The following is a 57,671-nucleotide window of genomic DNA, read 5'->3' as shown; positions in this document are numbered from 1 at the left end:
CGGTCGCGGCAACTATCGCTTCGAAGCCTTTGCGGGCTACGAGCAGGAACTCTTGCGGGGCTTGCTCGAGGGCTGTGGCACGATCTGCTTCAAGTCCTCGAGTGGCACCGTCGGGATCTCGTTCGTCCACGACGACCGGCAGCTGCTCGAACTGACACGGGAGTTGATCGCCGGTTGTCCCGTCGACGCCCCCTGTGGCGAGCTCTCGGAGACCGCTTCGGGCGGCTACTGGTTCGGCGTCGACGACGACGTCGTCCCCGAGTTCGGAACGTGGCTCTACGAGGACTGTACGGCGACTGGCCTGTTCGCTCCCAGTCGGCGCCGAAAACTCGAGCGGAGCCTCGAACAGGCCGACGCCTACGACACGTAAGACGAGACGATCACGATGCACACACCCGATGACACCGCCTCCACGTCCGCGTTCGACGACGAAGCCGTCCTGCTGATCGGCCACGGCTCCCGTCGCGAGAAGTCGAACGAACAGGTTCGGGAACTGGCCGCCGGCCTCGAGTCGCGACTGGGGATCCCGGTCGATGCCGCGTTCCTCGAACTCGCAAAACCGTCGCTCGAGGAGGCGTTTGCCGAACTCGCGGCGGTCGTTTCGCGGGTGACGGTCGTCCACTGCTCGCTGTTCGCCGCGAGCCACGTCAAAAACGACGTGCCGCTGGCGATCGAGCAGGCCCGCGCGACCCACGACCTCGAGATCGACAACGGTGCCCATCTGGGCATCCATCCCGCAATCTTGGACCTCCTCGACGACCGGGCCGCCGCGGTCGAGGCCGAACTGGGCGTCGACCGCGCGGACGACGACGTCGCCGTCGTGCTCTGTGGACGGGGCTCGAGCGATCCGGACGCAAACGCCGACGTCCACAAACTCGCACGGTTACTCTACGAGGGGCGGGCGTTCGATCGCGTCGACGCCTCGTTTATCGGCGTCACCGAGCCGACCCTCGAGGAGACGCTCCACGGACTCTCGAAACACCGGCCCGACGCGGTCGTCGTCCTCCCCTACATGCTCGGCGACGGCGTCCTCACCCAGCGCGTTCGCGACTGGACGGTCGACTTCGACGACGACTATCCCTACGTCTCCGCGCTGGCCGGCGAACCGCTTGGGACCGACTCGCGGCTGTTCGACGTCCTCGCCGACCGCTGGCAGGAAGCGCGCAGCGATAGCGTCGAGATGTCCTGTGACACCTGCAAGTACAAAGTCGACCTCGAGGGCTACGAGGAGGACGTCGGCGGCGCGCGGGCCATGCTCCGTGCGCTCGCCCACCAGGAGGCCCACGCGGACCGCGAGAACGTCGACGACGAGCCCCACACTCACGACGCGCCGGCAAAACACGTTGCGGTCTGTACGAACCGGACCTGTGCCGACATGGGGTCGCCGGCGGTGCTCGAGCGACTCCGCCAGGAAGCCAGAGATTCTGCGCACTGTGACGCCCGCATCACGCGGTCGTCCTGTCTCGGACGCTGTGGCGACGGACCGATGGTCGCCGTCTATCCGGACGGGATCTGGTACGGCGACGTCGAAGCGTCGGATGCCGAACGAATCGTCTCCGACCACCTCGATCGGGACCGCATCGTTAGCGATCTCGTCGATCAGACCCTCTGACGTATCGCTCGCCAACCAGCGACTACCACCCCATCTCGAAAACGAACACAAACAGACATGAGCTGTCACGAAATCGAAGCACTACGACTCGGACTGATGAACGTCCTCGGCGTCGGGGACGAGAGCACTCGCGAACACGCACGGAAAGAACTCGAGGGCCATCTCGATGGACCGATCGAGGGGCTCGTCGAGGCCGAGACGCTGACGGAACTCGAGCGACACCTCGACGCCACATTGGTCGACCTAGAGGAGGAAGTCGCCGCGATGGACGCGGACGACCCCGAATACGATTACACGCGGGGTCGACTGCTCGAGGTCCGCAACGCCGAGCGAGCGATCGAGCGGCTTCGCGTCCAGGGCGGGAGCATCGTCGACGGGCTCGGCGAGGCCCACGACACCCTCCACGAAACGTTCCCGGTCGAGGAGTGAGGATGAGCGACGCTGCTGACGTCGACCGAGAACGCGGATTCGAACGCCGGTCAGCCCCGCTCGGCGAGATCGACGTCGCCCGTAGCCGGCACATGTGGACCCGCTCGGCAGTCCACGTTACTGCAGGCGGCAACCTCGTCGTTACTGGCGAGTGGGACGGGACCGTCACCGCCCGCGAGGTCGACTCTCTCGAGACCCGTTGGACGGCGACACACCCGGACCACGCGATCGGAATCGCGACGCTCGACGCCGGGAGTGACGGCGGCGAGCCGGACGCGATCGTCGTCGCCGGTCGTGGCGAAACGGGCACGATCGCGGCCTACGACGCCACGACGGGCGAGCAGCGCTGGTGTTACGAGACGGTCGACGACCTCGGCGAGCCCACCGAGGACTCGATCTTCTATCTGCCGTACGTGGTCGCCCTCGAGACCCACGGTGAGACCTGCTACGCGGCTGCACGTCGATACGAACGCGACGGCGAGACGCGCCAGTGGTACAGTACCGTCTACGCGTTCGAGCCCGACGGGACCGTTCGCTGGCGCTACGAGACCGACGCGTCGCCGATCGCCTTGGACATAGACGCCGACGGCGAACGGCTCGCGGTCGGCTACAACCGCTGTATGGGCGACCACGACACCGGTCTCGTCGTGCTCGAGGCCGGAAGCGCGACGATTGCGTCGTCGCGAAACGGCGGCGGTGAAACCGCTGACGGTGGCGACCTCGAGTGGACCTGGGATCCCGGAACGGAAGGCGACCGCCGCGTCGGCGACGTGGCAATCGACGGCGAGACGGTCGCGGTCGCGAGCCACGGCGACAAGCGTGGCTACCTGCTCGGCCCTGGCGGTGCCGAGCGGTGGCACGTCGACCTGGCGGTCGAAACCGAGATCGACGGTGAGACGCTTTATGCCTATCCGAACCACGTGGCCGCCGAGGACGGCCGCGTGACGTTCGTGACCGGCAACACCTACGCGGTCGAGAGCCGCGAGACCGAGAACCGACATCCGAACGAACACCGCATCGCGACGTTCGACGCCGACGGCAAGCCGGTGTGGGACGACGCGGTTCGGGGCTTCGTCCACGGTCTCGCGACCGACGACGCGACGGTCGTCACACCCTGTGCCCAGAACTTCCGCGTCCGCGACCCGGACACCCACGCCGTTCGCTTCTTCGACCGCGAGTCGGGCCCGACGGTCAGCGAATGCCTCGAGGGAGTCGCGACCGCTGCCGCAATCGACGACGGGACCGTAGCAGCGATCGAAGAGCCCGTCGCCTACCACGACGACGGCGTGACCCGCGGTGCGTATCGTCTCCACGTCACCGATCTCGAGTCGGATCGCTAACTCGAGTGTTAACTCGACCTGACTCCGGCTATCGATTTCTCGCTCCGACACCCTGTATACGCCACGAACGGCCGATAGGGCCCGAGAGTCGCACACGCAAGGGAAATCACCACAACGCTCACTCTCGTGTATCTTCGCGTATAATGACACCGGGCCTGGACGACGACGGTCTCGAGGAGCGTTCGGACCCCACGGCAGTCGGGGACCCCTCGGACCATCATCACGACGGTGAGCGCGCGGAGGGACCGAACCGCAGGGTGCTGCCCGACGGCGGCCAGGCGGAGATGGCCGACGAAGACGAGGCGGACGACGCTGCGGACGAGGGCGACGAGGAGACCGAAGAAACGGCACCCGAAGGAGAACTCGAGGACGAAACCGAAGCCGACGGCCTCGAGAAAGACGCCGAGGAAGACGAAGCGACGGCGGAGTCCGAAGCCGCGGACGACGAACTCGAAGAAGCCGAAGACGAGGCGGTCGAAGACGAAGCCCCCGAGGACGAGGCCGAAACGGAGTCGGACGAAACGGCCGACGAACTCGAGGACGAGACTGAAGCAGCCGAAGTCGAAGAAGAGGACGAAGAAGCAGCCGAAGTCGAAGAAGAGGACGAAGAAGCAGCCGAAGTCGAAGAAGACGAGGACGAGCCCGAAGCGGAAGAGAGCAGGGACGAGACGGGTGATCTCGTCGAGGACGACCGCGCGGAGGGCCACGCCGCGGACGCCGAAGACGTTTACGAGGGTGACGACGCCTCCGGAGTCTTGCATCTCGATATAGACGGGCTCTTTCTGGATCTGCTCGGCCTCGAGGTCAACCTGAACCCGGTCCAGCTCGACGTGTCGGCGCGGCCAGGCGAGAACAACCTGCTTGGAAACCTCCTGTCCGCGGTGACGGGGCTGCTGGACGGCCCCGGTGCGATGCTGGACAAGGTCAAATCGCTGCTGAGCAAGCCAGTGGAACTGCTCAAACAGCTCCCGGGGAAGGCAAAAGAGCTCCTCAGCGGGCTCCTCGAGCGGCCGAAAGAGCTCCTCAGTGATCTGATGAGCAAGCCCAGGGAGCTGCTCGGTCAGTTGTTGGGCATCGGCGGTGAGGAGGCCGAAGGCGAAGCCGAGGACGAGGCCGAGTCCGGTGGCCTGATCGCCTCGCTCGTCGGCCGGCTGAAAGACGTCCTCGGGAAGCCGATCGAGTGGCTCCGTGGACTCTTCGGCGGTGCCGAGGAGGCGGCTCCGGACGAAGAGGAAGCAGCCGACGTCGATGAGGCGGAGACCGAGGGCGACGCTGACGAGGAGACTGACTCCGAATCACCCGGTCCGATCGCCAGAGCCACGAGCTGGCTGAAAGAACGGTTGGTCGGTCTCATTCCCGGACTTCCGATCGAGGACCTCGTGGCGACGGTCGTCAGCCAGGTGATCAGACAGCTGCTCGAGCAACTCGAGCCGGAGACCGAACAGGGCGAGACAGGCGAGCAACCCGACGCGACACAGGAGGCCGCCTAACTATGAGTGAGAGCCAAAGCGAGACCGAAACCGAGACCGAACACGGAGGAGAGGACGCCGGCACCGTAACACAGCGGATCGATTACGAGAAGGTAACCGAGAATGTCAACATCGACGAGTTAGTCGAGGGCACGCAGTGGGAAGACGAGATCGACGACGACCAGCCACTCGGGGAGGTCCTCGGTGGACAGATCGGCGCGCTCGTTGGCCGAAAGGTCGGCGAGTCCATCGGCCGAACGATCGGCGAGATGGTCGTCGACGAACTGCTCGCACCCGACGAACCGGACGCTGAAGCGGTCGAAGAACCGGAAGACGAAACGGAGGACATGGACGAGGCAGACGAGTCGACAGACGAAGCGGCCGAACCGGACGAACAGGTGGAAGACGAGGAGACCGACGCCGACGAGGAATCCGAAGCGGAGGAGACGGACGAAACGGAAGACGACTCGGGAGGCGAGTCCGAGGCCGACGACGGTGACGAGACGGACGAGTCCGAATCGACTGCCGAGGACGAATCGGACGGCGAATCCGAGGAGGAGTAATCATGCGTCGAACGTACCCAACCAGCTCACCGATCACTACTCGAGGTGATCGCGATGAGTGAAAGCGGACTCACGGAACTGGTCACCCAGGAGGTCAACAACCAGCTCGACGTCGCCGATCTCTTCGGCGATGGTAACATCGAAGACAGCATCGACGGCGGCGATATCGGCGCTGCGGTCGGTCGCGAGTTCGGCGAGCGAGTCGGCCGCGAACTCGGCGCCGCGATCGGCCGTGCGGTCCACGAGACAATCGCACAGGGAATCGAGGAGAACAAGAACCGAAACGAACTCCAGGCGGACCTCAAGACGGCGATTCGAGACGCACTCCGTGAGACGATCGAGGACAGCGACGCGAAAGATTCGGTCCAGTCGCTGGCTCGAAGCGCTACCGAGGGGAGTAACCTCGAAGGACTGCTCGAGACCGATACCGACGAGGAAGACGCCGAGACCGAACCCGAGACCGACGCCGAAGAGTCCGAAAGCGCGACCGAGAGCGCTCGAGAGACGGCCGAGTCGGTCGCGGAAGGCGTCAGCAACACTGCCGAGAGCGCGAGCGAGACCAGCGGACTCGACGAGTTGCTCACGGACGACGCCGAAGGCGAGGAGGACGAAGCGGAAGCCGAGGCGGCTGAAGTAGAAGAGGACGATGAAACAGCGGAGACCGACGACGAAGTCGAAGACGAAGCGACGGACGAAGGCGTCGAGGACGGTGCGGAAGAATCTACCGACGAGGAGACCGAAGCAGCCGAGGAGACGGACGACACCGACGAAGGGACCGAAACCGAGGCCGACGACGAATCCGAACCGTCGGTCGGCGATATCGCGGACCTCCGGGCGGAGACCCTCGAGGACTTCCTCGGCGTGATGTCCTACGAGGACCTCCAGTCGGTGGCCAAAGACGTCGGCGTGAAAGCCAACCTCAGCCGCGAGGAGATGACCGAGGAGATCATCGCAGCCGTGACCGACGAGGGCGACGACGAGCCGGACGCAGACGACGGCGAGGAAGCGGAGGCCGAGGCCGACTGATAAAGCGACCGTAAAATCACGCTTCAGGCGCACGAGGGTCACACTCAAGCCGGCAACAGCCGGCGACAGGAACAGGCGTCCCGGCGATCGAACGACGACACGATCCACCCCATGCCATGAACGACGCAAATCAGGAGCTCCACGAGCGAGTCCACGAGATCCTCCACGACGCAGAGACCGCCAGCGGATCGCTGCTCGAGGACGCCGACGGCGAGTCCGACCTCCTCGAGACCGCGGCGCGGGCGGACGAGCTCCTCGAGGAGACGGAACCGGACGCACTGCTCGAGGCGGTCGGCCTGGACGAGTTACCTGACGGCAGCGAGCCGGACTCGATCCCGGCGGCAATCGCACAGGGCGACCCCGAACAGGTCGAGGAGTTGCGTCGACTGCTGACGCTCTCGGATCTCGCCGACCGGGACGAGGAGGCGGAACTCGAGAGCGCCGTCGGTGGATTACGTGACTCGATCGGTTCGGACGGAGCCGACGCGGCCGACGAAGACGGCGACGAAAGCGACACCAGCGACACTCGAGCGGCGATCGAGTCCGTCGCCGAGACCGCAAGCGAGGCCAGCGGGCTCGACGACCTCCTCGCGGACGACGGGGACTCCGAGTCCGAATCGGAGGCGGAAGACGAAAGCGACGGAAACGGGGACGAAGGGAGCAGCGACGACCTCGGCGAGCAGCTCCGATCGACGGTGGAGTCGACGTTCGCCGACGCCGGTGACGACCTCGAGGGGCTCCAGCAGCGTCTCCAGGAGGCGAGTGCCAGCTCCGTCGGAGACGACGATGCTGAGAGCGAAACGGAAGACGACGAAGACGGACTCCTCGAGACCGATCTCGGTTCCGGCGATCAGGGGGCGTCGGGCGGACCGACACGCCATTCGACGATGGCGCCACCCCCGTCCGATCGCGCCGACATGAAGGGGACCGCGCGTCACTCGACGATGCCCGATAGAAACTGATAGGGCCCGTTCCCGATCGCTCGACACGCCCCGCAACTGTGTATACTATCCGACAGTATTATTCGTCGTTCCAGTCGTCGATGAACAGCCGCGCCCCCATAATCGGAATGAACAGGAAGAACGCGAGCAACATCGTGCCGACGAAAATAGCGTTGATGAACTGGGGAGAGATCGCTGGCGTCAGCATTAGCGAGGCGATGAGTGTTCCGCCCGTAAGCGAGACGACGATGAGGACGAGGAGATCCGTACGCGTGACCGGAACTTCGTCGGACATACCCGTCGCTACGAACCGTGTCATAAAGGCTTTCGAGGTTTCGTGACGACCCGGTCGCGTCCCCCGGAGTTTTGTCCCCCTGGAGCGAACTGCGACCGATGTACGATTCGATTCTCGTTGCGACCGACGGCAGCGAGACGGCAAGCGACGCGACTGTCCACGCGGTCGATCTCGCTCGACAGTACGACGCCACGCTGAACGCGGTCGCCGTCCTCGAGAGCCGGACCGACTACGACAACGCGATCGTCGATCCCGAGGAAGTCGAGCGCCGGCGCAGGGCCGAGGCGGAGACAACGCTCGAGACCGTCGAAGCGTCGGCCCGGGACGCCTCGATATCGGTCGAGACGGCGATCCGATCGGGCGTTCCACACGCGGAAATCCTCGCGGTGGCCGACGACTGCGACGCAGACGTGATCGTCGTCGGAGCACGTGGACGATCCGAGTTCCGCCGAAAACTCCTCGGCAGTACCGCCGATCGGGTCGTCAGACTCGCAGATCGTCCGGTGCTCGTCGTCGGTACCGACGACTGATCGAGCGCTGTCCATTTCTGGAGGGCGAACATTTACTTCCTCTGTCGTATGAAATAGATGTATGACGCTACTCGTCCCCTTCGATGGCTCGGAACTAGCTAGAAACGCACTCGAGAAAGCTTCCGACTTCGGTGACCTGCTCGACGAGGAACTCGTCGTCCTGACCGTTATTCCCGACGATGCCGACTATGCCCGCGAACGAGGCTGGATCACGGAGGGCGAACCGTTCGACGACGAAGCCATCGAAGCGGGTCTGGAGACGCGGGCGAAGGAGGTCGCCCCGGAGGCGACGTTCCGTACCGAACGCGTCAGCTCCGACGAACCCACCGCGACTGCGACGAAAAACGTCGTTCGAGAGATTCGGCGGGTCGCTGGCGATATCGGCGCGTCAGTGGTCTTCATCGGCTCGGAGAACGCCGGCTCGGTGATCGCTCCGCAATCGAGCGTCGGGAGTCCGGTCGCCAGCGACCAGCGATACGACGTCTACGTCGTTCGCAAGCCGGACGCCGACGTCGACCCCGCGGACGTCTCCGATATTGACTCGATGGTCGACTGATCGCTGGCCTATGATACTGCCGGCCAGCAGTCAGTGCGCGGTCGGTCGCGAACGCGCGGCCGTCACCGTCGGCAACGGCCGCAGTCGGGCGACCGACCGGAGACTCGTGCTGTCCGACAGTATGAGCCGACGCGGATCCACTGTTCGTGTTTTTATGATCCTCCTGTCGGTCCAGAAATCGGCAGAAACCGAAGCGACCCGAGGCCGTTAATAGGCGGCCGTTGCTCGCTCGAGTAGAAGCGTGTTCGGACGGGGCCATCGAGCGGTGTCGACAACAGCCCGTACGGGCTGCTGTCCCGATGTCCCGATGCAATCGCGGGACGGATCGCGGTTGCATCGGAAATGACGGACAGCGGTTCGGCTCGCAGAGGAGCGAGGATATGAGGCCACTAGCGTTGGGGTTGCCGATCGACGATCCGATCCTCATCTTCGGGATCGCGATGCTCGTCTTCCTCGTTGCGCCGCTCGTTCTCGCTCGATATCGGCTGCCGGGAATCATCGGCGTTATCGTCGTCGGTGCGGCAATCGGTCCGAACGGCCTCGGGGTCTTATCGCGCGACGAGACGATCGTCCTGCTCGGGGAAGTCGGGATCGTCTACCTCATGTTCGTTGCGGGCCTCGAGATCAATCTCTCCCAGTTCATCGAGTACCGGGACCGCAGCGTCGTCTTCGGACTTCTCTCGTTCGTCATCCCCCAGGCCGTCGGGACCGTCGTCGGCTACACCCTGCTGGGACTTTCCTTCGGGGCCGCAGCCTTGTTCGCGGCGATCTTCGCCTCGCATACGCTGCTCGCGTATCCCGTTGTTAGCCGTCTCGGAATCACTAAGACCGAGAGCGTTACGGCGACGATCGGCGGAACGATCATCACCGACACGCTCGCGTTGCTCGTCCTCGCGGTCGTCATCGCGGGTGCTGAGGGAACGCTTGGGCCGACGTTCTGGCTCGAGTTGGCCGTCGGACTGGTCGTCTTCTTCGCGGGCGTCTGGCTGCTCGTGCCGCGACTCGGGCGATGGTTCTTCCGGACGATCGACCAGGAGAGCTACTTCGAGTTCCTGTTCGTGATGGCGGTGTTGTTCGTCTGTGCCTTCCTCGCCCATCTCGCGGGGATCGAGTACATCGTCGGGGCCTTCCTCGCGGGACTCGTGCTCAATCGGCTCGTGCCCGCACACGGGACGTTGATGAACCGCATCGAGTTCGTCGGGAACGCGTTGTTTATCCCCTTCTTCCTGCTGTCGGTCGGTATGCTCGTCGACGTCAGGGTCCTGACCGACGGCCTCGAGACGGTTACGCTCACCGTCGCCTTCGTCGTCCTCGTGCTCGTGACGAAGTACGCCGCGGCCTGGATGACTGCACGACGGTACGACTACTCCCACGACGAGACGATGACGATGTTCGGGCTCTCGGTCGGCCAGGCTGCGGCGGCGCTTGCGATCGTTCTCATCGGGTTCGAGGCGGCCCTGCTCGGCGAGGCGATGCTCAACGCCGTCGTGTTGATGATCCTCGTCGTCAGCGTCGTCAGCCCGACGATCGTCGATCGATACGGACGGGCGGTCGTCCGTACCTCCGAACACACCGAATACGATACCAGAACGGCCCCACAGCGCGTTCTGGTTCCGTTCTCCCGTAGGTCACAACACCGGGATCACCTGCTCGACCTCGCGCTGTTCGTTCGTGAACCGGGCGACGAGCAACCGCTGTACACGCTGACCGTCGCCCGTCCGGGGCCGCGAGCCGAGGCCGACGTCGCGGCGATCGAGGCCGCCCTCGAGGAGACCGAAGCCTACACTGCCGGTGCCGAGGTGCCGGTCGACTCTCAGACCCGCATCGAAGACAACGTCGCTTCGGGGATCATCCGGGCGATCCTCGAGAATCGGATCACGACGCTGGTCATCGGGTGGGACGGGGAGCCGCGCCACCAGCGGGTGTTCGGCCACGTGATCGATCGAGTGCTGATCCGGACGAATCAACTCGTGCTCGTCTCCCGGGTCCACCAGCCGCTGAATACGACGAGCGAGGTCGTCGTGATTCTCCCGCCCAGGATCCACCACAACGATGGCTTCCCCGGGGCAGTCCATACGATCGAACACCTCACAGAGCAGGTCGGCGCATCGATTCGTGCCGTCGTCGTCGACGACAACCCTGACCAGTTCGAGCGGCTGTTCGACCTCGTCGAGCCGGACGTCCCTGCGACGTTCGAACGCGTCGACGACTGGGAGGCCGTTGGCCGTGTGCTCGAGGAAACCGTCGCCGACACCGACCTCGTCGTTCCGGTGAGTGCTCGTCGGGGGACGGTCGGCTGGGACCCTGCGTTGCGAGGGGTACCGACGACGGTGGCTCGAGCGACCGACGGCAACTTCGTCGTCTGCTATCCGGCCGTCGGTGACCGCGACGATCGGCGATTCCTACAGTTCCAGTGAACGACTGGGTATACTTCCGGACAACACGATGCACACACCGATCGCACTCGAGACGCGATCGGGTGTGTACTGACTGTTGTCTGGTAGTATAATCGTGGGTGCCACCAGTACGAGCGGTTCGCGGGAACGTACAAGTCGGGAGGCAACGCTTATTCACCTGACTACCTTCGGTCCGACCAAGACATGGTCGAACGGAACGGGCGGGGGCGAGATCACCCCGTCCTCACCGGCGCTCCCCGGAGCCCGCCGTCGGCGTTCGTCGAGCAGGCGAACGTCACGGATCCGGAGATCTACGAATCGTTCGCGGAGAACTGGCCCGAGTGCTGGGACCGGGCGGCCGAACTGCTCTCGTGGGACCGGTCATACGAGACCGTCCTCGAGGACGACGATGCACCCTTCTACCGTTGGTTTACCGGCGGGAAACTCAACGCCGCCGAAAACTGCGTCGATCGCCACCTCGAGGCGGGACGCAAGAACCACGCCGCGATCCGCTGGGAGGGCAAACGCGGCGAGCGCGAGGTCTACACCTATCGCGATCTGTACGTGGCGACCAACGAGGTCGCAACAGCCCTGCGGGAACTCGGCGTCGAGGAAGACGACGTCGTCACGATCTATCTCCCGATGATTCCGGAGCTGCCGATCACGATGCTGGCCTGTGCCCGTATCGGCGCCCCACACAACGTCGTCTTCGCTGGTCTCTCGGCGGACGCGCTGGCGACCCGGATGGACGCCGCCGACAGCGAGTATCTGCTCACCTGTGACGGCTACTATCGGCGGGGCAACGCCTTCAACCAGAAGAGCAAGGCAGACAACGCTCGCCTCAAACTCGAGCACGACGTCCGAACGGTCGTCGTCGACCGACTGGGCGAGGACCTGCCACACGTCCTCGGCGACGACGAATACGACTATCACGAGCTTCGCGAGACGTTTACGGGCGAGACCGTCGAGCCGGTGTCGCGGGACGCCGAGGACATGTTGTTTTTGATGTATACCTCGGGAACGACCGGGGAGCCGAAAGGCGTCGTTCACACGACCGGCGGCTATCTCTCACACGTCGCCTGGACCGCTCACGCCGTGTTGGACGTCAAACCCGACGACACCTACTGGTGTGCGGCCGACATCGGCTGGATCACCGGCCACTCCTACATCGTCTACGGGCCGCTGGCACTGGGAACGACGACGGTGATGTACGAGGGGACACCCGACTACCCAGACCGGGATCGGCTCTGGGAGATCGTCGATCGGAACGCGGTCGACGTCTTCTACACCGCGCCGACGGCGATCCGCGCGTTCATGAAGTGGGGCGAGGAGTACCCCAACCGACACGATCTCTCCTCGCTGCGGCTGCTCGGCTCGGTCGGCGAACCGATCAGTCCGCGTCCCTGGAACTGGTATCGCGAGCACATCGGCGGCGGGGACGTCCCCGTCGTCGACACCTGGTGGCAGACCGAGACGGGTGCCGTAACGGTGTCGACGCTTCCGGCGGTCGACGAAATGAAACCGGGAGCCGCCGGACCGGGACTGCCCGGCATCGACGTCCGCGTCGTCGACGACGCCGGCGAGGAAGTCGAGCCTGGCGAGTCGGGCTATCTCACTATCGCTCGGCCGTGGCCTGGCATGGCTCGGACGCTATACGACGGCGACGAACAGTTCCGTTCCGAGTACTGGGACCGCTTTTCGGATCCCGACGCCGACGACTGGCGCTACTTCAGCGGCGACGCCGCCCGGATCGACGAGGACGGCTACCTTACCGTCCTCGGTCGCGTCGACGACGTGATCAACGTCTCCGGACGGCGGCTGAGCACGATGGAGATCGAGAGCGCGATCACCGACGTCCCCGGCGTCGCCGAGACCGCCGTCGTCGGTCGCTCGAGCGAGCCCGGCGGCACCGAAATCTACGCCTACGTAAGCACCGAAGGCGGTTACGACGACGAGAACGCGGTTCGCGAGGCGATCGTCGACAGCATCGAGACAGCGATCGGCCCGTTCGCTCGACCGACGCGGATCCTCTTTACGCCCGAACTGCCGAAGACGCGCTCGGGCAAGATCATGCGTCGCCTGCTCGAGAACATCTCGAACGGCGAGGATCTGGGCGACACGAGCGCTCTGCGGAACCCGGAGATCGTCGGCGAGATCCAGGCCGAGATCCTCGAGGACTGATCATCCCTCGCTATTTCGGGTATTCAAATAGAACGAAATCCGAGTTCGACCGACAACAGCCATTCTTCCCGCTAATCTTCTCGAAGTACTCCGAGAGGGCGACACAATTATATTCGGTCCGCTTGAAAGAGCGAAGCATGAGTCTCGAGGAGACCGACCCGTCGGAACTCACGCGCGACGAGTACGAGTTGCTCCTCGACGCCGCCGAAACGTATCGGGAAGCGCTGGTCGTTCGGCTCTGTGGCGACGTCGGTCTCCGGCCGACGGAGTTGGCCGCGATCACCGTCGACGACATCGACCAGGTTCGGATCGATCCGCCGCGGTATCTGATTCGGGTGCCGGACACCGACGGTGGGTCGGGACGGACGGCGTACCTGCCGACCCGCGTCGAACGGGAACTGCGCCGGTACGCCCGGAGTAACGGACTGACGACCGACGATCGGATCTTTCCCGTCACGCCACGGCGGCTCCAGATGCTGGTCTCGGACGTCGCCGACCGGGCCAGCGACCTGTTCGATCAGCCGGGACTGGCAGACGTCTCAACGGGCGATCTCCGGAGCTACTTCGCTCGGACGGCACTCGTCGAGCACGCGGTCAACCCCCGGGTCGTCAAGGCGGCCGGCGGCTGGGGGAGCTTCGAGGCCCTCGAGCCCTACCTTCCCGAGCCGACGGACGCGGAGATCGTCGACGCCTTCGAGGACGTCGAGCGGCCGTCCGGACCCGGCCACGCCCGCTCGAGTGGCGGCCCCGTCGTGAGCGACGACAGCGTTATTCGGCTGTTGCTCGCGGCGAGCGAGCGCTACGCGTTGCTCCGTCTCGACGCCGACGGCTACGTCGAGCGCTGGAATCGCAGCGCCGCGTCGATGTTTGGCTACCGGGCTGGCGCGATCGTCGGGACACACGTCTCGACGTTCTACACCGACGAGGCCGTCGAAGAGGGCGTTCCCGAACGGGCGCTCTCGACTGCCCTGGAGGAGTCGGGTCACGAACACGACGGCTGGCGCGTCCACAAAGACGGCACCGAGTTTCGCGTGACCGAAGTCATCTCGCCGCTGCGGGACGATCAGGGCCGTCACCGCGGGTTCGCCGTCTTCGTCCGTGACGTCTCGGTAGCCCACGAGGAACTCGAGGCCGTCCGCTCGCGTCGCGACGAACTCGAGGAACAGTACGCAGTGTCACAGGCCCACCGTGCGGTCACCCGATCGCTGTTCGAGTCGACCGACCACGAGGAGATCGAGACGAAGAGCTGTGCTGCCCTGACGGGCAGCCGCGCCTACGAGTGTGCTTGGATCGACCGTGCGACCCACTCGAGTCGACACACAAACTGGCGCGCCGCAAGCGGGATCGAACCCAGCGACGTCGACCGACTGGTGCCCGACGACTGGCAGACCGAAGCGGCGATCGAGCCGCCGGCCGCCGACGAGTCGAAGGTGGTGTCCGAACGCGGCGTCGACGTGCCGATCGATCGAGACGACGGCAGCGACGAAACCGGCGCCGGCCGCGGCGCCATCGCGCGCGTATCACTGTGGTACGGCGATACAGTCTACGGAACGCTCACTGTCGTAACCGACAGAGCCGACGCCTTCGACCACGAGGAACGGCGCTGGCTCGAGACGATCGGTCAGCAGATCGGCTACGCGATCGCTGCCGTCCGCCGGCGCAATCTCCTGTTGTCGGACCGTGTCGTCGAACTCGAACTGGCCTGTCGCGACGACGACTCCTTCTTCGTCGACGCCTCGAATCGCCTCGACTGTCGGTTCGAACTCGACTCGATCGTCCCCGTTTCGGAGTCGACCCAGCTCTACTACCTGCGACTCGAGGGTGCGTCCCCGGCTGACGTCTTCGATCTCGCCGCCGACGATCCCGGCATCGACGACCACCGACTGGTCGAGACCGACGAGGAGGGATGGCGTATCGAGTTCGTCGTCCGCGGCTCCTCGCCGGCGCTGACACTCACCGAGTACGGCGTCACCGTCCTCGAGGCGGTCACCGACGGCGGTGTGACGACGCTGACCGCCGAATGTGCGGCCGACGCCGACCTGCGGACGATCGTCTCCGGACTCCGGTCGGCGTTTCCCGACTCCGAACTGGTCGGCAAACGGGAGGCCGAACGGACCGTCCAGACTGCCCGTGAGTTCCGGGAGGGACTCGAGGACCGCCTGACAGACCGCCAGGTGGCGTCGTTGCGGGCTGCATACTTCGGCGGCTACTACGATTGGCCCCGCGAGAGCACGGCCGAGGAGATCGCCGATGCGATGGGGATCTCTTCGCCGACGCTCCACAACCACCTCCGAAAGGGCCAGCACGAACTCCTGCGGACGTTCTTCGACGATCCGAACGGTGAGGAACCGTCGCCCGAGATCGAGTAATACTGTTGGACAGCACGATTCGACGATCGGTCGCGCGACTGCGGCCGACCCAAGGATGATGGCCGCGAGTTCGCGACCGACGGCTCACTGACTGCTGTCCGACAGTATAACCGGTGTCGTATCCGGTCCTGTCGACGTCGCCTCGATCGATTCGATACTAAGCTTCTAGATACTGTTCGGCTCACTGCCGGATCGAACGCGCGATCGGTCGTGATCGATCGCGATCGAGCCGCGTCGGGCCGTCGAACGATCGGTCGACCGGACCGTTCGGCGGGATATAACCCTCACTATTCTCCTAGTATTGTCAATATCTCCCCTCGAATCCTCCTTGCCCATGGCTCGATTTTGCACAACTAGAGCGCGTTTTTAGTATGCCAGTTGTTCTTGAGTGTGGTGTATCATGTCACAGGAGGATGCGAATCTCGAGGCTCGCCTCGAGGAACAAGAGACGTTCGAGCCCCCCGAGTCGTTCGTCGAACAGGCGAACGTCACGGACCCGGACATCTACGAAGAGTTCGATGAGAACTGGCCCGACTGCTGGGAACGGGCCGCCGACCTGCTCTCGTGGGACCAAGAGTACGATACGGTACTCGACGACGGCGACGCGCCGTTCTACGAGTGGTTCAACGGCGGCGAACTGAACGCGTCGTATAACTGTCTGGACCGGCACATTGAGGACGGTGCAGGCGACAACGTCGCGATCGAGTGGGAGGGTGAACTCGGCGAGACGCGCACGTACACTTACAGCGAGTTGCTCGACGAGGTCGAGTCTTTCGCCGCGACGCTCCGAGATCTGGGCGTCGAGGAAGACGACATCGTCACGCTCTACATGCCGATGGTCCCGGAGCTGCCGATCGCGATGCTGGCCTGTGCTCGCATCGGCGCTCCCCACAGCGTCGTCTTCGCTGGCTTCTCCGCGGACGCGCTCGCAACGCGGATGAACTCGTCCGAGAGCGAGTATCTGGTCACCTGTGACGGCTACTACCGCCGCGGTGACCCCCTCGATCACATCTCGAAGACAAACGAGGGACTCGCGGACGTCGAGCACGAGGTCTCCGACGTCATCGTCGTCGACCGACTGGGCGACGACCTAGAACACGACCTCGCGGACAACCAGCGCGACTACGACGAACTCGTCGCCGAACACGAGGACGCGTCCGTCGAGCCGGTCACGAGAGACGCCGAGGACATGCTGTTTATGATGTACACCTCGGGGACGACCGGCGAGCCGAAGGGCGTGAAACACACGACCGGCGGCTACCTCTCTTATGCCGCCTGGACGAGCCACGCCGTACTGGACCTCGAGCCCGACGACACGTACTGGTGTTCGGCCGACATCGGCTGGATCACCGGCCACTCCTACATCGTCTACGGGCCGCTGGCGCTCGGGACGACCTCGGTAATGTACGAGGGGACCCCCGACTACCCCGACAAGGACCGCATGTGGGAGATCATCGAGAAAAACGAGGTCGACGTCTTCTACACCGCGCCGACGGCCATTCGCGCGTTCATGAAGTGGGGCGAGGAGTACCCGGCACAGCACGACCTCTCCTCGCTGCGCCTGCTCGGGACGGTCGGTGAACCGATCAACCCGCGGGCCTGGAAGTGGTACTACGACCACATCGGCAACCAGGAGTGTCCGATCGTCGACACCTGGTGGCAGACCGAGACCGGTGGGATGATGATCACGACGCTGCCGGCGATCTGTGAGATGAAACCCGGTACCGCCGGCCCGCCGCTTCCGGGGATCAGCGCACAGGTCGTCGACGCGGAAGGTGAGGAAGTCGAGCCCGGCGAAGCCGGCTACGTCACGGTCGACAAACCGTGGCCCGGCATGCTCCGAACGCTGTACAACAACGACGAGCGGTTCATCAACGAATACTGGGAGGAGTACTCCGATGCAGACGCAGACGAGTGGGTCTACTTCCCCGAGGACGGCGCCAAACTCGACGAGGACGACTACATCACCATCCTCGGCCGCGTCGACGACGTGATCAACGTCTCCGGTCACCGACTCGGCACGATGGAGATCGAGTCGGCCGTCGTCGGTGTCGAAGGGATCGCCGAGGCCGCCGTCGTCGGCGGCGACCACGAGGTCAAAGGCGAAGCCGTCTACGTCTACGCCATTCCAGAAGACGGCTACGAAGACCAGGGCGACGAGCTCGAGGGCAAAGCCGAGGAGGCCATCCTCGACTCGATCGGCCCGATCGCCAAGCCCGAAGACGTGATCTTCACGCCCGAACTGCCGAAGACGCGCTCGGGGAAGATCATGCGTCGCCTGCTCGAGAACATCGCCAGTGGCAACGAGCTAGGTGACACCTCGACGCTCCGGAACCCCGAAATCGTCGACGAAATCGCAGAACAGGTCGAGGCGGACTGATTCGACCGCCTTCTTTCAGAAACCACGACACGATAGCCATAATCGCAGACTACATCACATGTCAGACAATAACACTCAAGATTCGGAACATACCGCCGAGACTGACGGCGGTGTGGCGACGGAAGCGTACCTCGATAAGGAAATAAACATATTCAAGCCGGCAACGCCGTTCATGCGCGATCACCTGCGGATGATATGGGCCTCGTTTATCGCGTGGATCATCGTCGTCTTCGGACCGACGACGGCAACGTTGCTTGCCCCCGATCTGATGACCGGAACGGAGGTCCTGGGCGGCTTCCCGCTGCACTTCTTCCTGGCAGCGATCTTCACCCCGCTTGCTGCGTTGTTGCTGTCGGTCGCCTACGCGATGCAGCGGGACCGACTCGACAGCAAGTACGGAATCTCCCACGATCAAGAGGAGGATACGGAAGCCGGAAGCGGGGTCGCTGCCGACGGTGGTGAGAAGCAATGATCGGCGCACTCGCTGCGATGGAACCCGTCGTTCTCCAGGAAACCGCCCTCGACGTCGGTGAGTTCAAACTGGTCCCGGCGCTGACGGTGATCGCGATGCTGGCGCTGTTCCTCGGCGTCGGCTACTTCTTCCGTGTCGCCGCTGTCGACGAGCTGTGGGTCGCCGGCCGGTCGATCGGGCCGATCGAGAACGGGATGGCGATCGGTGCCAACTGGATGAGTGCCGCATCCTACCTCGGTGTGGCAGCACTGATCGCGACGCTCGGTTACTTCGGACTCGCGTACGTCGTCGGCTGGACGACGGGATACTTCATCCTGCTTATCTTCATGGCCGCGCAGTTCCGCCGGTTCGGGAAGTACACCGCACCCGACTTCGTCGGTGACCGGTTCTACTCCGACTGGGCACGCGGTATCGCCGCGTTCACCACGCTCGCGATCGCCTTCGTCTACGCGATCGGCCAGGCCAGTGGCATGGGACTGATGGCCCAGTACATCTTCGGGATGTCCTACGAAGCCGGCGTTATCCTGCTGATGGCCGTCACCATCGGCTACGTCGCTCTCTCGGGGATGCTGGGGACGACCAAGAACATGGCCATCCAGTACATCATCCTCATCATCGCGTTCACGCTCGGTCTCTACGCTACCGGCTGGACGCAGGGATGGTCGACCGCACTACCGTACCTCGAGGCTGGGTCGGAGGTCGCCGACGCTGCGAGTCTCGAGGCCCAGTTCGTCGAGCCGTTCGCGAACGCCAGCTACTACGCCTGGATCGCGCTGGCCTTTAGCCTGATCGTCGGTACCTGTGGCCTCCCACACGTGCTCGTGCGATTCTACACGGTCGACAACGAGCGGACCGCCCGCTGGTCGACCGTCTGGGGCCTGTTCTTCATCTGCATACTGTACTGGGGGACCGCGACCTACGCCGCGTTCGGCGGACTGCTGTACGCCGACGGCCCCGGTGACGGCACCTTCACCGACATGGCTGGCGTGGAAGCGGACGCCCTTGTCGTGCTGACGACCCAGCTCGCCGAACTGCCGACGTGGCTCGTCGGACTGGTCGCAGCAGGTGCAGTCGCAGCAGCGCTTGCGACCACCGCGGGGCTGTTCATCTCGGCCTCCTCGGCGGCCGCCCACGACATCTACACCAACCTCTACAAGGAAGACGCGACCCAGCGCGAACAGATGATCGTCGGCCGCTCGACGATCCTCGGGATCGGTATCCTGGTGACCATCGTCGGCCTGAACCCGCCGGCTCTGATCGGCGAACTCGTCGCGATGTCGTTCGCGATCGCCGGGACCGTCTTCTTCCCGGTGTTCTTCCTCGGTCTCTGGTGGGAGCACACGACGCGAGAAGGTGCCCTCGCCGGGATGCTGTCGGGGATTGTGATCTCGTTCGGGGCGATCCTGAACGATACCGCGATTCCGATGTACACAGGCGTCGAAGACGCCGTGATCCCGTCGCTTGCAGCCTGGCTGCCGGGAACCTCCTCGGCGCTGATCGGTGTCCCAGTCGTCTTCGCCATCATCATCGTCGTCTCGGTGCTTACCGACGACCCACCGGAGGACGTCAAGCGACTGGTCCGCCAGTGTCACAGCCCCGAACCGATGAGTCAGATGGAATCGGCCGAAGACGTCGCGACCGACGGCGGTACCGACGTCGAAGCTGACGACGACACCACCACGGAGGACAACTGATCATGTACGAGAAAATACTCGTCCCGACCGACGGCAGTGAGGTCGCAGAGAACGCCGTCGAGCACGCGCTCGACATCGCCGAACAGTACGATGCCGCCGTCCACGCGCTGTACGTCATCGACACTAGCGCCATGGACGTCGGTCTCGGCACCGAACAGGTCGATCGCATCAGACAGGGACAGTACGACGAGATGCCCGAGGTCCAGGAGCGAGCGAACAAGGCGACCGGGTCCGTCGCCGACCGTGCCAGCGAGGCTGGCCTCGAGGTAACCGAATCGGTCGTCGCCGGTCAGCCACACGACCGGATCGCCGGCTACGCCGAGGACCACGACGCCGATCTCATCGTGATGGGATCGGCTGGCCGTGGCGGTGTCAAACGCGTTCTGCTTGGCAGCGTCGCCGAACGGACGCTCCGAACGACGAACATCCCGGTGCTCGTGGTCGACATCCGCGAGGACTGATCGCGACGCAGGCGGAGCCGTTCCTCCTGTGACACGCGGTTTCGCCGCTTTTCGCTCGAGATCCGTCCGACGAGCGACCGCACTGACTACTTCTCGGAGGTCGCTAACTCGAGGTTCGCGAAAAAGAGGAAGTACGCGGCGATGCCCGCGAGCATGAACATGTAGTAGGCCCAGTCGGGCCCATCGAGAATCTGAAAGAGGAGATCGATCGCCGTCACCCAGACGATCGCGAAGACGAGGTCGATCAGCAGACCCCACCGGTCTTCGCGTGCGGTTTCGATCCACTCTCGCAGCCCCGTCATCGAACGATCACCAGTTTGTCTCCTGACTCGATCATTACGTGATCGTTTCTCAGGGTGACCCCAAGAGCCTATCGACGAGACTCGAGAGTTCCTTTCGACGGACGGTCTCGTCGTCCAGCCACATCCTAGCAGAATAAATTTATAGTGTACTGATAATTCACTCGATAGAATGAGAGAAGGAACCGTACATACTGGATCACCGAAGATGGCAAGCGATCGGCGGCGGTTTCTGCAGGCCACGGCAGGGATCGGCGCTGCGTGTATCGTCGGCGTTCGGTCGGCACAGGGTCAGGAACCGACCGAGATCGAAGACTGGAACGACCTCGATGCCGTCCGTGAGGCTCCCGACGACGACTACGTCATGGTCGCCGACGTCGACGAAACCACGGCAGGTTACGACGACCACGTCGGGACTCCCACAGGGGGCTGGAACCCGATCGGGGATTTGGATCGGGGCCAGGACGAAGCGTTCAGCGGAACGTTCGACGGGGATGGCCACGAGATTACGGGGTTACAAACCGATCGGCCCGACGAACACTTCGTTGGACTGTTCGGAGTGGTCGATGGGGGGACGGTCACCGATGTCACACTCACCGAACTAGATGTCACTGGTAACGAGGGGGTCGGCGGCCTCGTCGGGTTGAACAATGGCCACTCGACAGTGAGCAAGTCACGGGCGAGTGGTGCTGTCTCCGGCGATGGATGGGTTGGCGGCCTCGTCGGACTGAACGGGAAGCAGAGCGATAGTCCGGAGGTACGTGAGTCGTGGGCGCACAGCGACGTCACTGGCGAGTGGTGGGTCGGCGGCCTCGTGGGGCAAAGCATTGGCGTGGTGAGTGCGTCCTGGGCACGCGGCGACGTCACTGGCGACACTCGAGTCGGCGGCCTCGTCGGACTGAACGGCGGTGAGGTGTGGGGGTGCTGGACAGACGGCGACGTCACTGGCGACACTCGAATCGGCGGCCTCGTCGGGATGAACGCTGCCCGTGGAGAGGTGACGGCGTCGTACTGGGACGAAGCGAGGAGTGGACAATCCGAGGGGGTCGGAACTGAGGACGGTTCCGGGACGGACGTCACGGGACTGTCCACTGACGAGATGCAAGGCGAATCGGCGAGAGACTCCATGTCGGCCCTGGACTTCGAGGAGACGTGGAGCGTCCAGACAGGTCCCGATGACTATCCGACGTTGCAGTGGCAAGCGACTGATGACTCCGACGACGATGACAGTGCCGACGCGGACGATTCCGACGAGGGGGACGCTGCCGGCGCGGGCGCTCCAGACGAAGACACTGCCGACGGTCTACCCGGCTACGGTATCGGAAGCGCCCTCGTTGGCATCGGGAGCGTAGCATACGCCCTGGCACGTCGTCGTCCCAACTTCGAGTAGATTCGCCGTACGCCACTCTTGCCCGACGTCACTCCCGACTCGGTGCTGACTAGTGGTTTACAGCAGCGACGATACGGGTTGCTACTTACTCCTCCTCCCGTCCCACCCGATTCGTACCGAAACCCCCTAACCGCGCCCGAGCGTCCCCTCGAGCATGCACGACGACAGCGAGGTCGCCGTCCTCCGGCTCGGCCACCGCCCCGGCCGCGACGAGCGGATGACGACCCACGTCGGCCTGACCGCGCGGGCGCTGGGCGCCGATCGCGTCTGGTTCCCTGACAACGCCGGCCAGTCCCTCGAGACGGTCGAAGATATCACCGACCGCTTCGGTGGCCCCTTCGACGTCGAACTCACCGACTCGCCACAGGCGATTATCCGCAACTGGGAGGGACGGGTCGTTCACCTCACGATGTACGGCGAACGCGTCCAGGACGTCGAAGACGAGATTCGAGACGCTCATCGAACCGCCGAGGAACCGATCCTGATCGTCGTCGGCGCCGAGAAGGTCCCCTTCGACGTCTACGAGGAAGCGGACTGGAACGTCGGCGTTACCAACCAACCCCACTCCGAGGTCGCGGGACTGGCCGTCTTCCTCGATCGACTGTTCGACGGACGGGAACTCGAGCGCGACTGGGAGGACGCGGATCGACGCGTGATTCCGATGGAGACGGGCAAACGCGTCGAACCGGCCGACGAGGAGTGATCCTGCCGGACGACCACTGGCTCCTGTCCGGTAACTCGACCGCCTGTCGGTGTCGTTCCCCACGACCACGGTGAGGACTGCCGTAGGAGACACTGACCGCGGAACGTATCACGTCTCGTGACCGACCATCGAACCTCGAGTTCGGGTTTCGGAACCGGTCCTCGATGTTGAACCTCGCTTTCGAGATCCGATTCGACGGAACTATCAGTTTCACCAGATGTTCCGTCGAATCAGTCATACACGATCATTGTTGGTTAAACGTGTCAGGGAGGAGTCTTAGGCCGGATTAACTAATGCTCGTATTCTCGAGGCGTGGCATGTGATTACTGAACAACAGATACTCCTCACGGGAGCCGGCTCGGTCGGACGGTCACTGATTCCGCGGCTCCTCGCGCAGGAACCGGCAGAACTGCGCGTTCTCGACAACGACGAGTCCGGACTCGCCGAACTGGGAACCCGGTTCGACGACGACGACCGGCTCCAGTTTCTCGTCGGCAACGTTCGAGACAGCAGTTGCGTCGAACGGGCAGTAGAGAACGTCGACGTCGTGATCCATACCGCGGCGATGAAACACGTCGACGTCTGTCAGTCGAACCCGTACGAAGCCGTCAAGACGAACGTCGTCGGCCTGCAAAACGTCGTCGACGCGGCGGCCGACTCGAGCGTCGAGCGAGTCGTGTTCACGAGCAGTGACAAGGCGGTCAATCCCGCGAACGCGATGGGGACGACCAAACTCCTCGGTGAGCAGTTACTCACGGCGGGCCGTCACAGCCAGGCCCGTGACGACCTCCGTCTCGCGTCCGTCCGGTTTGGTAACGTCATCAACTCGTCCCAATCGGTAATTCCGCGGTTCACGGAGCAGATCCGCGAGGGTGGCCCGCTTACACTGACCGACGAGCGAATGATGCGATTTTTCCTCACGTACGACGACGTGTTCGATCTGGTAACCGGTGCGCTGGAACACGCCCACAGCGGGGAGATCTTCGTCTACAAGATGCCTGCGATTCGAATCCCGGATCTTGCGGACGCGATGATCGAAACGGTCGCGCCCCAGTACGGGTACGAGCCGGCCGATATCGACGTCGAACTGATCGGTCGCCGACCCGGAGAAACCTTCCACGAGGAGATCATGACGGCTCGAGAGGAGCGACGAGCGTACGAAACGGAGTCGCTGTACGCGGTTCAGCCGGAGATGGCGGGCGAGGACTCGGCGGCGCCCGATGAGTTCGTCACCGCGACGGACGTCGTCCGCTCGTCGGCGGACGCCGAGAAGCTGAGCACGGACGAGATCGTCTCGTTGCTCTCCGAGGCAGGGGGAGAAGACGAGTCCGCCGCGACACATCCAGTCGAAGCGTAGCGAGCGTTCCCGGCCACTGTCGACAGTTACCCTTCTGCACGGGGTCCCGTCTTTCAGACGGGAAAGCAGTCACACGTATCCCAGCGCACTCAACCGATCCTCGACGACGTCCTCGTCGGTCGTCTCGTCCTCTGTGGCCTCGCGTGGCGGTTCCGCGACGACCTTCCTGCGGTCGACGGCGTCGACCTCGAGCCACGGGACGGTACGGACCTCCTCGCGGTCGAGCCCGCGTGGGTGGCCGTACATCCGCATCGGAATCGGGAACCCGCGCTCGCCGATCAGGTTGCCGTGGTCGGCGGTGACGACGCTCTTTCCGGACAGCGCCTCGAGCAGTTCCTCGACGTGCGGGAAGGCGAGATCGAGGTTCTCCCGATAGGCGGTGAGCACCGTCTCGGCGTCGACGGCCCCCTCGTAGATCAGGCCGAACCAGGGGTTGGGCGCGTCGCGCTCGTCGCTGTCGAGGCTCTCGATTCCCATGTGATCGAACGTTCGGCCGGTCGGGCCGAGAAACGGGAAGTGAGGCTGCATGAAGTGGACGATCAACCGCTTGTCGGGGTAGCGCTCGTGGGCAGCGATCGCCTCCTCGACGACAGCTTCCGGACGTACCGTCCCCGTTTCTTCGTCCCAGCGGCTCTCGAGTACGTTCTCGACGGCGTGGAAGGTCCCATCGGAGAGTTCGTAGACGTGTGGATTCGCCGTGACGTAGACGGTGTCGTGAAGCGTTCGTCCCTCGAAGTTTCGCTCCATGAACTCCCAGCTGTCGCTGCCCTTCGAGCGGACCGCCCGGAGATCGCCCTCGAGTCGGTTCCGCGCCTCGAAGAGGTCGTACCGGCAGGCGTCGAGAATGACGAGGTTGTCCCAGTCGGCGGCGATCACGTCGACGCCCTCGCTTTTTCCCTCGAGGGCGGTTCCGACGCGCCGCGCTCGGGAGTTTATCCGCAGTGTGAGATGGAAGAGCTCTCGACGGAGGAGCCCGGGATTCTCGAGCACCCGGCGGACGTTCTCGAGGGAGTAGCGCTCAGGTAGAATCGACGGTGTCATGTGACTCGTCAAGCGGATATCGGCGTATTGTTATGGCCCCGGAACAGGCAGATAGCGCTACGTTACACGGACAACAGATCGCGTTACGGTCGGCGACGACCGACTGTCATACGGTCTCCTGTCGTCACTGTCCGCCTATCGCCGCCCCCGTGTGGTGAGCGGCGGGAACTCGGTACAGCAGTTCGTATCAGATGGACTGTTGTCCGTCGGTACCGACAGCGCCACGATCTGGCTGGGTGTGTGCCGGAAGATCGAGACGGAGGGCCGTCTCGGTCGTACTGCCGGACGATATGATCCTCGGGCCGATCACAGACGAACGCCATCGCCTCCGGTAGCGGGCCGTGAGACGGGATCGAGCGGCTACTGACTATTAACACCTCGAGGACGATCCGACGGCGAGGGTGGCGTATCGCGACCACCGACGATGGCTCCGGATCGTTACCACCACAGCCGCGTTACGGACGGTCAATGGGCTGTAACGGCCGCACTACTAAACCGATGATACTGGAATCGCCGCCGAATGTCGGACGAATCGTCCTCGGAGTTTCGCTCGTTGCGATCGGTTGCTGACGGGGCGACGCTTCACTATGTCGGTACGCTCGTCGTCAACCTCGCCGGATTCCTCCTGACTCTCGTGTTGACCCGCACGCTCGGGGCGACCATCTACGGAATCTACGCCTACGGAACGATGGTGCTCCAGTCGGTGTTGACCGTCTCGAACTTCGGAACCGACGTCTCCGCGACGCGATATCTCTCCGCGAACCGCGGCGACAGGGCCTACCAGAACCGGATTCTCGGACTCGCCTACGCGACGACGCTCGCCGTCAGCCTCCTCGTCGCGGTCGTTCTCTTCGTAGCTGCACCGACGATCAACGCCTACACTCTCGAGGAGCCGCTGTTCGAGCCGGCCATGCAGGTGTTTGCGCTTGCGTTGCCGTTTCAGGCGCTTACCTACGTCGTCTCGAGTACGTTTCGCGGCCTCGAGATGGCCGTCGGGAAGACGGTCGTCATGGTCGTCGGCCCCGTCGCGCAACTGGTCGCCGTCGTCATCGCAGTGGCGATCGGGTATTCGGTGCTCGGGGTTGCCGCGGCGTACGCGATCGCCTGTCTCGTGGCGTTTTCGGCCGTCTTCTGGTATGTCCTCTCCCGAACCGATCTGCGACCCGAACTGGGGATCTCGCGGCGCGAGGCGCTTGACTTCTATGACTACTCGGCCCCACTGACGCTGTCGGAAGCGGGGAACTTCCTGTTCAAGCGCGTCGACGTGTTCATGGTCGGGATCTTTCTCGCCGCCGCCGACGTCGGTATCTACAACGTCGCCGTGTTGCTCGCGACGATCCTCGCGATGCCGCTTATAGGAATCAACCAGCTGTTTCCGCCGGTGGCCTCCCGGCTCCACGCCGACGACGAGGTCGACGAACTCGAGTCGGTGTACGCGACGGTGACCCGCTGGTCGATCACCGCGTCCGTCGTACTGGCGCTTCCGGTCGTGATCTATCGGACCGAGGTCCTCGCGCTGTTCGGTCCGGAGTTCGTCGCCGGAACGAGCGTCGTGCTCCTGTTCGTCGCCGGACAGCTGTTCAACGCCGCTGCCGGACCGGCCAACGACCTGCTGACGATGACCGGCCACCAGTACGTCGTCATGGTGAACCACCTCGTCTTCGGCGGCCTCAACGTCGTTTTGAACTACTATCTCATCCTCGAGTTCGGGCTGGTCGGGGCGGCGCTGGCGACGGCGGGTGTCCTCGCCGCGATGAACGCTGTCCGCGTCGTCGAAGTCTGGTATCTCGAGGGACTGTTCGCCTACTCCACGGAGCTTTGGAAGCCACTCGTGGCCGGGGCGGTCGCTGCCGCGTTGATGTCGTTCGTCGGCCTGTACGTCGGCGGACTCCCACTCGTGATCGTCGGGAGCAGTATCGGCGTCTCGGCGTTTCTCGCAACGTTGTACTGGTTCGGGCTCGACGAACGCGATCGTGAGCTCGCAGGCGATTACATAAATATGATAGATTGAACGCCGGATCCGATAGCTTCTGGCTCACTCACGCTCTCTAATGCGGTGTTTCGTGTTTCAGACTTCGATCATAGTGTACTTCTCCTGAACAATACTAATACGAGCGGGACTCGTCTGTGGCAGTCGGTACCATGGACGAATCAGCTGTCGGCCGATACTTCGACGCGAGGGCCGACGAGTACACTCACGACGCCGCGGTCGACGAGATGGACGGTTCGCCCATCGTCGACGAGTTCGTCGACTGCCACTGCACGGAAGGCGACCGAATACTCGAAATCGGCTGTGGTGACGGCCTGTTGCTCGAGTATACGCTCGAACACACTGCCGTCACCGACGCCTACGGCGTCGATATTTCGACGGAGATGCTTCCCGGGCCGGACGACGACACACGCGCCCAGTATCTCCACGCCTCGGCGACGGACCTGCCGTTACCGTTTCGCCCCGAAACGTTCGATTTCGTCGTGATGAGCGACGTGCTTCACCATCTCGTCGGGACGCATCGGTCGGAGTCGAAACGGAAGGCACAGGCCGCGTTGGTCGCGGCGACGACTCTCCTCCGGCCGGGTGGCTATCTGATCGTGAAAGACATCTACTACGAGAGCCCCCTCGGACCCGACACGCTGACGTCTCACCTGATCTTCTACGGGCTCAAACACCTCGAAGGGATCGCATCGAAGCTCGACGACCAGGCGCTTCCCGGATTGTTGGTCTCGTTTTACACCCGCGACGAACTGAGCGAGTTGCTCCGTCAGTCGGGGACGCGGATCGTCGACGAGGAGATCGAAACCGGACCGAACCGATCACCGGCGAGACGACTCCTCAGTGGCGACTCGGGGTGTATCCGGCTCTACGCCGAGAAACGAACCCGGGATCGCGACTGGTCTGACAACCGATGACTCTCGCCTCCGTCCCGTCTACACGTACCCGTCACTCGAGTGTGAGACCAAGCGATCAGCGACCGATACCGAGGTAATATCCATGGCAGAGACACCCGACGTCGTGGCAGTTGGCAGTGCGCTGCTGGACGAACAGTACCACGTCTCGAACATCCCGAAACCCGACGGCGGCGCGTTCGCATACGACGAGTCGGTCGCGTTCGGCGGCGTCGCCGCGAACGTCGCGGTGGCGCTCTCGCGGCTCGGCCGATCGACCGGCGTCGTCGTCCGACTCGGTAACGACGACGTCGCCGACGCGGTCGCGGCCGACCTCCGCGAGGAAGGCGTCGCGCTCGATCGAGTCAGACGAAGCGACGACGAGCGATCGACGTACTGTATGGTCTTTCGCGACGCCGACGGCGAGCGGACGATCGTCACCAGCGGCGGCGCCGCGAAAAACCTGCGATTGACCGACCGCGACGAGGCGTACCTCCGATCAGCCGACGTCGTGTTCGCCAACGGGTTCTGTCCCGACCGCGTCACACAGACGGTCGGCGAACTGGCCGCCGAGAGTGCGATCAGCCTGGCGTTCGACCTCGCCAGTCCGCTCGAGGGACTGAAAGACCGTGGCACCGAACGCGAGACAGTCGACGAGTTGCTCCCGCATCTCGACCTGTTCGTCGCCAACGAGGCTTCTATCCGCTCGTATCTCGGCACCGACGGAATGGACGCCGTCGAGAGGCTGCGTGCTCGCGGCGTCCAACGCGGTGCGCTCACTCGCGGTGAGCGCGGTGCGATCCTCTGGAACGACGCATCGACTGTCGAAATACCAGCACTCGACGTCGACGTCGTCGATACGACGGGCGCGGGCGACGCGTTCGTCAGCGGCCTGCTCCATCGATGGCTGCTGGCAGACGAGTCGCTGCGCGCGGCCGGCCGATTCGCGACCGCCGCAGCGGGGTACAACTGCACTGAGCCGAGCGCCCGCGGCGGAATGGTCGGTGCGGACCGGATCGAGGCCGTCCTGCGAACGGACCTCGTTCAGTGACGTCGTGTGGCGACGGGTCGCCCTCGGCAGCGTGTGTTCTCCGTTTCGCTCTCGCTCGAGCCGGACCTGGATCGGATCCTCGACGAGTACGGCGATTTCCGCGCCGACTGTGCCGACGCCGGCCGTACGACCACCGAAATCGGTGGCTACGTGTACCGAGCGCAGTTCTGGTACGCCTGCAACGGCACCGAGACGGAGTATCTCGTGCTAGCCGGCGTTCCGGAAGACTGGATGGGGCCCCTGATACTTCCGGACAAAACGATGCACACACCGATCGCACTCGAGACGCTGTCGCGGAACGCGACAGACGTCGAGACGCGATCGGGTGTTTACTGACTGTTGTCCGGTAGTATGAGAGATGCACCGTACGTGGTCCTGCTGGGGACACAGATGATTGATGAATCCGAGACCACCGATCGACCGGCTCCGACCACCGTTGGTGACGCCGGGTAATTTTCCGTTGACGAACTGGTTGTCGAGAACACCTCGCTGACCGGCGCTGATCGGCGGTGCCGGTTTCGTCTCGCCGAAGTAATTCCCTCGTGATACGTAAGCCGAGCCTGTAATCGCGACCTTCGGAAGGTATGTCAACGCTACATCCACTTTCCACGAGTATTGGACGTCTGTTCGCTGCAAATGGCTTTATCCGGGACGAGTCTGGACGGGGGTATGAAAATCGGTGTCTACCACGACAACATCGGGACACAACACGCGGGTGGTATCGCCGTCTACGCACGACAGTTGGCAGTCGCGTTGTCGTCTTCACACGAGGTCTACGTCTATACCCAAGACGGCGAGATGGCGACGGAGCTGGCAGCGTCCGACGTCGAAGTCGTGACGACACCGAGTTTCGACCTGGACGAGTTCGATGGCCGACTCTCCGCGACGATCAAGTCGTCGCTCCCCTTCGGCATACAGCCGGTGTCCAAACTGGCGATGATCGCCTGGTCGAAGTACACTGACGTGATCGATCACATCGACGACACCGTCGACGTCCTGATAACGTATCAGCTCCCCGACGATCTGTTCCTCTCGAACCTCGTCGACGTGCCGACCGTCTGTGGCTTTCTCAGCGACGAGAGCGGCGGTATCGGAACGACGGTTCATCGGCGATTCACCCGGACCGAGACGAACTTCGCGATCTCGCCGTATCTTGCCGATCACGTCAGCGACTCGCTTGGCTACGAGGTCGCAGATGTCGTGTTGCCCGGTCTCGACGTCGATGCGTTCCATCCGGACGCCGATCCGGCGTTCGTCCGCGACGAGCCGACCATCCTTTTCGTCGGCCGCCTCATCGAGGCGAAAGGGATCTTCGACCTCCTCGAGGCGACGGCGATGCTCGAGGACGACGTCCATCTCCGAATCGTCGGCGAGGGCGAAGCCGAGGACGCCGTCCGTCGCCGCTGTCGGGAGCTCGGAATCGTCGATGACGTCCGCCTGGAAGGCGAGGTCGACCACGAGGACCTCCCCGGCTACTACGCCGCCGCCGACGTCTTCTCCCTTCCGACACACGTCGACAGCTTCGCCATGGTCAACCTCGAGGCGATGGGCTGTGGAACGCCGGTGGTCACGACGGATCTCGAGGGGATCAAGACCTACCTGACGCCGGGGGAAAACGGCGTCGTCGTCCCGCCCGAATCGCCGAACGCGCTCGCGACGGCGCTCGGCGAACTGCTCGCCGACCCCGAGCGCCGACGGGAACTCGGATCGCAGGCGAGACGCCGAGCCCGCGAGTTCTCGTGGGACGAACAGGCCGCTCAACTCGCGGCGCTCTGTGCCGACGTGCTCGCGGACGACGTGGCCGGATCGACTGTCGAACGGATACCCGGATAGTCGATCGGCTCGAGGTTGACGGCCGACAGTTTCAGCGACCGGTAAGCACCGTAAACGGCCGAACGAGTCGTCGTATTGCGTCTCGAGCGGCCGACGATGCGCCCATCTCCGACTCGTCGACGGTGTAGCGGCGGTCGTCGACCCGTTCGATCGGGCCGTCGTCCAGTGTCTCGAGAAGCTGTTTGACCTCGTCGCTCGAGAACGTGGTGCGGTCGGCGATCTGCGCCGGCGTCAGTGCGACGGGTGCGTCCCGCAACGTCTCGACGATTTCCCGCGCGTCCGACATGGTTTGCATGCTCTCGCGGAACGTGAGTTCGTCTAGGGGATCCTCGATCGGCTCCGACCGGTCGATCCCATGGCGACGATCGTAAAGTGAGTCGAGACAGAGCCAGCCCCCAACGATCGCGATTGCGGCGAGTAGCCACGACGACTCGAGGACCGCGACGGTACCGGCGACGGTCGCGACGACCCCGCCGAGGATGATCCCGGAGACGTACTGGGGGGCGTCGACCGACGACCGGCCAGCCTCGAGGACGGCCAGTCCGGCCACCGCGATCAGTATCCCCGCGAGTGTCGTCCACGTCGTCTCGGTGAGCACGTAGAGTGCGATGAGAACGGTACCGAGCGCGATCGGGTTTCTCGACTCGAGTTCCGTCCGAAGCGACTGGACGAACGACCGGCCCATACCGTTCGGTTCGACGTCCCAGTACAAAACGATACTGTCGGGACGAAGGGCTAGCTTTTCGGCGCTCGGTGACGGAATGTCGGTATGGCTTCGGGTGCGTCACTACCGCGGACCGCAATCGAGTGGTACATGCTCGGGGGTGTCCTCGTCTTTCTGACCGTCGTCGTGTTACTGGCGACGGGACATACGATCGTCGAGGCGATCGCGATGGGACTGTTCTACGGGCTCGGTCTCGCGCTGGTGCTCGTGTTCCTCGCCGTCGGCTGGGAGGCGTTCCGTGGCGACAACACGTCGAACTAGGGTCGTCGATCGCTCGAGGGGTCGCGATTCACAAATCCGGACTGTCCGCTATCGAGACGGGCGCGGAGTAGTTGACAAGCTTTAATGGCTCCATGCCACTACACGTAGGTAATGGCTTTTGAGGACCTGCTCGAAGATCCAGTCATCCAGAAGTACTTACACGAGCTGGTCGGTCCCAAGGGGATGCCCGTCGCGGCGGCGCCGCCGGACGGGGAAGTGACCGACGAGGAGCTCGCAGAAGAGCTGGATCTCGAGTTGAACGACGTGCGGCGCGCGCTGTTTATCCTGTACGAGAACGATCTGGCCAGCTATCGACGGCTACGCGACGAGGATTCGGGCTGGCTGACGTATCTCTGGACGTTCGAGTACGACAACATTCCGGAGAACCTAGAAGAGGAGATGTACCGACTCCACGACGCACTCGAGCAGCGCCGAGAGTACGAGCGCAACCACGAGTTCTATCTCTGTGAAATCTGTTCCATTCGGTTCGAGTTCGGCGAAGCGATGGACTTCGGGTTCGAGTGTCCCGAATGCGGCTCGCCGCTGGAATCGATGGACAACGATCGGCTCGTCAACGCAATGGACGACCGCCTCGAGGCACTCGAGGAAGAACTGAACATCGAGGCCTGATGGTCGTACTCGCAACCAAACTCTACGTCGACGGTGATGCTCGCAAGCGGGCACTCGACTCGCTGCGGTCGCTGGTCGGCAACGAGATCGGCGAACTCGCAGTCGAGTATGAGGTCGGTGTCCGCCACGACGACTTCCCCTCGGTAACGATCGAGGGCGACGACGCGACGGTCGCACGCAACGTTCTCCGCGAGGAGTTCGGCGAGATCGTCCCCGACCTCGAGGCCGGCGAGACCTACGTCGGTACGTTCGACTCGTGGGACGAGGAGGGGATCGTCCTCGACGCCGGCCAGCCGGTCCGGATTCCGGCCGACGAACTCGGTCTCGGGCCGGGTTCGCCCGAACAGATCCGTGAGCGATACGGGCTGGTCCAGCATCTGCCGCTGCGGTTCGTCTACGGCGGTGACCGAGCCGACGACGAGCCGTCGCGTCTCGCCGGCGCGGAGCAGGATCGTCTCTACGACTGGACGCGTGGTAACGGACGGCTCAACGTCAACAGCGCGACCCGTGCGGAGGTGCGGGCGACGCTCAACCGCGCCGGCCACGCACAGGATTACGTCACCGTCGAGCGCCTCGGGCTCTTAGAGCAGAGCGTGGTTTGTACCGAAGACACCGATCCACCGGGCCTGCTCGCAAGCGTCGGGGAGTACCTCCCGGCGGAACTGCGCTGTGTCGTTCCCTGATATGAATCGACGACTCGTTCTCGCAGTGATCGCTGTCGGACTGCTCGTCGGTCTGGCCGGCTGTACAGCGTTCTTCGGCGGGATCGACGATGAAGAGCTCGACCGCGAACAGGAGTACGGTGATCTGCGTGACAGCGACGCTGACGTCGCTATCGACGTCGAGGACGGCAGCTTGATCAGCAGCGGCGAGTTCCGCGCCGTCTACGATCTCGACGACCAGGACGAGCTGTCGCTGTACCGTTCGAATATCTACACCGATGAAGCGATGGACATCCACAGCGTCCGCTACTGGTACCCTAACGGGACCGAAGTGACCGGGTCGGAACTCGACATCGAGCAAGGACAGTCGAGTACCGAGGTTCGTGTCCCCGATGGGAACGGCACGATCGCGTTCTCCGGTGACGCCGGTCGAACCACGTTCAGCATACAGGCGTTCGCCGAGGGCTCCTACGAGGTGACGCTTCCCGAAGAGCATCGGACGACGAACATCCTGTTCGGCGACGTCAGTCCGAGCGGCTACGACCGCGAGATCGTCGACGACCAGGAGCATCTCTACTGGGAGGACGTCGACAGCGCTATCTCAATCCGATACTACCTCACCCGGGACGTGCCGTTGTTCGCCGGTCTGGCCGGTGGCGCCGTTCTGATCGGCGCTGTCGGAATCGCCTACTACTACCGGCAGGTCAAACGCCTCCAGGAGAAACGAGAAGAACACGGGCTGGACGTCGATATCGACGACGACTCGAACGACGGTCCGCCACCCGGGATGCGCTAAGCGAGACCGGTCGCTCTTTTCCATCGCTCAACCGTGTATCGCCCCCTCGTCGAGCCAGACGACGCTCTCGCCGTCGATCTCGAGCCGGCCCCTGACGTGGGCCAGTCGGCTACTTCGGGTCGCCTCGAGATCGCTCTCTCGGACCGTCCGCGTGACATCGACCGCGTCGACGAGCCAGCCGTAGTAGGCGCCGTCGGGAGCCGTCAGCCTGAACACGAGCAGCTTCGGATCGTCGACCCGTGCCGTCGTTCGGTCCGCCGAGTTGAACGCACGCGCGAGATCGACGACACGGACGCGGCCGCCGGCGATCGAGACGGTACCCGCGTTCCACGGATCGGCCGCCGACGCGACGGACTCGTCGCTCGAGACTCCGAGAACGGAAGCGACCGAATCGACACGAACGCAGTACCGTCGCTCCTCGAGTGAGAACGTCAGTACGGTCGCTCGCTCGCCTCCATCGCCGCTCGCGGCCGATTCCATATCGATTCGGGATCCAGTCACGATAAAATAAGTTTTGTGAATGTACAACGACGGTGACGCCGGCTCGAGCCCGCAGGCGGTCGCTGCGGAGTCAACGTTTTAGTGTTGGAATGTGATACTCGACCAGGAACATGGCTCCGGATCTCTCCGAGAAACTTCTCGGCATCGACATCGATGACGCCGACGACCGCGAGCGCCGGGCGGCTGACGACGAAGACGAACAGGAAGAACGTGAGCGGTTCGTCTTCTTCCGACTCGGCGACGACCGCTTTGCAGTCCACGTCGAAGACGTCCGGACGCTCGCGGAAGTCCCCGAGGCGGTGACACGCGTGCCCCGGACGCCGGACGCGATCGAGGGGATGATGGACTTACGCGGTGAGGTCATCGCCGTCGTCGATCCCTGTGTCCACTTCCCGAGCATCGACTCGAGCGAGGATCGTCGCCGCGAACGGCTGCTGGTGCTGGATCGACCGACCGACGAGCAGTCCGTTGCGCTCCGTGTCGACGACGTCATCGGCGTCGAGGCGATCCCCGTAAGCGACGTACTCGACGACTCGAGCGTCGAGGAGCGACGTCTCTCCGGGGACGCGCTTACCCACCCACTCGTCGACGCGCTCATCGAACGCGAACAGGAGCACCGCCCCGACGACGACGTGTCGCTCGCCCTCGAGACGGAGACGGACGCGCCGACGTCCGGTACGGACGAACTGGGCGCGTTCGACGAATCGGACGCCGGTGACGAGCCTCGAGAGGTCGTCGTCGAGGGAACGCCGCTGCTGGACGTCGGGAAGCTCCTCCTCGCCTCGGGACCGCAAGAACAGCGTGTGTAACCCTCTATCGTAAACCGTCTCGGTTCGCTTCATCCGCCGGTCCGGAAGCCGTCAGGGAAACTGGATCTCCGCTCGCACCTGTCATTTATCAAAACTGATAATCGGGAGACAGCATTTATGGTAGTCGTATTGCTATCAGCGGGTGGTGTACTACTGAATGTCGACAGGGGTGCTCATCGTGGACGACTCTCATTTTATGCGGAATTTACTGCGCCAGATTTTGGAACAGGATTACCGCATCGTCGGAGAGGCGTCCAACGGCGCCGAAGCAGTCAAACTGTACAAAGAACACGACCCCGATATCGTCATGATGGACATCGTGATGCCGAAAGCAAACGGGATCAAGGCAACCGCGGCGATCAAGAAGATCGACCCGGACGCGCAGGTCATCATGTGTACGAGCGTCGGACAGCGTGAGAAGATGAAACTCGCCGTGAAGGCTGGTGCGGACGGCTACGTAACCAAACCGTTCGAGGAACCCAGCGTCAGAAAGGCCCTGTCCGACGTCGCTGCGGCATGACGCGAGTACTCGTTGTCGACGACTCGCAGTTTATGCGGACAGTCATCGGCAACGCACTCAGCGAGGCCGATTACGACGTCGAGACGGCCACGAACGGCACGGAAGCGATCGAAGCCGCCACGACGTACGATCCCGACGTCGTCACGATGGACGTCGAGATGCCCGAACTCGGCGGTATCGACGCCGTCGAGCGCATCATGGCGACGAATCCGGCGTTGATTCTCATGTTGAGCGTCCACACCGAAGACGGAGCGGAGGCCACGCTCGATGCCTTAGAGCGTGGCGCCGTCGATTTTCTCCACAAACCCGACGGCTCGGATTCACGGACCGTCGCCGACCTGAGCAACGAGGTTGTCGAGAAGGTCGACGAACTCGCGGACGCCAACTCCTCGTCGATCGCCCTCGCCCGTGCGGCTGCGTCGGTGCATGCGACCCGAACGACCACAAGCGACGTCACGGATCGAGCAGTCGCCGGTGGCGAAACCGGGCCCGAACCGGCGGTCGGCTCGGGAGGGCCCGGGGGGACGCGGACGCGCCAGGGTGGCTCCGGTTCCGATGTCGGGATCGACCTCGAGATCGACGAGACGGCCGACCACGCCGGCGCTCGTCCAGCAGCCGAGTTCGATCTCGGCGATATCGAACTCGAAAGCGAGGATGCGATCGCACCGACCGTCGTCATCGGGGCCTCGACCGGCGGTCCGAAGATCGTCGAGGAACTGTTCGAACGGCTCCCAATCGGCCTCGATGCGACGGTTCTCGTCGTCCAACACATGCCCGCGGAGTTTACGGATCGGTTCGCAAAGCGTCTCGACGCGCGAAGCGAGTACGACGTCCGGGAGGCGACCGACGGCGAGTCGGTTGTCCCTGGCGAGGCGGTCGTTGCGCCGGGAGATAGCCACCTCGCGGTCGACGACGACGACGGTGGCCGGCTCCGCGTTCGACTCGACGACAGCGATCGGATCCACGGCGTTCGGCCGGCGATCGACGTGACGATGGAGACGGCCGCCGAGCAGGTCGACGGACCGCTCTGTGGCGTCGTACTGACCGGTATGGGCCGCGACGGTGCGGCCGGTATCGAGGCAATCAGCGCCGCGGGCGGACACACCATCGCACAGGACGAGGCGACGAGCCCTGTCTTTGGCATCCCCTGTCAGGCGATAGAAACGGGCTGTGTCGACGTCGTCGCACCCGCAACGGGCCTCGTCGAGGCGATCGTCGACGCGTTCGATACGGACGGTGAGACCGATGACTGAGTATCTAACCGACTTCGTTCAGGAGAGCGAGGAACGAATTACGGAACTGAACAACGCGTTGCTCACCCTAGAGCGTGATCCGACCGACGACGAGGCGATGGAGGAGATCTTCCGCGTCGCACACACGCTCAAGGGGAACTGTGGAGCGATGGGATTCGAGTCGGCGAGTGACCTCGCACACGCGATCGAGGACCTTCTCGACGCCGTTCGCGGCGGCGACCTCGAGGTGACGCCCGAACTGATGGACGTCATCTTCGATGCCGTCGACGAACTCGAGGCGATGGTCGATGAGGTCGCAGCCGACGGTGAGGTCGACACCGATCCCTCGGCGACGATCGAGGCACTTCGCGAGCATCTCGAGGACGGAACCGGGGACGTGCCAGCCACGGTCTCCCCGCCGTCGACCGACGAGATCGACGCCATCCTCGAGCGGTTCGATCCGCCGGCCGACGACGACCACGAGGCGTATCTGGTGCGTCTCGCGGTCGCCGACCGCGACGGTGTCAACACCGGGAAGCTCGTGGTCGACGCTTTGATCGACGCGTTCGATCTGATCGGGACCGATCCTCCACGGGACGAGATCGAGGCCGGCGACTACGGCGACCAGTTCGATGCCGTCTTCGGTAGCGCGGTCGGCGACGCCGCGATCACCTCCGGCCTCGAGCCGGTCGAGGAGGTCCGCGATTTCGAACTCGTCACCGTCTCCGATCGATTCGAAGCGCGTTCCGAGACGGGAGACGAGACGGCTGAATCGGACACTGACGATCTCTCGAGTGCGGACGCCGCAGATCTCGAGGTCGACGAGCTGTTAGACGAGTTCGACGAGTTCGACGACCTGGACGCGATGGTCGAGGACGTCGACGACGACGAACTCGAGCCCTTCGAGGAGATGGGTGATGCGGGCTCGTTCGACGACCTCTTCGACGACGACGAACTGGAGACGGACGTCGAGCCGGGTGAACCGGCCGTCGACTCACTCGAGGACGTCGACGACGGGGGCGACGACGACGGGGGCGACGACGAAGCGACGGCGACGGCCGGCGATCCCGAACAGGCGGCCGACACCGAGGAGGACGTCGAGGACGCCAACGCCGTCTTCAACGAACTCAAAGACGAGGTCGAGATGGTCGGCTTCGACGAACTTCAGGACGAACTCGACGAACTCGAGTTCGACGAGTTCGACGACGACGAGGTCGGGATGGACGAACTCATCGGCGACGCCGCCGACGACGATTCGTTCCTCGAGGACGAGCCGGACGACGCTGACGGGACGCGGCACGACGCTGACGGAACGCAGGCCGAGGCCGAGCCGATCGACGCCGAGGACACCGATTCGATCGCCCCCGAAGACGAGACGGCCTCCGACCCGGCGGATCTCGAGGGCGACGCCGATCCCGACGTGTCGGACGAACTCGCGGCGGACGAACGTGAGTCGGAGGTCGCTTTCGCTGCCGACGCGGCAGACGATCTCGGAGACGGTGACGCGGCAGACGATCTCGAGTCGGACGTCTCCCTCGAGTCGACCGACGAGGAACTCCCGTCGGAGACCGAGTCCGATCCGGCCGACGACGTCGTCGCCTTCGATGCCGAAGAATCCGTCGAGGACGACACCGAAGATGCCGACGACGGGACGGCGGCCGAGGAATCGCCGGACCAGACCGTCGAGACCGATCCCGCGCCGTCGTTCGAAGAGGAGGTTGGATCGAGGGCCGACGACGATACGATCGCCGACGAGCCGACCGACGAATCGGACGACGCGTCGGTCACCACGAACTCGGTCGACGACGCGTTCGACGATGCCGATACCGACGACTTCGCGGACGAGGAGTTCGGAAACGCCGAACTCGCGGCGTCCGACGATACGTTCGACGACACTGCTGTCGAGCCCGAAGAGTCGTTCGTCGACGAGTTCGACGACGAGGCCGGTGCCGACGAGTTCGATGCCGACGAGGTCAGCGTCGACGAGTTCGATGCCGACGAGGTCACTGTCGACGAGTTTGGCGACGATGGAATGGAGGAGGCGACGTTCGATGCGGACGCGTTCGACGATCCGTTCGATGACGACGACGCCGACGATGCCTTGGCCGACGACGGCTTCGATATCGAGTCCTCTCCGACCACAGCCTCGAGTACGGAACCGTCCGCGTTCGATGACGAGGCTATCGGCACCGACGCCGAGGCCGACGGCGACGGGGACGAAGTCGTCACGCGGGTCGACGAACCGACCCTCGAGAGCCCGGCGCTGACGATTCCGGAGACGGTCGACCGATCGACCGACGACCAGGGGAGCGACGAGATCCAGTCGGTGCGGGTCGACGTCGAACAGGTCGATTCACTGTTGACCCTCGTCGAGGGGCTGGTCACGTCCCGCGTTCGCCTCCGGCACGCAGTCACCGAGACCGACGGTGCCGAGACCGACGCGCTCGAGACGGAACTCGACGATCTGGGAGAACTGACGTCCGAACTTCAGGAGACGGTGATGGACATCCGCCTCGTGCCCCTCGAGACGGTGACGAACCGTCTGCCCCGTATCGTCCGCGATATTGCACGGGAACAGGACAAAGCGGTCGCCTTCGAGATGATCGGCGAAGACGTCGAACTCGACCGCAGCATCCTCGATCGGATCGGTGATCCGCTGATTCACCTGGTTCGAAACGCCGTCGATCACGGCATCGAACCGCCCGAAACGAGGGAGAAGGCGGACAAGCCCCGTGAGGGAACGGTCGAGTTTCGGGCCGAACGCGAGCGCGACCGCGTGACGATCACCGTCGAGGACGACGGGAGTGGTCTCGACCCCGACCGACTCAGATCCGAGGCCGTCGAGGCAGACGTTCTCGCCGACGCCGAGGCGGCCGAGCTATCGGACGAGGAGGTTTACGACCTCATCTTCCATCCCGGTCTCTCGACGGCCGACGAAGTGACCGACGTCAGCGGCCGCGGCGTCGGGATGGACGTCGTCAAACGAACGATCGAAGACCTCGACGGTACGGTTTCGATCGACAGCGACGTTGGCGAGGGAACGTCCGTGACGATGAGCGTGCCGGTCTCCGTCGCGATCGACGACGTTCTGTTCGTCGAGTGTGGCGGCGAGGAGTTCGGCGTGCCGACGAAGGCCGTCCAGGACATCGAATCCGTCGACGCGTCCGAGGCAGCCGACGACGCGGTCGTTCGTCTGGACGAGGAACTCGAGACGCCGAAGGCAGGCGACGACGACGGCATGCTCGTCCAGATTCGAGACGATGTCCGTCCGATCGCGCTCTACTGTGACCACGTCCACGGCCAGCAGGAGGTCGTCGTCAAACCGTTCGAGGGCTTCATGAGCGGCGTTCCGGGACTCAGCGGTGCAACGGTCCGCGGTCGGGGGAAGGTAGTCAACATTCTCGATGTGACGACACTATGACAACGATCGAACATTCACAGCTACGGAGGAATCTATGACGCTACAGGTCGATATTCGAAAGCTGAGCTTCATCAACGAGATGGCGAAGGTCGGGACGAACGGCGTCGCCGACAACATGAGCAAACTGACCGGCGAAGACACTCGAATGGAGGTGACGAAGACGAACTTCATCGACGTCGACGACATCGAGTCACAGCTCGATCCCGGCAAACGCGTCGGCGTTCGCGTTCGGCTTCTCGATCCACCCCACGGGCACATCCTCGTGCTCTTCCCCGAGGCGAGTGCGAAGAAGATCACCGCGATCATGCTTCGCGACGTCGTCGACGATATGAGCGACGTCTCGGGCAAGATGGCCCGCAGTGCCGTCGAGGAGATGGGCAACATGATGGCCAGTGGCTTCATCGACGGCTGGGCCGACGTCCTCGAGCGGGCGATCGACACCGCAGCGCCGCAACTCGTCTACGCCCAGGCCGAGGACGTCGTCTCCCGGACGGCCGGACTCGGCGGCGACGACCTCGCGCTGTTTTTCGACTCGGATCTGACCGTCCCGAGCTACCAGATCGAAGCCGAAATCTATGCGTTCCCCGACTTGGCGGAGTTCGTCGGGATGGTCAACGACATCGAACTCGAGCAAACATGAAACTCGACGTCAACGCACTCGGAACGTTCTACCGGATGGCTCGAGAGGGCGCCGGGCTGGCCGCCGGTCGGTTGACCCACATGACCGACGTCGAAACGCAAGTCGGCGTCACCAAACTCAATTTCATGCGCGGCCAGGAGATCCAGCGGGACTTCGAAGACGCGACCGAGACCGTCGCCGTTCGCGTACAACTGTCCGGGGCTATCGAGGGCTACTCGATGATCGTCTTCGAACGCGAGAGTGCGCTTCGAATCGTCGAGACTCTGCGTGGGGACTCCGACGAGATCGACGCCGGCGCCGAGACCGACGACGGCGAGTTCGACGAGATGGCCAGAAGTGCCGCGACCGAGGTCGGACACATCATGAACAGCGGCTTCATCGACGGCTGGGCCGACGTCCTCGAGACGGTGATCGACGTCTCGACGCCGGAGTTCGTCCAAGGTGAGACGGCACAACCGTTTTTCGCCGACATCGAGGCGGCGCCCGACGACGACGACCTCGCCTTGCTCTTCCAGAGCCGGATCGAGACCGTCGATACGGAAGTCGGCTTCAGCCACTATCTGTTCCCCCGCCGTGACTCGATGGCGTCACTGCTCGATCGCCTGCGAACCAGCGGCGGGATCGAGTACGACAAACTCGACGGCTTCGACCGCATGGCCGAACGCGGCGCCGAGGAGGTTGCACAGGCGGCGACGACGATGACCGGCATCGACACCAGTGTCGAGATCCGCCGGCTAAACTTCGTCTCGCTCGAGGCCATCCCCGAACAGGTCGCCGACGAGAAACTCGTCGGCGTCGCCTTCGAGTTCGACGGGCTGCCAAGCGGGTATCTCCTCTTTTTGTTCGACGAGGACTCGGCCCACGAGATCGCCGACGCGATGGTCCCTATGGACGTCGACGGGGACGGAGACGGCTTCGGCGAGATGGAAACGAGTGCAATCACGGAGCTGGGCAACATCATGGCCAGCGGATTTCTGGACGGGTGGGCCAACGTCCTCGATACGACGATCGACCACTCGCCGCCGGAGTTCGTCCACGACATGGGGACCGCAGCCGTCGATCCCGTGATCATCCAGCTCGGGGAAACCCAGGAGTTCGCGTTCGTCTTCGATACCGTCGTCGTCGCCGATGGACAGGAGTTCGACTGCGAAATCTACGCCATTCCCGACGAAGACGATCTCGAGCGTGCGCTCAACGACCTCGACGTCGACCGAATCGAAGGGACGCCAACGACCGCCGAATTTCAAGACGTCACCAACACATGAAGACGTACGGAACCGAACCGGGCGCGCCGACGTCGGTCCAGGTCGGAATCTCCGAACTGGTCGTCAGCGACGGCGACGACACCCTCAAATCCTACGGCCTGGGCTCGTGTCTCGCGATCGCCCTCTACGACCCCGACAGTGCCATCGGAGGGCTGGCCCACGCCATGCTCCCCGACGGCGACGCTGCCGACAACAGCGACCGCAAGCCCGGCAAGTACGCCGACACTGCGATCCGGGCCCTGTTACGACGGATGGTCGAGCAAGGAGCCAGCTACACCAGTGTCGAGGCGAAGATCGCCGGCGGGAGCGATATGTTCGAGTTCGAAAGCTTCGGCGACGGCATCGGCCAGCGCAACATCGCCGCCGCCAGAGCCGAACTCGAGAAACTCGGCGTTCCGCTGGTTGCTGAAGATGTCGGCGGCGAGTACGGCCGTACCGTCGAGTTCACACCCGGATCGGGACGGCTCGTCGTCAAGACGGCCGACGAAAGCGCCGACAACGGAGTGACGGAACTGTGACCGACGCGTTCGACGAGTTGCTTGCCTTCGTCGAGGACGAACTCGCCTTCGCAACGAGTCACTACAACGATAGCTATCTCGACCGACGCGTCTCCTCGCGTATGCGTCGGACACAGAACGACACGTATGCGGCGTACCTCGAGACGCTCCGGTCCGATTCCGACGAACAGGAGGCGTTGCTCGAGGCGATGAGTATCAACGTGACGGGCTTCTTTCGCAATCCCGACGTCTGGGAAGGGATCCGCGAGGTGCTCAGGCGACTCAGTGGGGCCAACGACACCGTCCGCGTCTGGAGTGCTGCGTGTGCCGACGGGCGCGAACCGTACTCGGTGTCGATGCTCTCCCACGACGACCCCGAGATCGACGAGTCGTCGATACGGATCCTCGGAACCGACATCAGCGAGCCCGCACTCGAGACGGCACGCAGCGGCGTCTACGAGGCATCACGCACGGTCAATCTCGACGACCAGCTCGGCTTCCTCGAGGACTACACCGACTACGTCGACCGCGACGGGCGGGTCTACCGGATCGGCGACGATGTCAAACGAAACGTTACATTCGAACGCCACGACCTGATCAACGACGAGCCCAAGACCGGCTTCGACCTCGTCATCTGCCGCAACCTGTTTATCTACATCGACAACGAGTACAAGCGCTCGATGCTGCGGACGATCGCCGGTTCGCTTCGCCGACAGGGATATCTCGTCATCGGAAAGGCCGAGACGATCCCACCGTCTCTCAAGTCCGCGTTTACCGTCCTCGATTCTCGGCTTCGAATCTACCGCCGGGAGACAGTAGAAACCGCGAGTCTGACGGGACGGCGGTCGAAATCGGACCGGAACCGCTAATACCCGGTCACTGCGACGCACAACAGCTTACATACGCTTGCTCCGAATACTGTTCAGCGATGAGTACGTTCGACCTCGACGCGTTCGTCGAGCGCTCGCAAGCGCTCGTCGACTCCTCGCTGCCGACGACGATCCGGGAGACACGGGCCTGGCTCGTCGACCCCTTTCTCGAGACGCTGGGCTGGGACGTCCACGCCGAGTCGTGTCTGACCGACCGGACCGTCGACGACACTGCCCTCGAGTACGTCTGTACGATCGACGACGTCCCCGCGCTGTTCGTCGCCGTCGAACGCTACGGTGACTCACTGACGAAAGACCGCGCCATCGCCCTCCTCGAGACGATGGCCTGGACGGGCGTCGACCGAGCGATCTACACCGACGGACGCGACGTGTTGTTGCTCGCCGGGACGACCGACGTCGATCGACTGGCCTGCCGGCTTCCCGAACTCCCCGACCACGAGTCGGCTATCTCCCACTACACCCGCGAGACCATCGGCCAGCAACTCGCGCGCCACGCCCGCCCGTTCGTCGCCCGCCAGCTCGCCATCGAACGCGAACGCCTCCTCGAGGCGATCGTCACAGAACTGACGGCCGCGACAGGTGGGGGCGACGCCTACCGCACGGAGTTTGAATCCGCGGCCGACCGCTTCCTCGAGCGACTCGTCGCGTCCTTCGCTGCGGAGAGAGAGCAATCGACCATGGAACTCGAGGCCGCTCCCGAGGCCGACGTCTCCATCGAGTTCTCCGAAACGACGGTTTCGGACGACGATCGTCGATCGAGACGTGACCGAAACACGGAACGACCCGAGCCCGGCACTCCCGACTCCACCGTTACCGAGTCCGAGAACGAGAACGCCGACACACGACGATCGCCGGACGACGAGACGGCGACCTCGACGGACGTCGACAGCGACGACCCCACCCGCTCGAGTGAGTCACCAGCGGACGCCGACGAGACCGACGGGGAGACCGACAACGGGGAGTACGTCGTTCGCTTTTTCAACGATCGCGGTTCGATCGGCGCGATCGGCCACTCGACCTCCAGTCGGGCACTCGTCGGCGCCGCCGAGTACCTCTTCGAGCGCGGTCTCTCAGGGGTACGGGTTCCGTGGCACCCAGACGACACCGACACTCGAGCCGTCCTAAACGAGTCGCCGACCCACCCCGACGGGACGTCGATGACTGCGCCACACCAGCTCTCGAACGGCCTCTACCTCGAGACCGCCGGCGACGTCGAGACGCGTGCCGACCGCCTCGAGGCGCTTGCAGCTCGAGCCGGACTCCGAGCGATGCTTACCGGCGACTGGGAGTCGACGTAGCGATGGTCATACTGACAGACAGCAGTCAATAAATCGGTGGATCATGCTGTCCGGCAGTATCAGTACTCGACGTCGACCTCGACGATCGTGACGACGACACGCTCGAGGTCGTCGTCATCTCCCCCATCACACGTTCCCGTGTCCGTGTTCTCGTCCCAGCTCCAGCCGACTTCGTCATCGCTATCGAGTATCGTCTCCCAGGCATCGTCGTACTCGGTATCCTCGTCGACAGTTATCGAAACCTCTTCGGCGTTCGAATACACCATGCTGCTCCGGTTTTCGACGGACATCGTCACCCCGAGTCCGCCCCCGCTCTGGACGGCTCGATCGTCGGCGTTGACCTGAACGAGCGACACGACCGCCGTCCCGTGATCGTCGTTACACGTCAGCTGTGGCTGTCTGAGTACGGAACTCCAGTCGCCGGACTCGTCTCCTCGAACGAGGCCGCCACCTTCGTACGCGATCGTCCTCCCTTCGTGTCGATAGGTGAACTCCCCGAGGTCGAGGTACTCGTCGTCGCCGTGATACTGTTCGAACGATTCGTTCTCGGCGATCGGATCGCCATCGACCGACACTCTGATCTCGGTGCCGTCGTCACCGGTCGTGATCTGCCCTTCTCGCAGGGCGAGCTCGCCGTAACGCTGATTGACGCCATTGTCCCGGATGACGTCGTTGAAGTTGTCCGTCAGCGACACCATCGCTCGCTCGGCGTTGACCTGCTGTTCGGTCTCCTGGTAATCGGCCATCCCGCCGATCCCGGTCACGTACAGCAGGCCGACCGAACCGAGAATGATCCCGAAGACGAGGACGAAGGCGACGACTTCGGAGACGCCGCGGTCAGTGCTCTCTGTACCCGCTTTCGATGTAGTTCGGCGGTCGATCATCGGTCCGCCTCCGTGAGTTCGATCGTTCCGTCATCCCCGTCATCGATATACTCGATTTCGATCGTCCCACCGCTCACCGGATTCTGATCGTCGGAAACGTCCGCATCGATTCTCACTGGAACGTACACCGTCACGTCCGTGTCGTGAGCCGAGAGCTCGAGACACGGACTCGACTCGTCGATCAGGGGACCGTCGCAGTCACTCTCCGGTTGTAACTCGACAGTGTACCCCGAGTTCGCGACCGTTTGTGGATGCTCCGCGACGAGCGTTACCGTTTCGTCGTCTCCGTCCTCGTCTGCGATCCGATCGACGTTGTCGATCTCGCCTGCGAGTCGCTCGCCGACGGTCTCGAGGGCGGTCTGTGTCGACCGTTCGGTCTCCGAATCCAGCATCGCGCTGCCGGACACCAACAGCATCGCGATGAGGATCGTCGTGATCCCGATCGTCAGGACGTGTGTGAGTGCGACCGAGAGGCCGCGATCGGAATCGGCTCTCGTATCTTTGTGTAGCATTATTCTATTGTTCTACTCTTCTGGCCACTCATCAGACTCTGTACGCCCATTTTCATCTGTGACAACTATTTCGACGATTTGCACGTCGTCATTCGGATTTAAGCTGAATGTATGGTCTCCAGAATGGTCTTCAGTTATATCTATTGACTGTGATTCTGTATCGTCGTTCCCTTGATGCGGTGTGTAGGTAATAGTGAGAGTTGCGGTCGATATCTCGTCGCCGCTAATATCCCATTCCACAGAATGGTCGCCATTATCTTCAGGCGTAATTTCAAATGTATTGATAGTCATCTCTTTAGTGTCACCCTCATCGCTCTCGTCGCCCCCATCACCCTCATTGCTCTCGTTGCCCTCATCGCTCTCATCAGTCTCTGTACACTCGGCACTGATCTCTACCGTTCGTTCGTAGCTGAGGTCGGTGGTATCGTACGTGATCGTGACTCGGTCGCTACCCTCGACCTCGATGTCGACCGCTGCTGGCTGGGAATGTGCCGTCGCATTCTGATACAGTCCAGTATACGTCTCTTCGAGATCGTCATCTCCGGTTTCCCCGTCGAGCAAACAGGCGATCCCCTGTCTGACCTCGAGTTCGGTCGTCTCCGCGCTGCTCGCACTCTGTCCCGTCTCACCTGAGGACAGCGTCTCGGTGTAGACGACGCCGTTGAAGACGACGACGACGCCGAGGATGATGAACGCGAGTGCGATCGCACCGATGAGGATGACCTGGCCTCTGTCAGGTCGATCGTCGGCCGACCGGTCGTCGGAGCGTCGACCTCGAGTCCTATCGGTTACCATACTGCGATACGCACCTCCACGACGTTGTAGATCTCGCTGGTGTCGTCGGTCGCTGGTGGGATCGGATAGCAATGCTCGTTATTTTCATCTTCATCACAGTGGGCCTGTCGAAGCGTCTGTTCCTCCCCCTCGTCGCCGTTGGGTGCTGTCACGGTGTCTGACTCGTATAGAGTCACCATGTAACTCGCCGTCACGGCCTCGGATTCACCCTGATAGACGAGGTACTCGGAGTCGAACTCGCCGCTGTCGTCCTGATAGACGAGTTCGACGTTGTAGCTCAACCCGCGCTCGGTGAACCGGTCTGAGAGGGTCTCTCCGAGGACGAAATTGTCGTAGAACTCCGTGTCGTTCGACGCGTCGTAGTAGAAGTCGCCGTGGCTCTCACTCGCATTATAGAACTCACCCTCCTCCTCGTCCCAGTAGCGGACGAGTTCCGACAGATCGCCGTCCTCCGCCGTCGCACTGATTACCAGCGCGTCTTGGCCCTCTTGTTCTACCTGGGCTTGTGTCGTTCGATCCGCCAGCCCGCCGGTCGTCGGCGTGATGACGACCGCCTGCATCGCAAACAGGACCGCCAGCAGGACGATCATCGCCGAGACGAACCCCTCGAGGGTGTAAGCCTGGCCGCGGTCCGTCCGTGGTTGTCGTTGCTCGCGCATCGTCTCACCAGACCCTCACGACGAGTCGGCAGGTTTCAAAGCCCTCATCGGTACAGTAGTCCGGACCATCGTCATCGGCGAGCACGACGAGTCGTGCGGCGCTGGCTGCTGACTGCCCGTCGTAGTCGTCACTGCCGTCGACGGACGTGTACTCATCGATCTCCTCGCTCGTTCCGTCGAGTGGCTCGAGTCGGACGTTCACTCGATCGGTGCTCCGAAGGCCGACCTTGGTCGCCAGGTCACCGTCGCCGTAGCTTTCGAACTCCTCGACGTCGATCTCGTTTGGATCGTCCGTCGACGCGGACAGATCGTCGACGACCCGATCCGCGATACGGTCTGCCTGTGCCGTCTCTCCGCCGCTGACCGACGAATCGAACGGTGTCAGGATCGTCGGCAGGAACGAGAAGACGAACGCGACAGCCAGGATGAACACGCCGATCCCGACGGCGAAATCCTGAGTCGTCTGGCCGCGATCACGCAGCGAGACCGACACTGTCCGCGGGCGCCGATTCTGCTCCGTTTCGGTTCGAGGTCGGTTGTGTTTGCGAGTCATGTTATGCCACCAGTGTCCAGCCGACGAGTGCGATCGTCGCCAGAGCGATCGCGTATTTCAGCCCGCTCAGTACGTCCGCATCGCGGATGTAGCCACAGATAATCCCCGAGAGGATCGCCTGCATCGTCACCGCGTGGAAGAACAACACCGAGAGCATATCGACCTGGATGTTGTCGCTCAAGTCGGCCTCGGCGAGTTCACCACCACCGGCACCGCCCGCGTCGGTCTCGCTGGCGCCGGCCTCGAGTCCGGCCATCGTATCGATGAACTGTGTTTTGAGGATCGCGATCACCGCGAGGACGGTCATGAACGTCATGATGATGATCACGACCTGCATCCGGGTGCGGGACTTGCGCTCGCGTTCGATATCGTCGTGGTTCTCGCTTGCGCGGGCGGCCGTCCGAAGGACGTCCGAAATCTGGTTCGAGGCCTCCTGGGCCTCGGTGATCAGCCGGGTCGTCCGGGCCAGCCGCGGGATGTGGTACTTGTTGTTGAACTCGATCAGCGCCTCCTTCAGACTCGTCCCGTAGTTGACTTTCGTGTGCATCACCTCGAACTCGCGGGCGAGTTTCCCGCTGGTCGTATCGGAGACGGCTTTGAGCGACTCGAGTAAGGTTAATCCGGTGTCGTTCGAACTCGAGAGTTTACGCAGGTCCTCGGAGAGTTGGCTGACGACGGCCGTGCGGTGGCGGACGTTCCACTCGCGGAAGACCGCAAGCGGGATCGCGATGACGTACAGCGGGACGTAGACGTAGACGAACGTCCCCCAGATGGCGTTCTCGAGGAGTCCGTCCCAGGAGGTCGGGACCGAGCCGTTCATCATCGCCGTGGTGACGATCACCAGCGACGCGGGGACCGTCAGCGCGAGGGTATACAGCGGGTTGTCCCGGAAGAAGACGTGGGGCTTTCGGAGCACTTCCATCGTCTCGTAGGTCCCCTCGCGGTTCTTGATCCGATCGAAGACGCTGTGTTCGCCCGTGAACGTCTCGACGAGGCCCAGATCGAGCAGTCCCTGGTCGCGCTGGGTTTCGATGCGGTCGTCGTCGGCTCCCATCGAGAGGTAGCCGTCACCCGGCTCGTCGTGTTTGACCGTCGAGACCATGATAAGGAAGCCGATCCCGATCAACGGAATCAGCGCGTAGACGGTCATGTACAGCATCATGTTCGTCACCTCCGCCTGCGGGATCATCTGCATCACGACCATGATGATGATCAACAACAGCGGGAACAGCGACAGCGTCATGTACATCTCGCCGAACAGTTCGAGAGTTTCGAGGGTGAGTTCCTGTTCCTGCTTTGCGGTGCGCATGTGCTTTTCTTTCTTGTCCTCGAGGAAGCTCTCCATGTCACCGCCGCTGTTGACGATCGACAGCATGTCCGTCAGGAACTGCGAGAGCTCGTCGCTTGGCGTCTCGAGTGCCTGTTTCCGGATCGCCGTTCGGTAGTCGACGTCGAAGTACTCGGTCTCTTTGACGATGCTCTGGAACTCCTTTGCGACCTCGCCGTAGGTGTCGTCGGCCTCGGCCATCGCCTCGATGATTTCGAGTTGGTTCAGTCCACCGACCGACAGCGCGTACATGAAAGAAACCGAGTCGGTCAGCAGCATGTTGATCTCGCGTTTGCGCGCCGAGGCCCGCGAGTAGGGAATCGCCACCAGCGAGCCGAAGCCGATCGCGAAGCCGATCGAACCGAAGACGAGTCCGGTGACGAAGACCAGCGCCGGCACTCGAAGCGTTTCGATGAGCTCGAGGACCGTCTGGCTGCTGACGGGGAAGCCGATGAGTTCTTCGACCTGTATGAGCCCGGTCGCGAACAGTCCATAGCCGAGGGCGAGCCCGAGCAACCACAGCACGAGCCCACTGATAAATCCGATCCCAAGCGCCCGCGAGAGGTAGAGTTCGACCGTCTCGGTCATTCGGGCTTGTGCGAGTTTCGTCTCGACGTCGCCGACGAACTCGCTGTCCTCGCTGAACAGCCGGTCGTACAGCGGATAGAACGTCTCGCCGAGGACGTCCGAGCCGCCACTCGAGAGGCCCCCGGAACCTCCACCACCGCTGCTGTCGGTCTGTAGACTCATCCGTTGGTCTCCTCGTCGGTAGCGTCACGGTCGTCGGCCTGTTCGTCCTCGTCGGATCGCTCGAAGATCGAGTCGTCAGTTTCGGCCTGGTTCGATTCGTCGCCGAACAGCGATCCGTCGGCGTCGTCATCGCCAGGCTCGTCGTCGAAGACTGACGACGAGTCGTCATCGAAGATCGACCGTGGCTCCGTCTCGTCGGTTTCGGTGGCAGTCGTCTCCGAACTCGGCTGCTCGCCTGCCGAAACGGTCCCGGTGCTCTCGGTCGCCGGCTCGAAGTCGTCGCTGAAATCCGCGGCAGCGTCGTCGGCACCGTCGGGGTCGAAGATCGACTCGAGGTCGTCGTCCGGAAACATCGAGTCGAATCCGGAGGTGTCCGGTGTGGTCGTGGCCGTCGACGCTGCGTCCATCTCCGAACCCTTCGATTCGCTGCCGTCGTCGAGTTCGTCGATCGTCTCGCTCATGTCGTCGAACAGTCCCCCCAGCTTCGCTTCGTCGGGCTCGTCCGACGGCACGACCGTCGTCTCCGCATCGCTGTCTCCTTCTTGGGCTGCTGGCGTTTCCGCGTCCGTCTCGGTCGTCGCCGCGTCCGGATCAGGTTCGGCCAGCTGTGGCGTCTCTGACTCCTCGTCCGACGTCGGAGCCGGTGGACCGCCGACCTCGTCTGCGGTCGCGACGTCCGCAGCCGGTTCCGCTTTGGCATCCGTCGTGTCGTCTCCGTTGGCTGCGTGCCCCGTGGCACCGTCGGTATCGGCACTGCCGACATCGAAGCCGGTGTCGTCGCGTAACCACGCCGGTTCGTCGTCGTCCGTATCGACGCCGAAGCCGTCCGTACTGTCGCCGAACTCCCACTCGTCGTCACTAACATCGCCACCGAAATCGAACGTCTCGGTTTCTCCGCGATCGGTCTCGACCGACTCTGCCTCCTCGACGTCACCGAGTGCGCTTGCGAGTCCACTCGGCACCCGACCGCGATACTCCTCGAACAGTGACTCCTCGGCTCGCTCGAGGATGTCCATCGAGGTGTTGTAGGTCTCGGTCGTCGCCTCCGGCCGCGGAACGAGTTCCTCTTTCTCCTGGTCGACGTCGATAAGGACGCTCTCCATCTCCCGGAGGTCCTCGAGGCTGTCCTCGAGTTGGCCGTTTGCGATCAGCGTAAGGATCGTATCCGGATCGTTGATAAAGGCCTGAACCGTCGCCGCGACCTCCGCGTACGTGTTCAGTTCGTTCTTGATGAGGTAGGCGAGGATAACCTCACGTTTGAACAACTCTTCTTCGAGTTTTTCCGTGCTCCAGCCACGGTCGAACTTGATCTCCTCTAAGGTGTTCGAGTCCCCCATCTTGAGGAACTCGTCGGTCTCGGCCTGCCACTGGTAGACGTCCTGAACGTTTATCTCGTCGTGTTCGGCCTCGTAGTGGTTGATCTCGGTCAGCGATTTGTTCCGGCGGACCTTCCGTCCCTGGACGCGGGTCTGGGTCTGAATCGAGACCAGATCCAGCGCGGTGAACATCGTCTTCGAGACGTTGATCGGGTCCGTCGTGAACCGCTTGAGGACCTCGTCGACGGAGTCGGCGTGGAACGTAGTATACGTGGTGTGGCCCGTCGACATGACCTGGAACAGCGTCCGGCCCTCCTCACCGCGGATCTCGCCCATTACGATGTAATCAGGGCGCTGGCGCAGTGCGGCTTCCAGCAGATCGAACTCGTCGACGTCGCCCTGTTCGTCGTCGGCGAAGGAGGGACGGGTGACGCTTGCGATCCAGTTTCGCTGTGGAAGTTCGACCTCGCGGGTGTCCTCGATGGAGACGATCTTCGCGCTGCTGGGGATAAACAGCGAGACGGCGTTCAGCGACGTCGTCTTCCCCGATGCGGTACCGCCGGCGAAGATCAGGCTCTTGTGGTTCTCGATACAGAGCCAGAGAAACGCCATTTCGTCGAGCGAGAAGGTGTTCCAGTTGATGAGGTCGATCGGTGTAAAGGGGACGTCTTTGAACTGACGGATGGTGTAGTTCGTCCCGTGGTCGGAGACCTCCTTTCCGAGGGTCAACTGGGCACGCGAGCCGTCGGGGAGGGTCGCGTCGACCTGCGGCAGTCGCTTGCTGATCCCCTTCCCCGAGCGCTGGGCGAGTTTGACCACGAAGTCGTCGAGTTCGTCCTCGCCGTGGTAGACGTTCGTGATGATCTGTTCGTACTCGGAGTGGTAGACGAACACCGGCGAGTTGTACCCGTCACAGGAGATGTCCTCGACGTTGATGTCGTGTTTGATGCCGTCGATCCGCTCGTAGCCGATGAAATTTCGCTTGAGCAGGTACAACAGCTTCTCGACCTGGTACTCGGTTAGCGTGTCCGGATCGTCCGCGAGGATCGCCGGCTCGGGTCGGACGGAGATCCCCTCGAGCGGGGCCGGACCTGAATTCGCGTCGTCTACGGCGTCGTCCTCGTCGTCGAGTAGGTTCCTGACCGTCTCGAGGATGCCTTCCGTCGTACTCCCCGAGGTCTTCTCGAAGAGGTCGTATCGCTTCAGGAGTTGGCGCGTCTCGTCCTCGATGACCGTCCGGCGACCGTCCTCGGAGGCCTTCTCCTTGATCCCGTCTTCGGAGTACTTGATCGCCGTTCGCAGCTTCCCGGAGAGGAACTCCTGGAGTTCCGTCTCGATCTCGTTTAAGTACGGCTCGACCAGATAGTATTTCTTCTCGTTTTCCTTCTCGGAGTGGAAGATGACGACGTAGGCGTAGGGTTTGTTCACCCAGTAGCGCTCGACCTCGCGAAAGTGGGTCTTCTTGTCCATCGGGACGGCCTTCTCGAGATCGTACCGATTCGAGACGGTGGTGTTGCCCGCCGCCGTCGAGAAGAACTCGTCTTCGTCGATGTCGTCCTGGACGTTGACGGTTCGCTCCTCGACGAGTTCGTCCAGTTCCGTCGCGGCCTGATCGGCGTCGAACAGTCGCTGTTCGATCGTCTCCGGGTCGAATCCGAGCGCTTCTTCCTCGTCGTGGTGGATGACCTCCCCGTCGCTGTCGCGCGGTCGGGAGCCGTCGTCCTCGTAGTAGTACTCCCACTTGTAGTGTTCCCAGGTCCAGACGTCTTTGGTAACGGGTGTCGTCTCCGGGTCAGCGTACTCACGGAAGACCTCCCACAGCTCCTCGGCGTTGTCGCCGGCGGTCGGGATGACCGTCGTCGCGATATCGTCGGGATGATAGCCCAGATAGGACTCGGGATCGAACTCGACCTGCTCCCAGTCGTCGCCGGTCGGAACCGTGTGTTCTGGCTCCTCGTCGGTGTCGAGACCGAGTTGATCGTCACCCGTTTTCTCGATGGGTTCGTCGGGATACAGCGTCGAAATCTCGTCGCCGTATCCGTACTCCTCCATGAACGTTTCCCACGTGTACTCGCCGACGCGGACCTCGCTTCTCGAGTCCGAATCGGCGTCCGATTCGTGCCCCCGATCGTCCACCGATGCAGGGTCGGATGCCTCACCCTCAGAAAAATCCCCGGCACCCGACTGATCGGCCTCGTCAATAGCCATTGATATCACCGAATCCCTCACCCTTCAAAAAGTTCATCCGCACATTACCACATCTGATAATCTGCCGTACAGCGCGCTGAGATGATTTTCTCAAAACACTTTGTGGTAAATTTACGGATTTGAACACTATATTGTCACTCCCGTTGATCACCCCTACTTGCATCCCGATATTACTTATAATGTAGCACCACATTCTGTTTTTCTAACTATTCAGGGGTCGTATCCGACCGGTCGACGCCGGTCATGAGAATAGCCGTGGATCCTCGACAGTAGGACTGATCTGGCCATCTCGAGGTCGGGTTCGAAATCGAACTCGCTCGAGTCGAGCGATCGGACCGAACGGGCGGGCGTGGCGGGATCCGAACCACGTCCGAGAACCTGCTCACTGCGTTCGCAGAACCTCGGTCTCGTTCGAATCTGTCAATCCCGCTTACACGGCTCACTGTCGTTCGCCGGTAAGCGGGCGTGACGGGATTTGAACCCGCGATCAGAAGGTTAGGAACCTTCTGCCCTCTCCGCTAGGCCACACGCCCCTCGAGAAAAACCCGTTAGTTGGTTTCGGTTTCGGTTTCCGTTTCGGACTCGTCGTCCTGGGTGACAGGCTCGGTGTCGACGAATTCGTCGTCGTCCTCGTCGAAGTCGTCTTCTTCGAAGCCGCCCTCGCGCATCTCCTCGAGCTCCGTTTCGACCTTTTCACGCCCCTTCTGGAACTCGCCCATGGCCTCGCCGGTCGAACGGGCCAGCTTCGGGATCTTGTTCGCCCCGAACAGCAGGATGGCGATGAAAAGGATGATCAGTAGTTCCGGACCCCCGGGTGCGCCGGGGATGAACAGCGGTGCGATGTCGGCTACCATCTCTATCCATTGCTTGGCCACTGGCAATTATAACCTTTTTGGACCACTTAGTAGAGCAAGTATCGGCGAAAGTCCGCTTGAGACGGACTATTGACCTAAATACGCTTCTGAGTTAGTTATTGTAAAGCCTATCTACTCGAGTATAAGGCTCCACTCGAGGAAGACGACCACCAGCGACGGCGAGTCGAATCGGCAGACTCCAGCGATCCGTTCCGCGAACGAAACTGTCTTTCCGGCATACCGTCAAACGTCGGGTGATGCCCGAAACTGGAGACGAAGCACCTGATTTTACCGCACCGCTTGCAAACGGCGACATCGAGGAGTTTACGCTCTCTGACCGCCTCGAGGACGAGGCACCGATCGTCCTCGCGTTCTTCCCCGGTGCCTTTACCAGCGTCTGTACGACCGAGATGTGCGAGTTCCAGGATCGACTGGCCGCCTTCGACGACGTAGACGCCAGCGTCTACGGCGTCAGTCGGGACTCGCCGTTTACGCTCAACGAGTTCCGCGCACAGAACGAACTCGAGTTCGGTCTCATCAGCGACCTCAACGAGGAGATCATCGACGATTACGGCATCGAGATGGACTTCGACGATCTCGGCGTCTACGGCGTCGCCAAGCGCTCGGTGTTCGTCGTCGACGACGACGGCGAAATTACCTACGAGTGGGTCAGCGACGATCCCGGCGTCGAACCCGACTACGACGACGTCGAGGCCGCCGTCGAGGACGCTGCCTAACACTGCCAGCCAACGCGGTCCACGTCCGATCGAAACACCCGAGGACGTCGGTCAGACTGCCGGACAGCAGTCATACGGTTTACTGTACGTCATTGCCGGCGTAACCGCGACCCGGGCGGCGGTTACGCCGGGAAATCGGTACAGCAATCCGTATCAGTCACCGCGAACTACCGCCGACTGCCCCCATCGCCGCAGGGCTTTTTTATGACGCAGGCGATGCTCCGGTATGAGCGATTCTACTGACGAGGACTCTCGTCGTATCTACCGTCCTGACGCCGATCATCAGTTCCCCGACGAGAAACTAAACCGCGTCCTCGAGTTCATCACCGAGGACGAGGAGATCCAGACCTATCTCGAGGCCCAGAACGTCAACGCTGTCGACCGGATGCAGTACAACGACCACGGGGAGAAACACATCGAGATCGTCCGCAACCGCGCACTCTGTCTCTACGATCTGCTCAAGGCCGGCGACGTCGATTTCAACGGCGCACGCCAGCAGGGGCTGGCGGAAGAAGACGAATCGGTCATCATCGCGCTGGCGGCGACGTTACACGACGTCGGCCACGTCGTCCACCGCGACGAGCACGTCTACTACTCGATCCCGCTGGCCGCCGACATTCTCGATCGCGTTCTTCCGGAGTTTTACGATCTCGCCGAGACGGTCCGGATGAAAGGTGAAATTCTGCACGCAATCCTCTGTCATCACACGGCCGAAACGCCGCTGACGACCGAAGCGGGCGTTATCCGCGTGGCCGACGCCCTGGACATGGAGAGTGGCCGCTCGCGGATCCCCTACGAACACGGTGGTCGGGGTATCAATACGCTCTCGAGTCAGGCGATCAGTCGCGTCTCGCTTCAGGAAGGCCAGAGCGTCCCCGTCATGGTCGAGATCGCCATGACCAACGCCGCCGGCGTCTACCAGGTCGACAACCTGCTCAAGGCGAAACTGAAGGGATCGGGTCTCGAGGACCACATCCGGATCGTCGCGGTCAACACCAACGAGAACCACGAACAGTTGGTCGAACGGATCGAACTGTAGGAGTCAAAGCGTCCTCATACGGTTTCCTGTACGTTATTGCCGGCGCGACCGCTGCCCGGGTCGCGGTTGTGTCGGGAAATCGGTACAGCAATCCGTATCAGGCGAGTTCGAATCCCGCCTCCGTTCGCTCGAGATAGCCTCGCTCGCGAAGTGTGCTGGTGATCGAGAGCGCGGTTCCTTTTCTGACACCGAGATCGTCGCGGAGCTGGTCGAGTGTCGTGCCAGCACTGACCGCGACGTACAGATAGACGAGTTTCGCACGTGGGGACTCGAGGTCCGCCGGTAGCGATACGTTCGGCGTCGAATCCATCTCCGACTGCATACCGGACACTCTTCTTTTCGACGATAATAAATCTACGCGTCGACGATCGTCGAAATATCGGGGACGGGACGACGGTCGACGGCTCGATGCGACCGCAGGACGGGTCACAGTCGCGTCGGCACTGAGGCGGTCCGTATCAAAGGCTTCCCGTTCGTCCCGGCCCGTGTATCGATATGAATTACGAACTCATCCTGCTGGGACTCCTGACGGGTGCGGCGACGGGTGCCTTCTTCGGCCTGTTCGACGTTCCGATCCCCGCACCGCCGGAACTCCCCGGTCTCATGGGTATCGTTGGAAT

Annotated in this window: 55 protein-coding genes and 1 tRNA gene (1 of these 56 running past the window's edge); 41 read left to right on the top strand and 15 right to left on the bottom strand. The window is 63.1% G+C overall.

What is annotated here, in order from left to right; genetic code table 11:
* The 8 genes from RBH26_RS13130 to RBH26_RS13095 form a co-directional block, all read left to right on the top strand.
* On the top strand, positions 1-370 hold the 3' portion of the coding sequence (locus RBH26_RS13130; RefSeq protein ID WP_306758792.1) for a cobalamin biosynthesis protein. 341 nt of this gene lie to the left of the window's left edge; 370 of the gene's 711 nt are visible here — the last part of the coding sequence; its start codon lies beyond the left edge, outside the window; its stop codon occupies positions 368-370.
* A gap of 15 nt (positions 371-385) precedes the next feature.
* Positions 386-1,612: a CbiX/SirB N-terminal domain-containing protein gene (locus RBH26_RS13125; protein WP_306758791.1), complete on the top strand. Its 1,227-nt coding sequence runs from the start codon at positions 386-388 to the stop codon at positions 1,610-1,612.
* Positions 1,613-1,669: 57 nt separating this feature from the next.
* On the top strand, positions 1,670-2,041 hold the full coding sequence (locus RBH26_RS13120; RefSeq protein ID WP_306758790.1) for a DUF3209 family protein: 372 nt from the start codon (positions 1,670-1,672) through the stop codon (positions 2,039-2,041).
* A 2-nt stretch (positions 2,042-2,043) separates the two neighbouring features.
* Positions 2,044-3,381: a PQQ-binding-like beta-propeller repeat protein gene (locus RBH26_RS13115; protein ID WP_306758789.1), complete on the top strand. Its 1,338-nt coding sequence runs from the start codon at positions 2,044-2,046 to the stop codon at positions 3,379-3,381.
* Positions 3,382-3,524: 143 nt separating this feature from the next.
* Positions 3,525-4,871 carry a DNA primase gene (locus RBH26_RS13110; protein WP_306758788.1) on the top strand — a complete coding sequence of 449 codons (1,347 nt, stop codon included), beginning with the start codon at positions 3,525-3,527 and terminating at the stop codon, positions 4,869-4,871.
* A 2-nt stretch (positions 4,872-4,873) separates the two neighbouring features.
* Complete coding sequence (locus RBH26_RS13105; RefSeq protein ID WP_306758787.1) at positions 4,874-5,413, top strand: hypothetical protein; 540 nt, start codon at positions 4,874-4,876, stop codon at positions 5,411-5,413.
* A 54-nt stretch (positions 5,414-5,467) separates the two neighbouring features.
* Complete coding sequence (locus RBH26_RS13100; protein ID WP_306758786.1) at positions 5,468-6,439, top strand: hypothetical protein; 972 nt, start codon at positions 5,468-5,470, stop codon at positions 6,437-6,439.
* 116 nt (positions 6,440-6,555) lie between these two features.
* Positions 6,556-7,401 carry a hypothetical protein gene (locus tag RBH26_RS13095; protein WP_306758785.1) on the top strand — a complete coding sequence of 282 codons (846 nt, stop codon included), beginning with the start codon at positions 6,556-6,558 and terminating at the stop codon, positions 7,399-7,401.
* Positions 7,402-7,459: 58 nt separating this feature from the next.
* Here the strand turns inward: RBH26_RS13095 and RBH26_RS13090 are convergent, their stop codons facing one another.
* Complete coding sequence (locus RBH26_RS13090; RefSeq protein WP_306758784.1) at positions 7,460-7,675, bottom strand: hypothetical protein; 216 nt, start codon at positions 7,673-7,675, stop codon at positions 7,460-7,462.
* Between the two features lie 98 nt (positions 7,676-7,773).
* On the opposite strand from RBH26_RS13090, the gene RBH26_RS13085 reads away from it, so the two are divergent.
* The 9 genes from RBH26_RS13085 to RBH26_RS13045 all read left to right on the top strand — a co-directional run bounded on the left by RBH26_RS13085 (position 7,774) and on the right by RBH26_RS13045 (position 20,714).
* On the top strand, positions 7,774-8,205 hold the full coding sequence (locus RBH26_RS13085; RefSeq protein ID WP_306758783.1) for a universal stress protein: 432 nt from the start codon (positions 7,774-7,776) through the stop codon (positions 8,203-8,205).
* A 61-nt stretch (positions 8,206-8,266) separates the two neighbouring features.
* Positions 8,267-8,761, top strand: coding sequence for a universal stress protein (locus RBH26_RS13080; protein ID WP_306758782.1), 495 nt, complete (start codon positions 8,267-8,269; stop codon positions 8,759-8,761).
* A gap of 380 nt (positions 8,762-9,141) precedes the next feature.
* Positions 9,142-11,178: a cation:proton antiporter gene (locus RBH26_RS13075; protein ID WP_306758781.1), complete on the top strand. Its 2,037-nt coding sequence runs from the start codon at positions 9,142-9,144 to the stop codon at positions 11,176-11,178.
* A 183-nt stretch (positions 11,179-11,361) separates the two neighbouring features.
* Positions 11,362-13,338 carry an acetate--CoA ligase gene (acs, locus tag RBH26_RS13070; protein WP_306758780.1) on the top strand — a complete coding sequence of 659 codons (1,977 nt, stop codon included), beginning with the start codon at positions 11,362-11,364 and terminating at the stop codon, positions 13,336-13,338.
* A gap of 137 nt (positions 13,339-13,475) precedes the next feature.
* Positions 13,476-15,707, top strand: coding sequence for a bacterio-opsin activator domain-containing protein (locus tag RBH26_RS13065; RefSeq protein WP_306758779.1), 2,232 nt, complete (start codon positions 13,476-13,478; stop codon positions 15,705-15,707).
* Between the two features lie 400 nt (positions 15,708-16,107).
* Positions 16,108-18,087, top strand: coding sequence for an acetate--CoA ligase (gene acs / locus RBH26_RS13060; protein WP_306758778.1), 1,980 nt, complete (start codon positions 16,108-16,110; stop codon positions 18,085-18,087).
* Between the two features lie 58 nt (positions 18,088-18,145).
* Positions 18,146-18,559: a DUF4212 domain-containing protein gene (locus RBH26_RS13055; RefSeq protein ID WP_306758776.1), complete on the top strand. Its 414-nt coding sequence runs from the start codon at positions 18,146-18,148 to the stop codon at positions 18,557-18,559.
* Positions 18,556-20,253 (top strand): cation acetate symporter, encoded by a 1,698-nt coding sequence (locus RBH26_RS13050; RefSeq protein ID WP_306758775.1) that lies wholly within the window; start codon positions 18,556-18,558, stop codon positions 20,251-20,253. Before RBH26_RS13055 ends, RBH26_RS13050 begins: the two co-directional genes overlap by 4 nt.
* 2 nt (positions 20,254-20,255) lie before the next feature.
* Entirely contained in the window at positions 20,256-20,714 is a 459-nt protein-coding gene (locus tag RBH26_RS13045; RefSeq protein WP_306758773.1) for a universal stress protein, read from the top strand.
* Between the two features lie 86 nt (positions 20,715-20,800).
* Here RBH26_RS13045 and RBH26_RS13040 read toward each other — a convergent pair whose 3' ends face one another.
* Positions 20,801-21,016, bottom strand: coding sequence for a hypothetical protein (locus RBH26_RS13040; RefSeq protein ID WP_306758771.1), 216 nt, complete (start codon positions 21,014-21,016; stop codon positions 20,801-20,803).
* A 169-nt stretch (positions 21,017-21,185) separates the two neighbouring features.
* Here RBH26_RS13040 and RBH26_RS13035 point away from each other — a divergent pair, with 169 nt between their 5' ends.
* From RBH26_RS13035 to RBH26_RS13025, 3 genes are all read left to right on the top strand, one after another.
* A complete protein-coding gene (locus RBH26_RS13035) occupies positions 21,186-22,403 on the top strand; it encodes a hypothetical protein (RefSeq protein ID WP_306758770.1) in 1,218 nt (405 codons plus the stop codon).
* Between the two features lie 154 nt (positions 22,404-22,557).
* A complete protein-coding gene (locus RBH26_RS13030; protein ID WP_306758769.1) occupies positions 22,558-23,106 on the top strand; it encodes a tRNA (cytidine(56)-2'-O)-methyltransferase in 549 nt (182 codons plus the stop codon).
* A gap of 319 nt (positions 23,107-23,425) precedes the next feature.
* Entirely contained in the window at positions 23,426-24,463 is a 1,038-nt protein-coding gene (locus RBH26_RS13025) for a polysaccharide biosynthesis protein (RefSeq protein ID WP_306758768.1), read from the top strand.
* 69 nt (positions 24,464-24,532) lie between these two features.
* On the opposite strand, the gene RBH26_RS13020 is transcribed toward RBH26_RS13025, so the two are convergent.
* Positions 24,533-25,504 carry a hypothetical protein gene (locus tag RBH26_RS13020; protein ID WP_306758767.1) on the bottom strand — a complete coding sequence of 324 codons (972 nt, stop codon included), beginning with the start codon at positions 25,502-25,504 and terminating at the stop codon, positions 24,533-24,535.
* A 520-nt stretch (positions 25,505-26,024) separates the two neighbouring features.
* Here RBH26_RS13020 and RBH26_RS13015 point away from each other — a divergent pair.
* The 5 genes from RBH26_RS13015 to RBH26_RS12995 all read left to right on the top strand — a co-directional run bounded on the left by RBH26_RS13015 (position 26,025) and on the right by RBH26_RS12995 (position 31,271).
* Entirely contained in the window at positions 26,025-27,515 is a 1,491-nt protein-coding gene (locus RBH26_RS13015; RefSeq protein WP_306758766.1) for a flippase, read from the top strand.
* A gap of 131 nt (positions 27,516-27,646) precedes the next feature.
* On the top strand, positions 27,647-28,411 hold the full coding sequence (locus RBH26_RS13010; protein ID WP_306758765.1) for a class I SAM-dependent methyltransferase: 765 nt from the start codon (positions 27,647-27,649) through the stop codon (positions 28,409-28,411).
* Between the two features lie 82 nt (positions 28,412-28,493).
* Positions 28,494-29,438 (top strand): carbohydrate kinase family protein, encoded by a 945-nt coding sequence (locus tag RBH26_RS13005; protein ID WP_306758764.1) that lies wholly within the window; start codon positions 28,494-28,496, stop codon positions 29,436-29,438.
* A gap of 33 nt (positions 29,439-29,471) precedes the next feature.
* On the top strand, positions 29,472-29,774 hold the full coding sequence (locus tag RBH26_RS13000) for a hypothetical protein (protein ID WP_306758763.1): 303 nt from the start codon (positions 29,472-29,474) through the stop codon (positions 29,772-29,774).
* Between the two features lie 333 nt (positions 29,775-30,107).
* Complete coding sequence (locus tag RBH26_RS12995; RefSeq protein WP_306758762.1) at positions 30,108-31,271, top strand: glycosyltransferase family 4 protein; 1,164 nt, start codon at positions 30,108-30,110, stop codon at positions 31,269-31,271.
* 31 nt (positions 31,272-31,302) lie between these two features.
* Here RBH26_RS12995 and RBH26_RS12990 read toward each other — a convergent pair whose 3' ends face one another.
* Positions 31,303-31,956, bottom strand: a complete 654-nt coding sequence (locus RBH26_RS12990) for a hypothetical protein (RefSeq protein WP_306758761.1) — start codon at positions 31,954-31,956, stop codon at positions 31,303-31,305.
* Between the two features lie 84 nt (positions 31,957-32,040).
* On the opposite strand from RBH26_RS12990, the gene RBH26_RS12985 reads away from it, so the two are divergent.
* From RBH26_RS12985 to RBH26_RS12970, 4 genes are all read left to right on the top strand, one after another.
* Positions 32,041-32,256, top strand: a complete 216-nt coding sequence (locus RBH26_RS12985; RefSeq protein WP_306758760.1) for a hypothetical protein — start codon at positions 32,041-32,043, stop codon at positions 32,254-32,256.
* Positions 32,257-32,367: 111 nt separating this feature from the next.
* Positions 32,368-32,886, top strand: coding sequence for a transcription factor E (tfe, locus tag RBH26_RS12980; protein WP_306758759.1), 519 nt, complete (start codon positions 32,368-32,370; stop codon positions 32,884-32,886).
* Complete coding sequence (locus RBH26_RS12975; protein WP_306758758.1) at positions 32,886-33,569, top strand: DUF2110 family protein; 684 nt, start codon at positions 32,886-32,888, stop codon at positions 33,567-33,569. The genes tfe and RBH26_RS12975 overlap by 1 nt, the downstream gene beginning before the upstream one ends.
* A gap of 1 nt (position 33,570) precedes the next feature.
* Positions 33,571-34,344, top strand: a complete 774-nt coding sequence (locus RBH26_RS12970) for a DUF5803 family protein (RefSeq protein ID WP_306758757.1) — start codon at positions 33,571-33,573, stop codon at positions 34,342-34,344.
* A gap of 27 nt (positions 34,345-34,371) precedes the next feature.
* On the opposite strand, the gene RBH26_RS12965 is transcribed toward RBH26_RS12970, so the two are convergent.
* A complete protein-coding gene (locus tag RBH26_RS12965) occupies positions 34,372-34,824 on the bottom strand; it encodes a chemotaxis protein CheW (RefSeq protein ID WP_306758756.1) in 453 nt (150 codons plus the stop codon).
* 131 nt (positions 34,825-34,955) lie between these two features.
* Between RBH26_RS12965 and RBH26_RS12960 the strand changes: the two genes are divergently transcribed.
* The 9 genes from RBH26_RS12960 to RBH26_RS12920 all read left to right on the top strand — a co-directional run bounded on the left by RBH26_RS12960 (position 34,956) and on the right by RBH26_RS12920 (position 45,417).
* Positions 34,956-35,654 carry a chemotaxis protein CheW gene (locus RBH26_RS12960; RefSeq protein WP_306758755.1) on the top strand — a complete coding sequence of 233 codons (699 nt, stop codon included), beginning with the start codon at positions 34,956-34,958 and terminating at the stop codon, positions 35,652-35,654.
* 157 nt (positions 35,655-35,811) lie between these two features.
* Positions 35,812-36,174, top strand: coding sequence for a chemotaxis protein CheY (gene cheY / locus RBH26_RS12955; RefSeq protein WP_306758754.1), 363 nt, complete (start codon positions 35,812-35,814; stop codon positions 36,172-36,174).
* On the top strand, positions 36,171-37,427 hold the full coding sequence (gene cheB, locus RBH26_RS12950) for a chemotaxis-specific protein-glutamate methyltransferase CheB (RefSeq protein ID WP_306758753.1): 1,257 nt from the start codon (positions 36,171-36,173) through the stop codon (positions 37,425-37,427). Before cheY ends, cheB begins: the two co-directional genes overlap by 4 nt.
* On the top strand, positions 37,420-40,827 hold the full coding sequence (locus tag RBH26_RS12945) for a chemotaxis protein CheA (protein WP_306758752.1): 3,408 nt from the start codon (positions 37,420-37,422) through the stop codon (positions 40,825-40,827). The genes cheB and RBH26_RS12945 overlap by 8 nt, the downstream gene beginning before the upstream one ends.
* Positions 40,828-40,861: 34 nt before the next feature.
* The gene (locus tag RBH26_RS12940; protein WP_306758751.1) at positions 40,862-41,467 is read left to right on the top strand and encodes a chemotaxis protein CheC; all 606 of its coding nucleotides are present in this window, start codon (positions 40,862-40,864) and stop codon (positions 41,465-41,467) included.
* On the top strand, positions 41,464-42,732 hold the full coding sequence (locus RBH26_RS12935; RefSeq protein WP_306758750.1) for a chemotaxis protein CheC: 1,269 nt from the start codon (positions 41,464-41,466) through the stop codon (positions 42,730-42,732). The genes RBH26_RS12940 and RBH26_RS12935 overlap by 4 nt, the downstream gene beginning before the upstream one ends.
* Positions 42,729-43,250: a chemotaxis protein CheD gene (locus RBH26_RS12930; RefSeq protein ID WP_306758749.1), complete on the top strand. Its 522-nt coding sequence runs from the start codon at positions 42,729-42,731 to the stop codon at positions 43,248-43,250. The genes RBH26_RS12935 and RBH26_RS12930 overlap by 4 nt, the downstream gene beginning before the upstream one ends.
* Positions 43,247-44,098 (top strand): protein-glutamate O-methyltransferase CheR, encoded by an 852-nt coding sequence (locus RBH26_RS12925; RefSeq protein WP_306758748.1) that lies wholly within the window; start codon positions 43,247-43,249, stop codon positions 44,096-44,098. Before RBH26_RS12930 ends, RBH26_RS12925 begins: the two co-directional genes overlap by 4 nt.
* Before the next feature lie 59 nt (positions 44,099-44,157).
* Positions 44,158-45,417, top strand: coding sequence for a hypothetical protein (locus RBH26_RS12920; protein ID WP_306758747.1), 1,260 nt, complete (start codon positions 44,158-44,160; stop codon positions 45,415-45,417).
* A 59-nt stretch (positions 45,418-45,476) separates the two neighbouring features.
* On the opposite strand, the gene RBH26_RS12915 is transcribed toward RBH26_RS12920, so the two are convergent.
* From RBH26_RS12915 to RBH26_RS12875, 9 genes are all read right to left on the bottom strand, one after another.
* Positions 45,477-46,301 (bottom strand): hypothetical protein, encoded by an 825-nt coding sequence (locus tag RBH26_RS12915; RefSeq protein WP_306758746.1) that lies wholly within the window; start codon positions 46,299-46,301, stop codon positions 45,477-45,479.
* A complete protein-coding gene (locus RBH26_RS12910; RefSeq protein ID WP_306758745.1) occupies positions 46,298-46,813 on the bottom strand; it encodes a hypothetical protein in 516 nt (171 codons plus the stop codon). Before RBH26_RS12910 ends, RBH26_RS12915 begins: the two co-directional genes overlap by 4 nt.
* Positions 46,814-46,825: 12 nt before the next feature.
* A complete protein-coding gene (locus RBH26_RS12905) occupies positions 46,826-47,608 on the bottom strand; it encodes a hypothetical protein (RefSeq protein WP_306758743.1) in 783 nt (260 codons plus the stop codon).
* Positions 47,602-48,267 carry a hypothetical protein gene (locus RBH26_RS12900; protein ID WP_306758742.1) on the bottom strand — a complete coding sequence of 222 codons (666 nt, stop codon included), beginning with the start codon at positions 48,265-48,267 and terminating at the stop codon, positions 47,602-47,604. The genes RBH26_RS12905 and RBH26_RS12900 overlap by 7 nt, the downstream gene beginning before the upstream one ends.
* A gap of 4 nt (positions 48,268-48,271) precedes the next feature.
* Entirely contained in the window at positions 48,272-48,820 is a 549-nt protein-coding gene (locus RBH26_RS12895; protein ID WP_306758741.1) for a hypothetical protein, read from the bottom strand.
* 1 nt (position 48,821) lies between these two features.
* Positions 48,822-50,897, bottom strand: a complete 2,076-nt coding sequence (locus RBH26_RS12890) for a type II secretion system F family protein (RefSeq protein WP_306758740.1) — start codon at positions 50,895-50,897, stop codon at positions 48,822-48,824.
* On the bottom strand, positions 50,894-54,421 hold the full coding sequence (locus RBH26_RS12885) for an ATPase, T2SS/T4P/T4SS family (protein ID WP_306758738.1): 3,528 nt from the start codon (positions 54,419-54,421) through the stop codon (positions 50,894-50,896). The genes RBH26_RS12890 and RBH26_RS12885 overlap by 4 nt, the downstream gene beginning before the upstream one ends.
* 460 nt (positions 54,422-54,881) lie before the next feature.
* A tRNA-Arg gene (locus tag RBH26_RS12880) sits at positions 54,882-54,954 on the bottom strand.
* 15 nt (positions 54,955-54,969) lie between these two features.
* Positions 54,970-55,275, bottom strand: coding sequence for a twin-arginine translocase TatA/TatE family subunit (locus tag RBH26_RS12875; protein ID WP_306758737.1), 306 nt, complete (start codon positions 55,273-55,275; stop codon positions 54,970-54,972).
* 257 nt (positions 55,276-55,532) lie between these two features.
* Here RBH26_RS12875 and RBH26_RS12870 point away from each other — a divergent pair, with 257 nt between their 5' ends.
* Positions 55,533-56,012 (top strand): redoxin domain-containing protein, encoded by a 480-nt coding sequence (locus RBH26_RS12870; RefSeq protein ID WP_306758735.1) that lies wholly within the window; start codon positions 55,533-55,535, stop codon positions 56,010-56,012.
* Positions 56,013-56,238: 226 nt separating this feature from the next.
* Positions 56,239-57,051 (top strand): HD domain-containing protein, encoded by an 813-nt coding sequence (locus RBH26_RS12865; protein WP_306758734.1) that lies wholly within the window; start codon positions 56,239-56,241, stop codon positions 57,049-57,051.
* Positions 57,052-57,148: 97 nt separating this feature from the next.
* Here RBH26_RS12865 and RBH26_RS12860 read toward each other — a convergent pair whose 3' ends face one another.
* Positions 57,149-57,373 carry a MarR family transcriptional regulator gene (locus RBH26_RS12860; RefSeq protein WP_306758732.1) on the bottom strand — a complete coding sequence of 75 codons (225 nt, stop codon included), beginning with the start codon at positions 57,371-57,373 and terminating at the stop codon, positions 57,149-57,151.
* 173 nt (positions 57,374-57,546) lie between these two features.
* Between RBH26_RS12860 and RBH26_RS12855 the strand changes: the two genes are divergently transcribed.
* On the top strand, positions 57,547-57,671 hold a 125-nt coding region (locus RBH26_RS12855), incomplete at its 3' end, for a DUF1427 family protein (protein ID WP_306758869.1).

Source organism: Natronolimnohabitans sp. A-GB9 (genome assembly GCF_030848565.1).
In the GTDB taxonomy this organism is placed as follows: domain Archaea; phylum Halobacteriota; class Halobacteria; order Halobacteriales; family Natrialbaceae; genus Natronolimnohabitans.
Note: the sequence above shows the minus strand (reverse complement) of the source record. Positions and strands in the feature narration are given on the sequence as shown.

Coding starts and splice junctions, on each gene's coding strand:
- RBH26_RS13125 (WP_306758791.1), top strand. CDS start 386: ATGCACACACCCGATGACACCGCCTCCACGTCCGCGTTCGACGACGAA.
- RBH26_RS13120 (WP_306758790.1), top strand. CDS start 1,670: ATGAGCTGTCACGAAATCGAAGCACTACGACTCGGACTGATGAACGTC.
- RBH26_RS13115 (WP_306758789.1), top strand. CDS start 2,044: ATGAGCGACGCTGCTGACGTCGACCGAGAACGCGGATTCGAACGCCGG.
- RBH26_RS13110 (WP_306758788.1), top strand. CDS start 3,525: ATGACACCGGGCCTGGACGACGACGGTCTCGAGGAGCGTTCGGACCCC.
- RBH26_RS13105 (WP_306758787.1), top strand. CDS start 4,874: ATGAGTGAGAGCCAAAGCGAGACCGAAACCGAGACCGAACACGGAGGA.
- RBH26_RS13100 (WP_306758786.1), top strand. CDS start 5,468: ATGAGTGAAAGCGGACTCACGGAACTGGTCACCCAGGAGGTCAACAAC.
- RBH26_RS13095 (WP_306758785.1), top strand. CDS start 6,556: ATGAACGACGCAAATCAGGAGCTCCACGAGCGAGTCCACGAGATCCTC.
- RBH26_RS13090 (WP_306758784.1), bottom strand. CDS start 7,675: ATGTCCGACGAAGTTCCGGTCACGCGTACGGATCTCCTCGTCCTCATC.
- RBH26_RS13085 (WP_306758783.1), top strand. CDS start 7,774: ATGTACGATTCGATTCTCGTTGCGACCGACGGCAGCGAGACGGCAAGC.
- RBH26_RS13080 (WP_306758782.1), top strand. CDS start 8,267: ATGACGCTACTCGTCCCCTTCGATGGCTCGGAACTAGCTAGAAACGCA.
- RBH26_RS13075 (WP_306758781.1), top strand. CDS start 9,142: ATGAGGCCACTAGCGTTGGGGTTGCCGATCGACGATCCGATCCTCATC.
- acs (WP_306758780.1), top strand. CDS start 11,362: ATGGTCGAACGGAACGGGCGGGGGCGAGATCACCCCGTCCTCACCGGC.
- RBH26_RS13065 (WP_306758779.1), top strand. CDS start 13,476: ATGAGTCTCGAGGAGACCGACCCGTCGGAACTCACGCGCGACGAGTAC.
- acs (WP_306758778.1), top strand. CDS start 16,108: ATGTCACAGGAGGATGCGAATCTCGAGGCTCGCCTCGAGGAACAAGAG.
- RBH26_RS13055 (WP_306758776.1), top strand. CDS start 18,146: ATGTCAGACAATAACACTCAAGATTCGGAACATACCGCCGAGACTGAC.
- RBH26_RS13050 (WP_306758775.1), top strand. CDS start 18,556: ATGATCGGCGCACTCGCTGCGATGGAACCCGTCGTTCTCCAGGAAACC.
- RBH26_RS13045 (WP_306758773.1), top strand. CDS start 20,256: ATGTACGAGAAAATACTCGTCCCGACCGACGGCAGTGAGGTCGCAGAG.
- RBH26_RS13040 (WP_306758771.1), bottom strand. CDS start 21,016: ATGACGGGGCTGCGAGAGTGGATCGAAACCGCACGCGAAGACCGGTGG.
- RBH26_RS13035 (WP_306758770.1), top strand. CDS start 21,186: ATGAGAGAAGGAACCGTACATACTGGATCACCGAAGATGGCAAGCGAT.
- RBH26_RS13030 (WP_306758769.1), top strand. CDS start 22,558: ATGCACGACGACAGCGAGGTCGCCGTCCTCCGGCTCGGCCACCGCCCC.
- RBH26_RS13020 (WP_306758767.1), bottom strand. CDS start 25,504: ATGACACCGTCGATTCTACCTGAGCGCTACTCCCTCGAGAACGTCCGC.
- RBH26_RS13015 (WP_306758766.1), top strand. CDS start 26,025: ATGTCGGACGAATCGTCCTCGGAGTTTCGCTCGTTGCGATCGGTTGCT.
- RBH26_RS13010 (WP_306758765.1), top strand. CDS start 27,647: ATGGACGAATCAGCTGTCGGCCGATACTTCGACGCGAGGGCCGACGAG.
- RBH26_RS13005 (WP_306758764.1), top strand. CDS start 28,494: ATGGCAGAGACACCCGACGTCGTGGCAGTTGGCAGTGCGCTGCTGGAC.
- RBH26_RS12995 (WP_306758762.1), top strand. CDS start 30,108: ATGAAAATCGGTGTCTACCACGACAACATCGGGACACAACACGCGGGT.
- RBH26_RS12990 (WP_306758761.1), bottom strand. CDS start 31,956: ATGGGCCGGTCGTTCGTCCAGTCGCTTCGGACGGAACTCGAGTCGAGA.
- RBH26_RS12985 (WP_306758760.1), top strand. CDS start 32,041: ATGGCTTCGGGTGCGTCACTACCGCGGACCGCAATCGAGTGGTACATG.
- tfe (WP_306758759.1), top strand. CDS start 32,368: ATGGCTTTTGAGGACCTGCTCGAAGATCCAGTCATCCAGAAGTACTTA.
- RBH26_RS12975 (WP_306758758.1), top strand. CDS start 32,886: ATGGTCGTACTCGCAACCAAACTCTACGTCGACGGTGATGCTCGCAAG.
- RBH26_RS12970 (WP_306758757.1), top strand. CDS start 33,571: ATGAATCGACGACTCGTTCTCGCAGTGATCGCTGTCGGACTGCTCGTC.
- RBH26_RS12965 (WP_306758756.1), bottom strand. CDS start 34,824: ATGGAATCGGCCGCGAGCGGCGATGGAGGCGAGCGAGCGACCGTACTG.
- RBH26_RS12960 (WP_306758755.1), top strand. CDS start 34,956: ATGGCTCCGGATCTCTCCGAGAAACTTCTCGGCATCGACATCGATGAC.
- cheY (WP_306758754.1), top strand. CDS start 35,812: ATGTCGACAGGGGTGCTCATCGTGGACGACTCTCATTTTATGCGGAAT.
- cheB (WP_306758753.1), top strand. CDS start 36,171: ATGACGCGAGTACTCGTTGTCGACGACTCGCAGTTTATGCGGACAGTC.
- RBH26_RS12945 (WP_306758752.1), top strand. CDS start 37,420: ATGACTGAGTATCTAACCGACTTCGTTCAGGAGAGCGAGGAACGAATT.
- RBH26_RS12940 (WP_306758751.1), top strand. CDS start 40,862: ATGACGCTACAGGTCGATATTCGAAAGCTGAGCTTCATCAACGAGATG.
- RBH26_RS12935 (WP_306758750.1), top strand. CDS start 41,464: ATGAAACTCGACGTCAACGCACTCGGAACGTTCTACCGGATGGCTCGA.
- RBH26_RS12930 (WP_306758749.1), top strand. CDS start 42,729: ATGAAGACGTACGGAACCGAACCGGGCGCGCCGACGTCGGTCCAGGTC.
- RBH26_RS12920 (WP_306758747.1), top strand. CDS start 44,158: ATGAGTACGTTCGACCTCGACGCGTTCGTCGAGCGCTCGCAAGCGCTC.
- RBH26_RS12915 (WP_306758746.1), bottom strand. CDS start 46,301: ATGATCGACCGCCGAACTACATCGAAAGCGGGTACAGAGAGCACTGAC.
- RBH26_RS12910 (WP_306758745.1), bottom strand. CDS start 46,813: ATGCTACACAAAGATACGAGAGCCGATTCCGATCGCGGCCTCTCGGTC.
- RBH26_RS12905 (WP_306758743.1), bottom strand. CDS start 47,608: ATGGTAACCGATAGGACTCGAGGTCGACGCTCCGACGACCGGTCGGCC.
- RBH26_RS12900 (WP_306758742.1), bottom strand. CDS start 48,267: ATGCGCGAGCAACGACAACCACGGACGGACCGCGGCCAGGCTTACACC.
- RBH26_RS12895 (WP_306758741.1), bottom strand. CDS start 48,820: ATGACTCGCAAACACAACCGACCTCGAACCGAAACGGAGCAGAATCGG.
- RBH26_RS12890 (WP_306758740.1), bottom strand. CDS start 50,897: ATGAGTCTACAGACCGACAGCAGCGGTGGTGGAGGTTCCGGGGGCCTC.
- RBH26_RS12885 (WP_306758738.1), bottom strand. CDS start 54,421: ATGGCTATTGACGAGGCCGATCAGTCGGGTGCCGGGGATTTTTCTGAG.
- RBH26_RS12875 (WP_306758737.1), bottom strand. CDS start 55,275: ATGGTAGCCGACATCGCACCGCTGTTCATCCCCGGCGCACCCGGGGGT.
- RBH26_RS12870 (WP_306758735.1), top strand. CDS start 55,533: ATGCCCGAAACTGGAGACGAAGCACCTGATTTTACCGCACCGCTTGCA.
- RBH26_RS12865 (WP_306758734.1), top strand. CDS start 56,239: ATGAGCGATTCTACTGACGAGGACTCTCGTCGTATCTACCGTCCTGAC.
- RBH26_RS12860 (WP_306758732.1), bottom strand. CDS start 57,373: ATGCAGTCGGAGATGGATTCGACGCCGAACGTATCGCTACCGGCGGAC.